General features: G+C 45.2%; 65 protein-coding genes and 1 pseudogene (1 of these 66 only partly in view). 34 read left to right on the plus strand and 32 right to left on the minus strand.

Annotation, left to right across the window (positions count from 1 at the left end):
* The 4 genes and pseudogenes from ACNKW2_RS04760 to ACNKW2_RS04775 all read left to right on the plus strand — a co-directional run.
* Window positions 1–530, plus strand: a pseudogene (locus ACNKW2_RS04760) (hypothetical protein); the annotation flags it as partial.
* 4 nt (window positions 531–534) lie between these two features.
* Window positions 535–852 carry a DUF2523 family protein gene (locus ACNKW2_RS04765; protein WP_419147509.1) on the plus strand — a complete coding sequence of 106 codons (318 nt, stop codon included), beginning with the start codon at window positions 535–537 and terminating at the stop codon, window positions 850–852.
* Window positions 853–854: 2 nt separating this feature from the next.
* Window positions 855–2,045 (plus strand): zonular occludens toxin domain-containing protein, encoded by a 1,191-nt coding sequence (locus tag ACNKW2_RS04770; RefSeq protein WP_419147510.1) that lies wholly within the window; start codon window positions 855–857, stop codon window positions 2,043–2,045.
* A 468-nt stretch (window positions 2,046–2,513) separates the two neighbouring features.
* On the plus strand, window positions 2,514–3,248 hold the full coding sequence (locus tag ACNKW2_RS04775; RefSeq protein WP_419147511.1) for a hypothetical protein: 735 nt from the start codon (window positions 2,514–2,516) through the stop codon (window positions 3,246–3,248).
* Window positions 3,249–3,264: 16 nt separating this feature from the next.
* Here ACNKW2_RS04775 and ACNKW2_RS04780 read toward each other — a convergent pair whose 3' ends face one another.
* The 20 genes from ACNKW2_RS04780 to ACNKW2_RS04875 all read right to left on the minus strand — a co-directional run bounded on the left by ACNKW2_RS04780 (window position 3,265) and on the right by ACNKW2_RS04875 (window position 22,358).
* Window positions 3,265–3,735, minus strand: a complete 471-nt coding sequence (locus ACNKW2_RS04780) for a DUF3653 domain-containing protein (protein WP_419147512.1) — start codon at window positions 3,733–3,735, stop codon at window positions 3,265–3,267.
* A 138-nt stretch (window positions 3,736–3,873) separates the two neighbouring features.
* Window positions 3,874–4,137: a hypothetical protein gene (locus ACNKW2_RS04785; protein ID WP_419147513.1), complete on the minus strand. Its 264-nt coding sequence runs from the start codon at window positions 4,135–4,137 to the stop codon at window positions 3,874–3,876.
* Window positions 4,138–4,340: 203 nt separating this feature from the next.
* Complete coding sequence (locus ACNKW2_RS04790) at window positions 4,341–5,525, minus strand: SUMF1/EgtB/PvdO family nonheme iron enzyme (protein ID WP_419147626.1); 1,185 nt, start codon at window positions 5,523–5,525, stop codon at window positions 4,341–4,343.
* Window positions 5,526–5,532: 7 nt separating this feature from the next.
* Window positions 5,533–6,384, minus strand: a complete 852-nt coding sequence (locus ACNKW2_RS04795) for a hypothetical protein (RefSeq protein ID WP_419147514.1) — start codon at window positions 6,382–6,384, stop codon at window positions 5,533–5,535.
* Between the two features lie 4 nt (window positions 6,385–6,388).
* Window positions 6,389–11,179 carry a phage tail protein gene (locus ACNKW2_RS04800; RefSeq protein ID WP_419147515.1) on the minus strand — a complete coding sequence of 1,597 codons (4,791 nt, stop codon included), beginning with the start codon at window positions 11,177–11,179 and terminating at the stop codon, window positions 6,389–6,391.
* Window positions 11,172–11,570 (minus strand): DUF6950 family protein, encoded by a 399-nt coding sequence (locus ACNKW2_RS04805; protein WP_419147516.1) that lies wholly within the window; start codon window positions 11,568–11,570, stop codon window positions 11,172–11,174. The genes ACNKW2_RS04800 and ACNKW2_RS04805 overlap by 8 nt, the downstream gene beginning before the upstream one ends.
* On the minus strand, window positions 11,554–12,138 hold the full coding sequence (locus ACNKW2_RS04810) for a hypothetical protein (protein WP_419147517.1): 585 nt from the start codon (window positions 12,136–12,138) through the stop codon (window positions 11,554–11,556). Before ACNKW2_RS04810 ends, ACNKW2_RS04805 begins: the two co-directional genes overlap by 17 nt.
* The gene (locus tag ACNKW2_RS04815; RefSeq protein WP_419147518.1) at window positions 12,138–12,743 is read right to left on the minus strand and encodes a hypothetical protein; all 606 of its coding nucleotides are present in this window, start codon (window positions 12,741–12,743) and stop codon (window positions 12,138–12,140) included. Before ACNKW2_RS04815 ends, ACNKW2_RS04810 begins: the two co-directional genes overlap by 1 nt.
* Window positions 12,744–12,835: 92 nt before the next feature.
* A complete protein-coding gene (locus ACNKW2_RS04820; protein ID WP_419147519.1) occupies window positions 12,836–13,792 on the minus strand; it encodes a hypothetical protein in 957 nt (318 codons plus the stop codon).
* Between the two features lie 19 nt (window positions 13,793–13,811).
* Window positions 13,812–16,757, minus strand: coding sequence for a tape measure protein (locus ACNKW2_RS04825; RefSeq protein WP_419147520.1), 2,946 nt, complete (start codon window positions 16,755–16,757; stop codon window positions 13,812–13,814).
* Window positions 16,717–17,079, minus strand: a complete 363-nt coding sequence (locus ACNKW2_RS04830) for a hypothetical protein (protein ID WP_419147521.1) — start codon at window positions 17,077–17,079, stop codon at window positions 16,717–16,719. Before ACNKW2_RS04830 ends, ACNKW2_RS04825 begins: the two co-directional genes overlap by 41 nt.
* Window positions 17,079–17,402, minus strand: a complete 324-nt coding sequence (locus ACNKW2_RS04835) for a hypothetical protein (RefSeq protein WP_419147522.1) — start codon at window positions 17,400–17,402, stop codon at window positions 17,079–17,081. The genes ACNKW2_RS04830 and ACNKW2_RS04835 overlap by 1 nt, the downstream gene beginning before the upstream one ends.
* Window positions 17,403–17,407: 5 nt before the next feature.
* The gene (locus ACNKW2_RS04840) at window positions 17,408–18,307 is read right to left on the minus strand and encodes a hypothetical protein (RefSeq protein WP_419147523.1); all 900 of its coding nucleotides are present in this window, start codon (window positions 18,305–18,307) and stop codon (window positions 17,408–17,410) included.
* Window positions 18,304–18,474 (minus strand): hypothetical protein, encoded by a 171-nt coding sequence (locus tag ACNKW2_RS04845; protein ID WP_419147524.1) that lies wholly within the window; start codon window positions 18,472–18,474, stop codon window positions 18,304–18,306. The genes ACNKW2_RS04840 and ACNKW2_RS04845 overlap by 4 nt, the downstream gene beginning before the upstream one ends.
* Window positions 18,471–18,908: a phage tail terminator protein gene (locus tag ACNKW2_RS04850; RefSeq protein ID WP_419147525.1), complete on the minus strand. Its 438-nt coding sequence runs from the start codon at window positions 18,906–18,908 to the stop codon at window positions 18,471–18,473. Before ACNKW2_RS04850 ends, ACNKW2_RS04845 begins: the two co-directional genes overlap by 4 nt.
* 11 nt (window positions 18,909–18,919) lie before the next feature.
* Window positions 18,920–19,366, minus strand: a complete 447-nt coding sequence (locus ACNKW2_RS04855) for a phage virion morphogenesis protein (protein WP_419147526.1) — start codon at window positions 19,364–19,366, stop codon at window positions 18,920–18,922.
* Entirely contained in the window at window positions 19,366–19,830 is a 465-nt protein-coding gene (locus tag ACNKW2_RS04860; protein ID WP_419147527.1) for a hypothetical protein, read from the minus strand. Before ACNKW2_RS04860 ends, ACNKW2_RS04855 begins: the two co-directional genes overlap by 1 nt.
* A 59-nt stretch (window positions 19,831–19,889) precedes the next feature.
* On the minus strand, window positions 19,890–20,825 hold the full coding sequence (locus tag ACNKW2_RS04865; protein ID WP_419147528.1) for a capsid protein: 936 nt from the start codon (window positions 20,823–20,825) through the stop codon (window positions 19,890–19,892).
* Between the two features lie 10 nt (window positions 20,826–20,835).
* Window positions 20,836–21,216 (minus strand): hypothetical protein, encoded by a 381-nt coding sequence (locus tag ACNKW2_RS04870; protein WP_419147529.1) that lies wholly within the window; start codon window positions 21,214–21,216, stop codon window positions 20,836–20,838.
* Window positions 21,216–22,358, minus strand: a complete 1,143-nt coding sequence (locus ACNKW2_RS04875; RefSeq protein WP_419147530.1) for a hypothetical protein — start codon at window positions 22,356–22,358, stop codon at window positions 21,216–21,218. The genes ACNKW2_RS04870 and ACNKW2_RS04875 overlap by 1 nt, the downstream gene beginning before the upstream one ends.
* Before the next feature lie 151 nt (window positions 22,359–22,509).
* Here ACNKW2_RS04875 and ACNKW2_RS04880 point away from each other — a divergent pair, with 151 nt between their 5' ends.
* The 4 genes from ACNKW2_RS04880 (at window position 22,510) to ACNKW2_RS04895 (ending at window position 24,980) form a co-directional block, all read left to right on the plus strand.
* On the plus strand, window positions 22,510–22,794 hold the full coding sequence (locus ACNKW2_RS04880) for a hypothetical protein (RefSeq protein ID WP_419147531.1): 285 nt from the start codon (window positions 22,510–22,512) through the stop codon (window positions 22,792–22,794).
* Between the two features lie 242 nt (window positions 22,795–23,036).
* On the plus strand, window positions 23,037–23,903 hold the full coding sequence (locus ACNKW2_RS04885; protein WP_419147532.1) for a DUF4747 family protein: 867 nt from the start codon (window positions 23,037–23,039) through the stop codon (window positions 23,901–23,903).
* A 12-nt stretch (window positions 23,904–23,915) separates the two neighbouring features.
* Window positions 23,916–24,467: a hypothetical protein gene (locus tag ACNKW2_RS04890; RefSeq protein WP_419147533.1), complete on the plus strand. Its 552-nt coding sequence runs from the start codon at window positions 23,916–23,918 to the stop codon at window positions 24,465–24,467.
* Between the two features lie 282 nt (window positions 24,468–24,749).
* Window positions 24,750–24,980: a hypothetical protein gene (locus ACNKW2_RS04895; protein WP_419147534.1), complete on the plus strand. Its 231-nt coding sequence runs from the start codon at window positions 24,750–24,752 to the stop codon at window positions 24,978–24,980.
* Here the strand turns inward: ACNKW2_RS04895 and ACNKW2_RS04900 are convergent.
* The 3 genes from ACNKW2_RS04900 to ACNKW2_RS04910 all read right to left on the minus strand — a co-directional run bounded on the left by ACNKW2_RS04900 (window position 24,977) and on the right by ACNKW2_RS04910 (window position 26,706).
* Window positions 24,977–25,336, minus strand: coding sequence for a hypothetical protein (locus tag ACNKW2_RS04900; RefSeq protein ID WP_419147535.1), 360 nt, complete (start codon window positions 25,334–25,336; stop codon window positions 24,977–24,979). The two genes, ACNKW2_RS04895 and ACNKW2_RS04900, sit on opposite strands and share 4 nt — an antisense overlap.
* Window positions 25,337–25,478: 142 nt before the next feature.
* Window positions 25,479–26,489 (minus strand): hypothetical protein, encoded by a 1,011-nt coding sequence (locus tag ACNKW2_RS04905; protein WP_419147536.1) that lies wholly within the window; start codon window positions 26,487–26,489, stop codon window positions 25,479–25,481.
* Entirely contained in the window at window positions 26,455–26,706 is a 252-nt protein-coding gene (locus ACNKW2_RS04910) for a hypothetical protein (RefSeq protein WP_419147537.1), read from the minus strand. The genes ACNKW2_RS04905 and ACNKW2_RS04910 overlap by 35 nt, the downstream gene beginning before the upstream one ends.
* Before the next feature lie 97 nt (window positions 26,707–26,803).
* On the opposite strand from ACNKW2_RS04910, the gene ACNKW2_RS04915 reads away from it, so the two are divergent.
* Window positions 26,804–27,472: a tetratricopeptide repeat protein gene (locus ACNKW2_RS04915; RefSeq protein ID WP_419147538.1), complete on the plus strand. Its 669-nt coding sequence runs from the start codon at window positions 26,804–26,806 to the stop codon at window positions 27,470–27,472.
* Window positions 27,473–27,523: 51 nt separating this feature from the next.
* Here ACNKW2_RS04915 and ACNKW2_RS04920 read toward each other — a convergent pair whose 3' ends face one another.
* From ACNKW2_RS04920 to ACNKW2_RS04930, 3 genes are read right to left on the minus strand one after another with little or no spacing between them, the layout of a single operon-like run.
* A complete protein-coding gene (locus tag ACNKW2_RS04920) occupies window positions 27,524–30,184 on the minus strand; it encodes an ATP-binding protein (protein WP_419147539.1) in 2,661 nt (886 codons plus the stop codon).
* Window positions 30,185–30,227: 43 nt separating this feature from the next.
* Window positions 30,228–30,752, minus strand: coding sequence for a hypothetical protein (locus tag ACNKW2_RS04925; RefSeq protein ID WP_419147540.1), 525 nt, complete (start codon window positions 30,750–30,752; stop codon window positions 30,228–30,230).
* A gap of 19 nt (window positions 30,753–30,771) precedes the next feature.
* Complete coding sequence (locus ACNKW2_RS04930; RefSeq protein WP_419147541.1) at window positions 30,772–31,269, minus strand: helix-turn-helix domain-containing protein; 498 nt, start codon at window positions 31,267–31,269, stop codon at window positions 30,772–30,774.
* A gap of 150 nt (window positions 31,270–31,419) precedes the next feature.
* On the opposite strand from ACNKW2_RS04930, the gene ACNKW2_RS04935 reads away from it, so the two are divergent.
* From ACNKW2_RS04935 to ACNKW2_RS04955, 5 genes are read left to right on the plus strand one after another with little or no spacing between them, the layout of a single operon-like run.
* Complete coding sequence (locus ACNKW2_RS04935) at window positions 31,420–31,734, plus strand: helix-turn-helix domain-containing protein (RefSeq protein ID WP_419147542.1); 315 nt, start codon at window positions 31,420–31,422, stop codon at window positions 31,732–31,734.
* A 42-nt stretch (window positions 31,735–31,776) separates the two neighbouring features.
* Window positions 31,777–32,202: a hypothetical protein gene (locus tag ACNKW2_RS04940; RefSeq protein WP_419147543.1), complete on the plus strand. Its 426-nt coding sequence runs from the start codon at window positions 31,777–31,779 to the stop codon at window positions 32,200–32,202.
* 59 nt (window positions 32,203–32,261) lie between these two features.
* Window positions 32,262–33,164, plus strand: a complete 903-nt coding sequence (locus ACNKW2_RS04945) for a hypothetical protein (protein WP_419147544.1) — start codon at window positions 32,262–32,264, stop codon at window positions 33,162–33,164.
* On the plus strand, window positions 33,164–34,810 hold the full coding sequence (locus ACNKW2_RS04950) for a Mu transposase C-terminal domain-containing protein (RefSeq protein WP_419147545.1): 1,647 nt from the start codon (window positions 33,164–33,166) through the stop codon (window positions 34,808–34,810). The genes ACNKW2_RS04945 and ACNKW2_RS04950 overlap by 1 nt, the downstream gene beginning before the upstream one ends.
* Complete coding sequence (locus ACNKW2_RS04955; protein WP_419147546.1) at window positions 34,807–36,045, plus strand: AAA family ATPase; 1,239 nt, start codon at window positions 34,807–34,809, stop codon at window positions 36,043–36,045. Before ACNKW2_RS04950 ends, ACNKW2_RS04955 begins: the two co-directional genes overlap by 4 nt.
* Before the next feature lie 14 nt (window positions 36,046–36,059).
* Here the strand turns inward: ACNKW2_RS04955 and ACNKW2_RS04960 are convergent, their stop codons facing one another.
* Window positions 36,060–36,554: a hypothetical protein gene (locus tag ACNKW2_RS04960; protein ID WP_419147547.1), complete on the minus strand. Its 495-nt coding sequence runs from the start codon at window positions 36,552–36,554 to the stop codon at window positions 36,060–36,062.
* Window positions 36,555–36,637: 83 nt separating this feature from the next.
* The gene (locus ACNKW2_RS04965; RefSeq protein WP_419147548.1) at window positions 36,638–36,844 is read right to left on the minus strand and encodes a hypothetical protein; all 207 of its coding nucleotides are present in this window, start codon (window positions 36,842–36,844) and stop codon (window positions 36,638–36,640) included.
* A gap of 67 nt (window positions 36,845–36,911) precedes the next feature.
* On the opposite strand from ACNKW2_RS04965, the gene ACNKW2_RS04970 reads away from it, so the two are divergent.
* From ACNKW2_RS04970 to ACNKW2_RS05060, 19 genes are all read left to right on the plus strand, one after another.
* Complete coding sequence (locus tag ACNKW2_RS04970; protein WP_419147549.1) at window positions 36,912–37,262, plus strand: hypothetical protein; 351 nt, start codon at window positions 36,912–36,914, stop codon at window positions 37,260–37,262.
* Entirely contained in the window at window positions 37,259–37,663 is a 405-nt protein-coding gene (locus ACNKW2_RS04975) for a phage protein GemA/Gp16 family protein (RefSeq protein ID WP_419147550.1), read from the plus strand. Before ACNKW2_RS04970 ends, ACNKW2_RS04975 begins: the two co-directional genes overlap by 4 nt.
* Window positions 37,644–37,832 (plus strand): hypothetical protein, encoded by a 189-nt coding sequence (locus ACNKW2_RS04980; RefSeq protein ID WP_419147551.1) that lies wholly within the window; start codon window positions 37,644–37,646, stop codon window positions 37,830–37,832. The genes ACNKW2_RS04975 and ACNKW2_RS04980 overlap by 20 nt, the downstream gene beginning before the upstream one ends.
* Complete coding sequence (locus tag ACNKW2_RS04985) at window positions 37,825–38,220, plus strand: Mor transcription activator family protein (RefSeq protein WP_419147552.1); 396 nt, start codon at window positions 37,825–37,827, stop codon at window positions 38,218–38,220. The genes ACNKW2_RS04980 and ACNKW2_RS04985 overlap by 8 nt, the downstream gene beginning before the upstream one ends.
* A complete protein-coding gene (locus tag ACNKW2_RS04990; RefSeq protein WP_419147553.1) occupies window positions 38,217–38,438 on the plus strand; it encodes a hypothetical protein in 222 nt (73 codons plus the stop codon). The genes ACNKW2_RS04985 and ACNKW2_RS04990 overlap by 4 nt, the downstream gene beginning before the upstream one ends.
* Window positions 38,431–38,619, plus strand: coding sequence for a hypothetical protein (locus tag ACNKW2_RS04995; RefSeq protein ID WP_419147554.1), 189 nt, complete (start codon window positions 38,431–38,433; stop codon window positions 38,617–38,619). The genes ACNKW2_RS04990 and ACNKW2_RS04995 overlap by 8 nt, the downstream gene beginning before the upstream one ends.
* Window positions 38,619–38,846 (plus strand): hypothetical protein, encoded by a 228-nt coding sequence (locus ACNKW2_RS05000; protein WP_419147555.1) that lies wholly within the window; start codon window positions 38,619–38,621, stop codon window positions 38,844–38,846. Before ACNKW2_RS04995 ends, ACNKW2_RS05000 begins: the two co-directional genes overlap by 1 nt.
* Window positions 38,843–38,983 (plus strand): hypothetical protein, encoded by a 141-nt coding sequence (locus tag ACNKW2_RS05005; protein WP_419147556.1) that lies wholly within the window; start codon window positions 38,843–38,845, stop codon window positions 38,981–38,983. The genes ACNKW2_RS05000 and ACNKW2_RS05005 overlap by 4 nt, the downstream gene beginning before the upstream one ends.
* Before the next feature lie 150 nt (window positions 38,984–39,133).
* Window positions 39,134–39,382, plus strand: coding sequence for a hypothetical protein (locus ACNKW2_RS05010; RefSeq protein WP_419147557.1), 249 nt, complete (start codon window positions 39,134–39,136; stop codon window positions 39,380–39,382).
* Complete coding sequence (locus ACNKW2_RS05015; protein ID WP_419147558.1) at window positions 39,363–39,779, plus strand: glycoside hydrolase family protein; 417 nt, start codon at window positions 39,363–39,365, stop codon at window positions 39,777–39,779. The genes ACNKW2_RS05010 and ACNKW2_RS05015 overlap by 20 nt, the downstream gene beginning before the upstream one ends.
* Complete coding sequence (locus ACNKW2_RS05020) at window positions 39,776–40,021, plus strand: hypothetical protein (RefSeq protein ID WP_419147559.1); 246 nt, start codon at window positions 39,776–39,778, stop codon at window positions 40,019–40,021. Before ACNKW2_RS05015 ends, ACNKW2_RS05020 begins: the two co-directional genes overlap by 4 nt.
* Before the next feature lie 10 nt (window positions 40,022–40,031).
* The gene (locus tag ACNKW2_RS05025; RefSeq protein WP_419147560.1) at window positions 40,032–40,535 is read left to right on the plus strand and encodes a DUF1804 family protein; all 504 of its coding nucleotides are present in this window, start codon (window positions 40,032–40,034) and stop codon (window positions 40,533–40,535) included.
* The gene (locus ACNKW2_RS05030) at window positions 40,535–42,274 is read left to right on the plus strand and encodes a hypothetical protein (RefSeq protein WP_419147561.1); all 1,740 of its coding nucleotides are present in this window, start codon (window positions 40,535–40,537) and stop codon (window positions 42,272–42,274) included. The genes ACNKW2_RS05025 and ACNKW2_RS05030 overlap by 1 nt, the downstream gene beginning before the upstream one ends.
* Complete coding sequence (locus tag ACNKW2_RS05035; protein ID WP_419147562.1) at window positions 42,267–43,751, plus strand: phage portal protein family protein; 1,485 nt, start codon at window positions 42,267–42,269, stop codon at window positions 43,749–43,751. The genes ACNKW2_RS05030 and ACNKW2_RS05035 overlap by 8 nt, the downstream gene beginning before the upstream one ends.
* Complete coding sequence (locus ACNKW2_RS05040; RefSeq protein ID WP_419147563.1) at window positions 43,744–44,358, plus strand: DUF3164 family protein; 615 nt, start codon at window positions 43,744–43,746, stop codon at window positions 44,356–44,358. The genes ACNKW2_RS05035 and ACNKW2_RS05040 overlap by 8 nt, the downstream gene beginning before the upstream one ends.
* Window positions 44,359–44,366: 8 nt before the next feature.
* Complete coding sequence (locus ACNKW2_RS05045) at window positions 44,367–44,780, plus strand: hypothetical protein (protein ID WP_419147564.1); 414 nt, start codon at window positions 44,367–44,369, stop codon at window positions 44,778–44,780.
* Window positions 44,780–45,304 (plus strand): hypothetical protein, encoded by a 525-nt coding sequence (locus ACNKW2_RS05050; RefSeq protein WP_419147565.1) that lies wholly within the window; start codon window positions 44,780–44,782, stop codon window positions 45,302–45,304. Before ACNKW2_RS05045 ends, ACNKW2_RS05050 begins: the two co-directional genes overlap by 1 nt.
* 7 nt (window positions 45,305–45,311) lie before the next feature.
* Window positions 45,312–46,448 carry a phage head morphogenesis protein gene (locus ACNKW2_RS05055; RefSeq protein ID WP_419147566.1) on the plus strand — a complete coding sequence of 379 codons (1,137 nt, stop codon included), beginning with the start codon at window positions 45,312–45,314 and terminating at the stop codon, window positions 46,446–46,448.
* Between the two features lie 523 nt (window positions 46,449–46,971).
* The gene (locus ACNKW2_RS05060) at window positions 46,972–48,180 is read left to right on the plus strand and encodes a tyrosine-type recombinase/integrase (RefSeq protein ID WP_419147567.1); all 1,209 of its coding nucleotides are present in this window, start codon (window positions 46,972–46,974) and stop codon (window positions 48,178–48,180) included.
* A gap of 54 nt (window positions 48,181–48,234) precedes the next feature.
* On the opposite strand, the gene ACNKW2_RS05065 is transcribed toward ACNKW2_RS05060, so the two are convergent.
* On the minus strand, window positions 48,235–49,788 hold the full coding sequence (locus tag ACNKW2_RS05065) for a methyl-accepting chemotaxis protein (RefSeq protein ID WP_419147568.1): 1,554 nt from the start codon (window positions 49,786–49,788) through the stop codon (window positions 48,235–48,237).
* Window positions 49,789–50,022: 234 nt separating this feature from the next.
* Between ACNKW2_RS05065 and hemH the strand changes: the two genes are divergently transcribed.
* On the plus strand, window positions 50,023–51,042 hold the full coding sequence (hemH, locus tag ACNKW2_RS05070) for a ferrochelatase (RefSeq protein ID WP_419147569.1): 1,020 nt from the start codon (window positions 50,023–50,025) through the stop codon (window positions 51,040–51,042).
* Between the two features lie 19 nt (window positions 51,043–51,061).
* Here the strand turns inward: hemH and ACNKW2_RS05075 are convergent, their stop codons facing one another.
* The 3 genes from ACNKW2_RS05075 to ACNKW2_RS05085 form a co-directional block, all read right to left on the minus strand.
* On the minus strand, window positions 51,062–53,620 hold the full coding sequence (locus ACNKW2_RS05075) for a sensor domain-containing phosphodiesterase (protein WP_419147570.1): 2,559 nt from the start codon (window positions 53,618–53,620) through the stop codon (window positions 51,062–51,064).
* 174 nt (window positions 53,621–53,794) lie between these two features.
* Window positions 53,795–55,201 carry a YfcC family protein gene (locus ACNKW2_RS05080; RefSeq protein ID WP_419147571.1) on the minus strand — a complete coding sequence of 469 codons (1,407 nt, stop codon included), beginning with the start codon at window positions 55,199–55,201 and terminating at the stop codon, window positions 53,795–53,797.
* Window positions 55,202–55,305: 104 nt separating this feature from the next.
* On the minus strand, window positions 55,306–55,342 hold the 3' end of the coding sequence (locus ACNKW2_RS05085; protein ID WP_419147572.1) for a sensor domain-containing diguanylate cyclase. The gene runs 1,553 nt beyond the window's last position; the window shows 37 of its 1,590 coding nt (coding positions 1,554–1,590); its start codon lies beyond the right edge, outside the window; the stop codon is at window positions 55,306–55,308.

The following is a 55,342-nucleotide window of genomic DNA, read 5'->3' on the forward strand; positions in this document are numbered from 1 at the left end:
CGGGCGGCGATGATGGCTCGGGCGGCGATGATGGCTCGGGCGGCGATGATGGCTCGGGCGGCGATGATGGCTCAGGTGGCGATGATGGCTCAGGTGGCGATGATGGCTCAGACGGTGGTGATGGCGACCAACCATGTGAGGGCGACGACTGCCCCGATAGTGACTCCGAACTGGCTGAACTCTTAGCGGCAATTCTTGGCTCTGTGACCAAAAAGGGCGACCCCACCATGTTTGACCCCGCCAACGCGACCAGCTTTTGGGAATCCGAATACGAAGACGGCTTTCAAGGTGTGTGGGATGAAAAAGCCGAGTCACTAAAAAGCACCGAAGCGGCGCAATTTATCCAACAATTCAAATTCACGGGTGGCGGCGCTGCGCCTGATAACCGCATTTGCTTTAACCTTGGCCAATACATGAATTATGGCTGTAAAGACATACCACTCCCCAGTGCCACCGTGATGGCCTTTATCAAAATCTGCATCTTAGTCACGGCGGCCTTCCTGTGCAGACGCATCATATTTGGAGGATAAGACGATGCTAGCTTGGCTTGTTCAAACGTGGGAAGACTTCAAACTGTTTGTTTATTCCATGATGCTGACGTTCTTTGATGCACTCAAAGACATTCTCTTTTGGCTCATGGAATCATTTTTGGACTTAATCATTGTCATACTCGATGGCCTCGGTACGTTATTCGATGGCTTAAACGTGGCGCAATACATCAACGCCATTCCCCCAACCACCCAATACTTTGCCACGGCCTCGGGCTTGGGTCAGGCCATGGGCATGATAATTACGTCACTGACCATACGCTTTTTACTTCAACTCATTCCATTTACTCGGCTAGGGAGCTAATCATGATACACGGAATATCAGGTAAAACAGGGGGCGGCAAAAGCTACGAGGCCGTAGTAAGGCATATCATTCCAACCGTCACCCAACACCGCCGCAAGGTGGTCACTAATCTACCTCTGAACATTGACCACTTTTGCTCAATCTATGGTGACTATTGCCGTGACTTAATCGAAGTCATCGACGGCGAATTTCATAACTACGGCGGTGAGCGTCCATTCTCCAAAAAGGAACATTACCTGCAATACCAGGACTGGCAAAATGACCAGGGCAACCGCGTTTACTTCTTTATTGACGAATGCCAGCTTTGCTTACCGCAGCAGGGCACGGATAAAGAGTTGATCCAGTTCTATGAAATGCACCGGCACTATGGCTTTGACATCATGCTTATCACACAAAACTTTCGAAAGATTAACCGTGATATACGTGATTTAGTCTCGAACCACTACCGTGCCATTAAGAAATCCATGCTGGGGCAAGATGACCAGTACATCTTAAAAGTGCATGACGGCGCAAGCGCATCCAATGCTACGGTCGTGGCTACCCATGAACGCCACTATGAAGCCAAGTATTTTAAGTTCTATTCTTCGCATACTAAGTCCGATACCGCCATCAAAGAAGCCGCGCCCGCCGACGTAAAGAAATGGTGGGATAACTGGTTTATCAAAGGGGCAGGGGTCATGTTCGCCTTGTTCGTGTTTATCTTAATCATGGCCATTAACAGCGAACCAAGCAAAAAAGGATCAAATCAAGAACAAACACCAACGCCCGCCACTGGCCAAGTCCAAACACAACGAAATTCAGTGCAAAACCTACCACCGAACCCAGCTGGCCAAGACCAACAACCAACGCAAACCCATTACCAAAGACCTTACGTGCCCGAAGAACCTGAGCCACCCAAAGCCAAACACCCATTTCATAAAGTGAGTTTGCACATAAACGGCTGGGCGGAATACACCGATAGAAACCGCATCAAAAAGGACTACTACATTGGCGCCAGCCAAAACGGCCAACTCATCTTTGAAATGACACTCAGGGATTTGTTTTTAGCAGGCTATGACGTCACAGTGAGGTCAGGCTGCATGATAGAAATTGCGTGGAAGAGCCAATACCACGACTTCATTACCTGCGATTCCCCCAAAATTGAAATGATGCCACAAGACGCCATGCCAAGCGCCCCCGTTACAACGGAATAACACCACCAACGCTTTGCCCTGTGAGGGGGGCCCCATTTATGGGGGGAGACCTCGCAGGGGAAAGCCTCACATACACCCCGTCACTGGTGACACCATTAAAAACGCAACCAACATTATGAACAAAAGCAAAAGGACAGGGGACTTAAAAAGGTGACTCTTTGGATCCCCAACCAATCAGAAGTTGAAGTAAAACAAATGATTGATTTCCTCGTTGAGCACCAAGACCACATACCGTATATGGCAAGAAGCTTAAAAACTGGTAAGATGCGAAAGGTAACATAGATGCTAACAAGAGTAGGGGATAATTAAGGGGCATGCCCCTTGATGGTTAACGCAAGCACACTCAGGTGCTAGCCTTTTTATATATCTAATTCTGCGCGCAGTGCATCGCTAACAAACAATTGCAACACACCACCTTGATAAAAATTATTTATTAATAGGTGAAGTTTTCTAATAAAAGAGTGATAAATGGAAAAGAAAAGCGTAGTCATAGTAGAAAGCCCTTTTTTAACAATACTCGCAAACTCTATGACATTGTATGAACTATCATTGGAGGAAAAGGAAAGTATAGTAAAATCAAGCCTTGTTTCAGCCAGTATTTTATCAAGCTGGACTGTATTAGAGGCTTCTGCAAACTCTTTCATTAAATCAATTGAATTAAGTCCAATGATTGAAAGTAAGTTGGATAAGTTTCCTACACTTGAAAAGTTTAACCTCATTCTTGAATATCATCAGGATAAAAAAATTGCAAAACAATGTACTCAATATCAAGAAGTTGATAACTTACGGAAGTTTAGAAATAACTTGGTACATCCAAGAGAGGTAATTAAAGAAACTGTTGTTAAAACAGAATACTGTGATTTTTACGATACATTTCTCCATGAGGAGCAACCTACATTTTCTAAAACAAATAATAATAAACCTTATATTTCATATCCATTGGAATCATCAGACGCTTTAAAAGCTTTGAAGTCAGTTATTAATTTTCTTAATTACTTTATAGTTGATTCTTGGGGGTTAAAAAATGATTCTGTTGAAGCCCTTTTACTTACTAGATGGAACGGCTCTATTTGTGCTGGGGATACCCAAATACCAGTGGATGAGTTAAAAGTTATATTAAGAAACAATAAAATATTTGATCTTGATATAAAGTTTTTAGATTTAATGCGCTACTCAAATCAGTTGCCAAATAAAGCCCGTTAGGGCTTTAAAAACTATGTTATCCTATCTTTTTGCTTTTATTGTATTTCAACATAGCATCCCTAAACCTGAATTGATCACTCATCTTGATAAGTTCATTCCCAATTGATTTTAGTTGCTCAGAAGATTTAACAAGGTCATTTAAATATTCAATTTGCTGCTCAAGAGAGGCCACTTGGCTTTCTTGGTATCTCATTGATCTTTGTAAAAAGTCCAGTTTATTTATGTAGTCTGGATGGTATTTATTTCCTCGAGGTGTAACCAAGCGGCCCTCACGGCAAATATAAAAACCATCCCATTCAGGCCGAATCGAGATAGTGCCATTAATTCTAACGTTTAATAGGTCGACGGCTCGTTGGCAGGGACAATCTTCCTTAATCCATCTATCGAGCGTGCGTTCTGTCACATGCAAAAATTCAGTCGCAGCTTTGCGGTTCAACTTTCCGAAATTCATAAATCCAGCTCTAAATAGTAAATCTTTAAATGTCATTTTGGACTCCTTTGACGAATACAAGCGTCGGTCGTCCTGTTGTAATGCGGCGCGAAAATTTAGAAAAAAATACACTTATTTTTAGATCTCGCAGGCAAGCGTTTTTTTTAACCTTTAAACACCATCCGTTCGGTTCTTTTAAATAGGGTATCGAGATTTTATCTCATCAACCTTATCGCGCCATACTTTCTCAGATTCAGGCGTTTTATCGTATTGAAACTCCATAAAGAGAGGGTCTGACTCGGCACGATAAGCTTCTAAACGCTTTTCTATATTTTGAGTAGCCTCAAAAGCTTTTTGCTGTTTCACTGATTCAATTTGCTCTTGGCTCATACCCAGTGAGTCCATGTATTCTGAACTCGTATCAGTGTGACATTGACTTTGATAAATATATCTAAACATCTGATGTTCTCCTGAATGGCTCAACATAAAGAGCCTTTTTTATGTTTGAATTGCCGGCATGGTTGATTAGGCTAGGCCTTGTAAGAGGCTGTAGTTTTTCATAGCCCGACTGGATGCGGCTTAGCTATCTAATATCTCCGTTTTATAACTAGACACTATTTAAAGCTCTAGTACAGTGCACGATGTAATGAATAAGTTAAAAGCTACGCAAAAAAAGCAGGACGAAAACCGATACTGCTGTCGGAAAGCGACCTAGCAAAGTTAATATATAGAGAACCTAGCCCGGAAAGCGATCCATATACCCAGTTACCTCCACGAAGAGGAAATCGATCACCATAGTTTCGACACCAAAGGCCACCTGTAACGGTAGTTTCAGTTGCAGATTCAATCATCAATCTACGCAAAAGTTCGTTGGGTACATACTCAGCAGTCTTTGTGATCGCAGCAAAGTGAAGGTCGTGCAAGTACGGATAGTCGTGACTATCGTCATTTGCAGGTCCGTTGCGCTTTGTTACCTCGTTGCTAAGTAATGGTGAGCCATTGTTTCCGACTCCGCTTTGGTTGTCAGATGTTGAATCAAAATAGGCTTGATGATCGTGCCAGTTAGCCTCAGTAACCGTCGGATTGTTATCCAGCGTAGTTAGGATTTGACCGTCGTCTAATTTCATCTGATCAATCCATTCCCACACGTTTCCGACTAGGTCGCATATGCCGAACTCTGTATGATTGTGGTTCCATGTTGCCGGCCCCTTGCCTGTGTCGGTTCGTCCAGTACCGCTAGTATCACCGGGTAATCCATTGTCGGCACGGCGAGCGGTTTCCCACTTCGCCTCGTGGCTACGACCATTGTTTGTATTGCCACGAGGTACGGTACCGTTAGCCAGAGACCAGAGCGCTATAGCTGCCCATTCGTGGATAGACATAAGGTGCCAGTTTTCACCCTTCTGTGTGCAAAGCTGCTTTGCAGTGTCGTAGTTTACTGAGGTTCTCGGCTGAGAACCGCCGATAACGGCTGAGCCGTTGGTTGTCGCTGATGCCAGATATTTGCCGATAAGGATTTCGCCGCGAGGCGCTCCGTTCGTCACAAATGCAGGGTGAACGCCTGTGCCAAGCTCGAGCTCGGTTAATCCTAAGTCTTCTACATTGAAGCGAGGAATAACACACATGATATTAGGGTTTCCCTGAGCATCATAAATCACCGTGTTTCGACCACCTGAGTTATGCTCGACCGCCTTTCGATAGCCGTCCTTTGCAATTATTTGAAGTTCTACATACTTATCGTCTATTTCTCCCTGCTTATTTTGGAAAGTAGCTTGCAGATCTCGGTGAGCTGTAGCCACTTCGTTTAATGCAGTGACTGCGCCATCAATTGTGCCTGGATTTATCATTTTTACCTCAGAATAGATTGTTAATTTGTTCAATTGTCAGAGTGCCATCAAGCACAGCTTCAAAGGCTGCTTTTATCCTGCTTGTGTTGCTCATCATTAGCTGTGTCGAAAGTGTGCATAATGCGCTGTATGCTGCTGCATGTTTAGTACTTAAAATTACTTGGTCTTTATCTGATGTAACTTGCTCACCAACGTCAATCACAGCATTACTTTGTAATGCTAGAGTTGCAGCTAAAGACTCTAAGGAGTTCTTTGTTTCAATTACTTGATTGTACTTGTCATTAATGTTGGCATTTGCGCTTATAGCAATTAGATATTGAGACTCAAAGCTAGTAAGTCTTGGCTCAACCGTGGCCAAGGACGCTTGGTTTTGTTCTATAACACTAGCCATTTGTGAAAGTTGGTCGCTGGCTTCCATGGCTACTTGAGCTAATGCTGCTATTTTTGCAGGGGTTGGTATATCGATTTGCTCACCTAAAAAGCTTGTAGCCGGGTAAGTGTCATCTCTGGATTCAAACCATCCTGTTATTTGTTGTTCACGTGTAAACCACTGGGTTTGTAAATCTGCTACACGCTGCGCCAGTTTTGCAGTAACTGTGTCCTTAAAATTTTGTACAAGTCCATATTTTAAAGACGACGCTGAAGAATTGGGTTTAAATGCAGAGCCATCCAATTGCTTTACTTGTAGCGTTGAATCATCAAGCACATTCACTATCTGAAGAATGCGGTCTTTACCCTCGAAACATACAAACAATAGATCTGCCTTTTGAGCTTTGGCAACTTGAACAAAGTAAGTACCATTACCAGATATTGTGTTGGTATGTTCTTTAATAGATATGGTTCCGATACTGTAAGCCACTATATTATGCTCCTAGATAAACAACTGCGATCTGTGCAGTTTCATTAGGTGTTGAAAATGAAACCGTTTGCCATGCTTTAGCGCAGGTGTAATTTTTCACCAAATTGTCTGGCTGTTTCATTGCTTTACCAGGCATAGAACTCGAACAAAGTAAGTCGCCTATTTTGATATCGCCACCTTGACCGCAGACATTCATAGTACCTTCACCTAAGGCATTGACCGTTGCGAGCTCATATTCATATGCAAGCTGATACCACTCTTCAAGATTAATTAACCCTGCTGGCTGCTCTATTGATAATTCACGCTTTCCAACAAATACACCTATCACAGCGGGGTCAAAGTCTTGAGATGTTATTTCTCCAAACGACATCGTGTTTGAAACATTCGCATTGAATAGATGAGACTTATTTTTTATTAAATCTCCAACTTGAGGTTGAGGCATTGCTGAGGATTGAAGCAAAACTTCATGCGCGCCAGTAAATGGACCATAAGCCCCGTTGACGGCATAAAAATCATAGTTAGCCCCACCACCGCCATGAGCTCGAATTGTTGTATTTGATTGAAATGACGAAATATCACTGATTAAAACTTTTACGGCGTTGAATGTCACATGCCTAGTGCCACTAAAGCCGGAACCATCAAACGTTATATCTTTCGCCCTAACGCCAACATAACCATCGTTAACATTAATAAAGGTACTGTTTACACCAAGTTTTACTTGACCAGACTGTTTTATAAAGCCAGAACGCCCTATATTAATAAATGCATTTAGGAACTGACTCGACAGCCCTTGATTAAAATTCCCGAGCCCATCGAATACAAATGCTGATTCGTTTAGGTCAAACCAAACTGCTTTGCCGTTTTCACCATAAAGTTCAAATACATTTGTTTTGAACCTAACTTTGCCTGGCGTTACATTCATGCCAGTTATAAAACCGTTTTGGCTAACCCCAATTTCTGCTCTCGCTTCTAATTCACCAAGTTGATTTGTATGGGCACTCAATGTTAGGTGTGCACTAGCAGTATCATTTTCAGCATTGGTAACGCGGCTAGTAAGACTCTGAATAGCATCCGCATTTCCCTCAGCGGTTGTTTCTACACTTCCAACACGGACATTAAGGGCGCTTAGACCATTATCTAAGTTCCCAGCAGTTTGCTGTAATGAATTAATAGCGAGGTAGTTGCCATAAATATCACTCTCAGCACTATTCACTCGCTGGTTTACTGCTGTAACTTGGCCGTCAATCTGAGTAGATAGAGTAGTTATTGCACTAGTGATGGCTCCATCAGATTCAGACTTAGTGTAAAACTGGTTATTTAGGTAGGCTAGGTTGCTATCTATTTGAGACTGTAGCTCAAATTTGGACGCAGATATGGCGGTGTCTGTATCAACAGCAGTGTAATAATAGCTTTGAAGATGCGCAAAATTATCACCCACTTGCGATGTGAGTTGTTCGATTCGAGAGCTAAGCGCTGCATTCTCACTAGCCATGGTTTGTTCAACCGTTTCAATTTTACCCGTGTTTTCACCAACACTGGACTCTATAGAACTGAATCGCTGCGCATTGGCTTCATTCTGTGTTGCATTGGTCTGCTCAATATTGACTATTTTGCTGCTGTTATTGCCTACGTTTGACTCAATAGTCGACATTCTAAGTGATGAAGCTTCAGTTTCTGTCGCTAAAGCTTGTTCGACTGTTGTGATTTGAGACTTATTATCGCTAACCTCAGCTGTCAGATCAGAAATACGTTCACTAAGCGCAGCATCTTCATTGACCATGGTTTGTTCAACCGTTTCAATTTTACCTGAGTTTTCACCAACACTGGACTCTATAGAACTGAATCGCTGCGCATTGGCTTCATTCTGTGTTGCATTGGTCTGCTCAATATTGACTATTTTGCTGCTGTTATTGCCTACGTTTGACTCAATAGTCGACATTCTAAGTGATGAAGCTTCAGTTTCTGTCGCTAAAGCTTGTTCGACTGTTGTGATTTGAGACTTATTATCGCTAACCTCAGCTGTCAGATCAGAAATACGTTCACTAAGCGCAGCATCTTCATTGACCATGGTTTGCTCGATGCTTAGAATTTTATTGCTATTGTTCCCAACACTTGACTCAATATCCGACATTCTAAGCGCTGCGGCTTCAGTCTCAGTTGCTAAAGTTTGCTCAACTGTTTTTATTTGTGATTGGTTCTCGACAACCTCATCAGCTAACAGAGAAATACGTTCACTAATTGCAGCATCTTCAGCCGTAACTCTACTCTCTAAATCTTGTAGTGTTGCAGACGCGTTTGCTAACGAAGACTGCAGTAAAGATATTTGCTCTTGAGTAATAGAACCATCTTCATCAATGCGAGCAATGATGGCCCTTGTTTTTTTATTAAACTCATCACGAGATTGTAAGTTAGCAACCAGCGCCGCGTTATCCGCAATAACTTGCTCTAAAATAGATTCAGCGACGGCATCTACCGCATCCAAGTTTTCTTTAATTTTATTAATATCATCAACAGATACGCCCATAGCATCAAAAGATTGACGACTCAGCACGCCATCGAACATCGCAGTAATTGCCAGATGATTTGTTCCTTCACCGTCAATTGCTAGTTCAATTGAATTAGCTTGAGTCTGTTCATCAACTTCAATGCTAATTAGTCCACTGTTTGGCTCTAAGTGCACCTTGAGCAATCGTTCGGATAAAATTTGTTTGGAGATTTTGTCAATGGCTTCAATTGCTACGATATTAGTGAGGTTAGGGGGCAACCAATTCGATGCCATCGCAGTCCACGTGGCTTGCTGCGATAAATTAAAAACAAGATCAACCACTTCAACAGGTGCTTTGGGTTCTTTTGTGCTGACAATTACTTCTGCCCAAGCGCTTTTATTTTTAGGCGTCACTGCGCGGCACTTGGCGGCATAGTGTGTGTCAGGAGCTAAATTATTCTTTGTAAGAATAGGCGTGCGAACAGCGGCTTGGGGGCTGGGCTCATCTAGCAATCCAATCCACACCCACTCAGCTTGAACACCAACGGCGTCGCCAATATCAGCAACGAGAGTGGCGCTATTTTCAGTGGTTTCGATGTCAATACTCGGTGTTGAAGGAACATCTAGATTAAACACAATGGCATTGGGCACACTACCTTTGCCCAAAACATTCACCGCTGAAATAGATGCTTGATAGGTGCCAACTTTCAGCGGTGGTAAAACCGCTTCAATGTAATTCACCCGTTGAGAGTGCACTTTAATGTATTCATTCTCAGCTTCTGGGTCGGCTTCTAGATCCGGCTCTATTACTTCATACACAACCACACTAAAGTGCTCAACCGCTTCTATGGCATCGTATTCCCACGAAAGCATCAAATACCCATCTTCACGAGTACTTACGCTTAATGTTTTTACTGGCTTTAATTGCCCAGGCACGTAATCCGTATTAGGCGTTAAATCCTCAACACCAGGCACAAGGCCATCGGCCCAAATCCCTGGGCCGTCTTCTATGCATCGGATAGTCACGCCACGGTCGAGTCTGAAGCGACGGTCTATTACACGGTAAATTTTATTGTTTATATGATACTCGGGTATGTTAACCGTAATGGTTCGGCCAACTGCCGCACTTAGGCCTGTGTGCCTTAAAGGCAACTCAATGCCACCTAAGCGTGTTTGCTCTAGTTGTATTGCCGCTAATCGCTGGGCTGTAGCGCTGCTGCGCACAAATGGGAGTGATAGCGTTTGCTCTAGTGGCTGGGCATCTTGCTCTAAATAAGGCTCTGCAATCACAGGTGGAGCATCTGTGCGCTCATAGTTTTGTTTGGGGTCAACAAACTGCGCTCGCACAGTATTGGCACGCTCACGTAAATCGGCGTGCCATTTAATTTTTACATCGCCCAACACATCCGCCATGGTGACGGTGTAGGTGGGGGCACCATACCAAGCGCCTACGCGAACGTACCACTGGCCCATCTGCCTGAAAACTTTTCCGGCAAAGCTGCGTTCTAACTGCTGTAAAACTTCCAATGGCCGTGAGGTGAATGCAAAGGTGCCATTAACCGTATAGCGGGGCTCTTTGTGAGTTACACCTTGGCTATCGGTGTATTCAGCTTCTTCATCACACACATTAGCAGCAGCTATCCACCAATTCATGGGCAACTGGCTTGCTGGCACTTGGTTCGCCCCATAAAACCTAACGTAGTGCAGGGTACATAGCACAGCATTTTGTGACCAGGTCCAGGTGTTTCTATCATCAGGGTCTTGACTTGTATCACGTGGGTCCCAAACCCGTGCACCACGAATTAAAAACTCACAGTCATTGATGCCATCCGGGAACACTTCTCGGTTGTTTTCAAGTTCTATGTAAATGTGCGCTTGGTCATAGCCAATATGTTTGTCGGTCCAGCCTTCCATGCGTTGCACTGCTAGCTGCAGTGCACGGCGATGACGTCCGTCTGCAACGGCGTAGTCATAGGTGCCAGTGGGGTATTCCGTTAGCGGTTTATTGGCGATAAACACACCTTCCAGCGCATCGATGGGGGCACCGTTAATCAGCACAATCAGCTGAATGAATTCTTTTTCGCCGCGTGTTACTGTGGCCTGGTGTGCTATCACACCACCAACACGGTCACGGCCAAAGGTAATACGCCTGGGCTGATCAATGCCTTTTTGTAACCCCTTAGCAAGCGTCGCAACGTCTTGCTCAGGCTGAGTTTGGTCTGGCATTAAGCCGCTGAATAGGGCACCTACGCCCGTAATATCTAAAACGCCTTCAACTACATCGCCGACTACCTCTACCACTTTACTCATGGATCTGCTCCAATGGGTAAACGTAACGCAATGTATCAAGCGGTAGGGTAGTCACCCCCTCATCAGACACACAATACACACAACCAAGGCCAACAATGCCACCGACCAGCTCACCGTCATACTCACATAAAGCCACATCCCCTCTGGCTGCGTAGTCAACAGCGATAGGTTTAGCGTTTAAACGGGTCTCAAAGGTGTGTTTAAAGTCACTTTTAATCAGGTTTAAACCTTGTTTAAACGTGCTGTAATCACCGCGCTCGGGGGCAGGGTCAAACCCGTGATAGGCCTTTATCCAGTCAGCCACAAACAAACAGCAATCAAACTCGCCAAATTTAAATGGCTTGTGCCAGCAACTTTCTAAATACGCATGCAGCTTACTGCTTATCGACATATCGACCTCCAACACGTCTGCCTGGTTGGGTATCTGGTAAAATAGTGCGGTTCGCAGCGACTTGCTCGTTAAAAAACTCATCCCCTGGGTAAAGGGCTTTTTGCGTCGCGTCATTCCATCGTTGATGCAATCGAGCCTGCTGCCAGCGTTGAGACTCGCCAGTTACCGTCAACTCAACCTTTGAAAGGGCACCTCGCTCACTATTACACGCAGCAATACTGCCACTTTCAATCAATTGAAAACCATCAACGCGGTACTGCTCATCAACCACCACAAGCCATATATCCACCTCAACACCCACAGGGTCATTGGCGGCCACTTCACCTAAAATTGAAGGGTTGGGAGTAGTGAGCGAAAGGCGGATATTGCTGACTGAGTTATTATCGTTAGCGGGTATCTCACTCACTTGGCCAAGGGCACCTAAGCCATACCAGGTTTGATATAAAAAGCGGCGCTCTCCCACGCCAGTGTGCACGCGTAAATTGCCTGACTTAAATTTCAGGTCAACAAAGTAACGTGGGTTCCCGTTTGTTAAACGCGAGATTAGCGAGCTTTTAACCGCTTCCATTAAAACGCCTCCCGCCCACGAATACGCCAACTGGTGACCACACCATTTTTATATTGGGCATCGGCCAAACCTTGCTTGTTATCAACAAGCCTAAATACGCCGGCAGGGCGCACAAAATAAACAGGGGAGTTATGAGCCGGTATACGGCGCATGGGCGACTCAAAACGGAGCATTGTCGCGCCAGTCGCAGCAGGGAGTACATTTTCGGTCAGTATTTTTAGTTCAGCCGCTGCACCTGAGCCTATTTGAATTTTTTCACCGGCTCGCGCGTAAATACGCCCGGGTGGTAAATTCGTAACCGCAAGCGATGCACCGTCTTGATAACCACCACTAACAAACGCGATGGTATCTAAATGCTCCTGCTCGCGGCGATAGTCATGCATCAAGAACTTACCAACACTGCCACGCAAAGCGGCCAAAAAGCCATCGAGCGCAAGCGCATCGGTCTCTGGTACGTTCGTCAATTCAATTTCGAACTCCCAATAGGCCCCCTCGTTGTCGAATACCTCTGAGGCATTATTGGCTTTATTGATGTGTAACTGGCTATTGGGTACCAGTCTAAAAACGCAAGATTTAGGGGGTTTAGGTAGCGGCAGATGCTCCATTATTTCTCATCGCTCGTGTTCGAATCGTTAGAGCGAGTGTAAAAACTAATGGAGCCAAGGGGAGGGCGGAAAGTGGTTTACATGGTTTATTACTAAATTTGAGTAAATCTTAGTAATAACTTGTCTGCTTCAGAAGTGAGCTCAACATAATGATCAAGTGTATTTCTATGTTCCCTTAGCATTAAAAAATTTACTTCCTTTTTCATCATACGTTGTAGTGTTTTGTCTTCTTCGGCCACGATGTTTTCTAATAATGCCTTATACTGCTCTATTACGAATAATTCACTATATAAATGTGAGTTTGGACTTTGAAACATAGTATATAAAACATTGGAGATAAATCGCCTAAAGAGAAGTTTAGGGTCTTTGTTATCAATTTGCTCATGTTCGATCTGGATATTAGCTAAATGCTGTTGCTTGCAAGTCAATACATCCGCCACACTGTTATGCGTTGCTACAAGAAAATTCTTTTTGTAGTAGAGTAGTCTACCGACGAAATCTAAACCTACCTTTTCATTCTGCTCAGCATATACTGATGTAAGATAGTTTAAGTATCTTGTAACCTCGGATTGACGGTTTTCAAGAATATACCTTAAGAGTCTGTCACCACCCTCACATTTTAATTCATGCGTACAATCTAAGCGCAAACGTTCATTAATCAAAGTTATTTTGTACCTAACACTCTCAATTTCAGTGGGGTACCTAGCCGTTCTAATTTGTTCTTTAAGTAATGTTCTAGTGTCCCTCAACTCTTTCTTGCTTAAATCCCAAGTTTTATAAAGCAACGCAATAGTCGCTAACAACAAAAATGGACTAAAAGCATTATTGAAATATGTTGCAACACTAACCCAATCACTTAAGTTTTCATTACGAGGGTCAATGCCAAATCTATTAAAATAGAAAGTAAAAACAATTACTGCAGTAAAGCTCAAGAACAGTCCTAGATAATTTAAGAACTTATCTTCTTTTGCTTTTCTGTTTATTTGTATCAATATCGCGATGAATATAAGCGAGTACATTGCTAGTAAAAACCAAAGCCACAAGCTCATAATTATCCTTCTATATAAATCAAGCCACACGTCGAATGCTTTGAATAATAACACCATTTTCTTGAATGTCTTGCAGGATCAGCCCCCTAATTTGATTTGCCACATCGTTTCCGGTTCTTTGTGCGCTGGCTTCGTCTGTTGAGCCCTGGACCACAACATGGTTTGTAATGTTGAACTTTATGTCTCCACCAGATTTTGCTCTGTTGCCTGCGTTGTAGTGGCGGGCCATGGCGCTCACCTCAATGTTCTGCTTGGGCGATAACACCCGCTCGCCGCGTTGTAACAGGTAGGTGCTTTCATTTGGTACGTAGTCTAAACCACCGTGAGCAATACCCGCCGCCGGCTGTTGCGACTTAATTTGGCGCACTTGCTGTAAGCCCATAGCAACGGCAGCCGCTGCGGCAGCGGCACCAAGGGCAGGGCCCACAACGGGGATAGGGGCAAGCGACGCATACGCACTGGTTGCAGATTCATACGTTTTAATTAATGCCTGGCTAATGGCAAACGCCTTGTACATTTTAAAGGCGGTTTTGCTTTGCTGGCCCAATGCCTTTAACCCGGCTGCTCCTAAGCCTAATACCGCGTCCGACTTTTCAGCGGCGTTTTTCTTCTCCCAGTTAGCAAACTTCACCAAGTGCTGTTGCAGTGCACCGGTGTTTTTGGTCTTTAACTGCATCAAGCGTTCTTGATGATCCCATTCGCGTTTTTCAACTTCTGAATGGAATCCTTCAGCAGCGAGCAGTTCTTGTTGGCGCTCGATGTCGCGAATTTGGTTATCGGCGTTATATTTTATTTCGCCTTTTTCGTCGTTTGCGGCTAACCCAAAGGACTGCCTGCGCGCAGCATCAACTCGAGCTTGTTGCTTCGCTTGCTCAACCGCCAGCTCATTTTCATACGCTGCAAGCGCTTCACGGTTAGCGTGGCCCTTAATTTGTGCAATGCGGTTTTCAAGCGCGGCACGTAAGTCATTACGGCGTTTTTCTTCGGCTTGGTTTTGAATGCGGGTTTTATCATTCTCACGCTTTTGTGCCAGGGCTTTTACGTCTTCTGTGTATTTGGCGTCTAGCTGCTTTAAAATGGCATCGTATTTTGCTTTATTAGCGGTGTCTTTGTCTCGAGCGGTCACCACCATTTGCCGGCGTTTCTCATAACTGGCTTTTAAGCGTGCCTCTTCATCCAGCAGGCTCAGTTGCAAGCGCTTAATGTTTTCAGGTAGTGCGGTTGTCGCAGAAGATGACTCATTTTGCAGCATCTTCCAATCAATACTTTCAAGGCTTTTGTTTAGGTTCGCCGCCTCATTAGCGAGTTTTAGTTTTTCAGCACGAAGTTTGGATTGCGATGCAATATAACGCTCCACCTCGGCAATTTGCTGGGCATACATAAACTTGCTGCGGTCGCTACCAGATTGAGCTTGGCGCTTTTTAAGAGTGGTAAGTTTGGTGTAAGCCGCCTCGATGTTTTTGGTGTAGTTTGCCGCTTCTTTTTGTGCCCGCTTTATTTGTGCACGGCTTGCGGTATTGCCCACCGAGTCAAAGGCATCACCCAGTTCATACAGGTGCACTTTTAGCTTTTTACTGCTGGTGCTGGCCTCGTCGTTTTGGCTGGCAAAATACGCAATCGCCAGGCCAGCCGTTACAGCTAACCCAACGGGGCCACCCAATAGCCCCAGCGCAGCCGTAAACCCACGGGTAACCACACTGGCTCGAGCGGCGGCAGCAGAGTAGGTATTAGTTGCAGCCGTAAGGGCAGCTTGTGTTGCACTGGCGCGCTGGTTGGCTATGGCCAACTTAGTAATGGCACGGCTTCTAAGCTCTGTGGTGCGAGCCACCTTTAATTGATGTTGTGCGAACTGCTGAGCTTGCACAGCGGCTTGATGCTGCGCTACTGCGCTTCGTTTGGCCTGTGCTGCCAGTTGCACCTGAGCCTGTAACGCTTTGTGCGATGCAATGGCGTTAGTCGTAAAGGCTTTAGCTGAGTTGTATGCACTGCCTGCTAAGCGACTTCCAATCACAACAGCAAGGGCCGTGGCGGAGGTGGTTAAGCCCTCTACAATTCCTTCGTTTTCACGCAGCAGTTGCATGGCATCCGTAATACTACCCACCACACGGGTTACCGCAAAATTTACGGGTTGCTCATAGTGGCGTATAAGGCGTTGGTACTCGTTGCCCATTTCAGCAAACGAAGCATTGATTTTGCCCTCAGTGGCTTCAGCGGCCCCAGCATAATCATCGAATGCTTTAATAAGGTACTGCTTAAACATTTGGCTGGTGACCTTGCCGTCGTTCACCATTTGCCTAAAACCACCGGCAGCTTGCCCCGCCGCTTTATCTAGTTTCTGCATTAAGCCTGGCAAAGGCTCAGTAACCTGGTTGAGTTCTTCAGCGCGGAGCACACCGGCGGTCATGCCCTGCGTCATACCAAATAAACTTTGCTCCAGCTGCACATTGCTCGCCCCTGTTTTGGCCGCAGCATTGGCAAAGCCTTCCAGTATTGCAACCCCTTGGGTTTGCGAGACAACCCCCGCTTCTTGCAGGTTTAGAATACGAGAGTACGAATCGGCGAGGGTGGAGTAATTGGTATTAAGCCTATCGGCAGTGGCAAACAAATAGTTCTGCACGGCATTGTACTCACGAGCGGTATCCGTCAGGCCACGTAACCGGGTATCTAACAACTGCGCATTGCCGGTGTCACGCACAAACATGGCCGCTGTGCCCAGGCTCACCACAGACGCAATGCTCGCAGCCAACTGGTCATACCCAGAGCTCAACACGCCAAGCTGGCTGCCCATGGCCGATTGTTGGCGCATTAGCTGGCCCTGGCTTGCGCCTAAGCGTTGATTGGCTGCTACTTGGCGACTCAGCGCCTGAGGGATTTGGTTTAGTTCGCGAACATTACGAGCGGCCCCTGAAGTGACCGCCTTGCCATCATACTTTAAGCGTAATGCCAGGTTCAGTTGGTTTTTCATCGGGCCGCCTTATTAATCCTACTATTAACCGCTCTAGTTGTTGCAGCTTGCTAAAATCCGTTGGGGTGAGTGTGATGTCTGCATAGCGCCACGCCACGTCTGCCCGGGCATAGTCTAGGGCGAGCTCCATGCCTTGCTTACACAGCTGCCACTGGGTGCCGGCAGTGCTCAGCGCGGTCACCGCCGCCCAGTTTTCAGGGAGCACATACAGCGATTCTGCTTTTGGTTGCGCTTGTCTTGGTGCGCCAAAATGGGCTTCGTCGTCATCCAGTGTTGAGTTGTTGGTTGCTAGGTCGCCCACATACCACCTAGCAACGTCCACTAGTTTTTTTCTTGTACGCGGTATTGCGCGTTAACACACTCAACAGAGAGCCGCCCAGCAATCGCGCCGTAACCCAACAGCTCATCAAGTACTTCGCCGCTAAAGGTGACTTGGGTACCGTCATCCACAAAGTTGTCCCATCCAACTAATAACTCACGCACAATGGCGTCGTCCTTTTTACTGCCATCGACCAATTGGGTCATCTCAGTCTCTGGTATGAGTTTAATTTTGGCGTCAAACTTGAACTCCACACCACCAAATTCAAAATGGATGGGGGCTAAGATAGTGGCGTTTTTTAGTTGCTCTAATTTCTTTAATTTCATTCGGATCACTCAAATACTAACGTTAGTTCATCGTAACCAGCGCCACTTGGCACTAGCTTGCCATCGAGCTCATAGCCCGTTAACTCACTGTCTAAATTGGTGTATTTAGGCGTGGGGAGTTGATAGCGGCCAATCAGCGTAAACTTTTTACCGGCTGTGGTACCGTGGCTAAACTCAAAGTGCTGCACCTGGCCAATGTCGTTAAATGGGTTGAAGTTCCCCAAATTATCGGCACTTAGCGTCATTTGCGCTTTCGATTCATGGCCGGTGAGCATAATGGCCTCATGGTTAATGGCGCGGTCGAAGATCACATTATTACCAACGTCCACCGTGAGCTTATGCAGCACGCGCGACACCTCGTTGAGCTTAAAGGCAGAATCGCATTCAACACCCAGCACCTCAGGGCGCTGCCAGCGGCTCCAATCCACATCCGGGGCGGCAGCCGATTGCATGGGAGGGCTAAACAAGCCTTTAAACTGCCAATTAAGCTTAGGTATGCCTTTTTCTAAATTAAGCGACACATTACCCAGCATTTCGCTGATTTCATGGGTGTTTTTACCAAAGCGCACCAGGGCCTTGGCTTTGGTTGCATCGCCTCGTGCGTACGTCACACTGGTCGCATCCGACACTTGCACAAATCCGCTAGCCAGCAGCAGGGGGGCAATGGCAGGCGCTTGCCCGGGTGTGCCACACATTGAAAGTGGCGTTTTAAAATTTAAGGTAACGTGCTTGCCAAAAATCACATCCAAGCTTGCACCACTGTGTGCGGTTTCAAGTTCATCGGCTTCGGTTTCAGACTCAATAGCAAACTCCACCTCGCTTGCATACACAGCGTGTTGGCCGGTCAGTGTGGTGCCAAGGGCATCAACTAAAAGTAACTTGTCTTTAAATCGCCAGCTGCTCATGCATCACCTCCGGGTGTGAGCGTATTGTTCTCTATTTTGTATGCACCGCTTACGTCCTGCGTACGGCGCTTTTTAGCCAGTAGGGCAAGCGCGTTGTTTGCCACATCCCGTGTTACCTTTTGCTTGGTTTCTGGCGGCTTGGGTTCAGTTGGTTTGGTTTTTGTCATGGCATGGGCCTCGTGTTTACGGTTACGTAGCCAGTTACTTTGAACTGACACTGGTAAATTAGGGTGTTGGTTTTGTGGTTAAATTCCACAATGCGGCCACGGTGTGGCTCTATGGGCTGCCAGTCGCCAAATTTAACGCCAGCCAGCTCTGCTTTAATAAGGTTTCTAAGCTGTGCAATGTGGTCATTAGCTCGTTGGTTACCGCCGTGGCACGGTATAACAATCATCACCGCAAACAGCTCGGTTATATTGTAAATCTGCTGGCCTGTCACCGCGTCTTCTGGGGCATAGTCGTCATCCAGTGGCAGCACAAACACAGAGGCCGTTTGAATGGGATTATTGCGTACCTCGTTAAAATCGGCCGCAGCACCAACACGTAAATTCAGCCGGCTTAAATGTTTTTCTACCTTGTTTAAATCAAAATTAAACTGCATTTAAACCTCGTTTAAACTAGCCACCCGGTCACCATTTCTACAATGGTGCTGGCTTGCTTTTGCTCAATGCCAATCATGGGGCGTGCGGGCAGGGTAATTTTGTGATTGCGGCCAGCCTTCCCCCCAAACTGGTGAATGGCGGCGTAATCCACATCACTAAACCCGTGCTCTAACTCTTCACCTTCGGCATTGTGGGTAATTGACCCCACCAAATCGCGGTTGTCTGTGAGCGTTAAACCTGGCTTTTCAGGGTTTCGACCTTTACCGGTTCTTGCCGCTTCCGACTGCTCCCATTTTGTGCCATCGGGGGCCAGCTCGTTTAAAAAGCGGGTGGTTACGTCTTGATCTAAAAACGCCCCAATGTCGTCTAACACCTCAGTGGGGTTGTCACTTCGATGGCGGATAAGCTGCAGAATATCGAGCGCATCACCCGCGACTTCAACGTACACGCCAGCCATTAGAACCGGCTCCAATCAAATTGAGAGCGGGGTTTTGCTGTGCGCATGCTGCCATGGTTTTTGGGTACCGGTTTTTTAATTTGAATGGTGCCCGCGTTGATTTTGTCTAGCATCTTGAGCGCCGCACTTTTTCGAGCCAGTAACTCATCGCCAGGATTATTGCTGAGCTCATACCACATTAAGTCAGTGGCAATACTTTGAAGCGGCGAGGCTTCAACTTGCTGCTCGGTTAGCTCAAACTTAGCCACATACCCCATTATTACCGCATTCACATTGGCAGCTGCGGCTTTAAACCAATCGGCAATGTGCGCTTGGTTATCACCAACCGGCTCACCGACTAGCGCGGCGTGTATGTCATCAGCTGTTAGGCGGTTATCGTAGTCTGGCTCTATCCGGCCAGAGGCAAATTGCAGCAGGGTAGACATACCAATCAAACTCATAATGTGAGTGGCAGATACAAACATAATGACCTCATAAAAGGCGGGCGAACCCGCCTTGGGTTTTCACGGAGCAATAAAAATAATTAGGCTGGGGTGAGCACGTCGGTGAGCAGCATGCCGCAGTCTTTGGCAATAATTTGCTCTTCGACCGACTCGCCTACCATCACCTCAGTACCACCATGCAAGCCTGCAGAAACCGTCCGGTTACCCGAGACTCGGCTCTTATAGCGTGCAGTAAGCGCAAAGGTCATACGTTTGTTATCAAAGCCCGCTAATGGGTCGTGATACGTAAAGGCAAGGTTGTCACGCCAAGCACGCTCAAATACTGGCGACTTGCCTTTTTTGGCGGTGTTAATACGGGCTTGGCCAATATTAATGTGCTCAATTTCTAATTGGTCTTTAATAAACTGCCAAGGCACTAAGCCTTCATCACCCAGCGAACCGTTATACGCTTTAATCATGCGTTTGTTGGTTCTAAGTTTGGTGGCCACTTTAAACGACATGGTCATGGCATTAGGGCGCATCAGTGGTTCGTCTAATAACTCAAGTAGCCATGGCAAAATATCCAGGTCAGGGTCGTCAATACGCTTAAAGCCAGCGGCGCTGAGTTTATGGTGCTTACCAAAGTTCGTTGGATCTGCAAACTTATCCGCAACGCGTACTTCACGGCCTAATAAAATCAAATCGGTTAGGTTCTCAGTGGCTACACTCAGCGGGCTATACCCCTCAGGGGCGTTGTCTACGTCGTCGTTGGGCACAACATCCGCTAACCCGTGGTCCGTCACCGAGCCCGTTTGGTCTTTAAACGTAAACTCAACTTGGTTCGGGCCAGACTTACGGCCAATTTTAGTATCGGGTAGCGTAAACTTAGCGGCCTTCTCATACTCGCCCCATTTGTATTCACGGCGATTAACAGACGAATACGGCATTAACGTATTGGCAATTAACGCACGGTTGTTATAGGCAATTGCAATCGCCGTTTGATGGGTGTCGGGGGTAAATGGCATGCCATTACTCATAACTCAGTCCTTACTTAACAATTAAAAATGGGGTGATGTGAATGTCAGCAATGGTGCCGGCATCGCCCGCCTCGAGCACTTTACCCACCAGGTTGATGGTGTCGTCTTCGGCAAAGGTTGCTTTATCAAACGGAATGGCCCGGCCCTCGGCATCGCTCACCGCCCACTCACCGCCGGCAAAGTCGCCGCCAAGCTCAACCGGCGCTATTTGGTCCATCACCACATCCACTCGGTTATGGTTATCTGTGCCTTGCTCTGTTACGCCCAGCGCATTATCGGCAACACTCGCCGCCGCAGCGGCCATAAAGTCGCCTGCCGATACCGCCACAATGCGGTTTGGTTTAATTTCGCCTGTGGCTGCAAAATTACGAATTAATCCAGGAACGGCCATTAGTTTGCCTCCGATTTAATGTGATCCATTGCCGCACTAATCGAGATAGTGCGCCCCTTACCAGCTTCCGACTGCTGAAACTCAACCGCTTTGGTGGCCAGTTGCTCAGCACTCAGGTCGCCGGGTTCTTCTTCGCCGTCCTTGCTAAAGTCTTTGGTTAAGCCTTTTTGCTCGGGCAACGCTTGCAAAAAGCCCTTAAACCAATCAACCGGCTTACTGGTTTTGTCACCATCCGCCGCGGCAAACTCAAAGGTTTGCTCAGCATCTTGTTCCAGGTGCGCCATAAACTCGGCCAGCCCTTCGGTGTTGGTTAAGCGTGGCGCTTTGCCACCATTAAGGGTGTTATCAATAAAGGTTTGCGCAGCCGCTTTACGCTGGTTAAATTGCAGCTCAGCATTTTGTTTGTTGGCTGCATCCAGTTTTGCTTGGAGCGCTTTTTCAGCTTCGGTTGGGGTTTTATCACTCACATTGGGTTCCTCTTGTTGCGGGGCAGCAAATTCACTGTGTGGATCTGCCATGTTTTGTTGATGGCGCTCATGCTCAGCCAACGTCACTTGCTGCTGAAGGTGCTCAGCTTCCCAGTCGGCAAACACTTTGCGGGCTTCTTCGGCACCAAATCGGTCTGTAATAAAGGTTTTAAGGTTGGTTACAAGGCGCACTAAGCCTTGTGCGCCATCCAGGGCGACTTGTTCAATTCGGTCGTTGGCAGCAAACTCAAGCACCACGGCGTCACCGTTTTCTTCTTCACTGAATAGCCATTGCATGCCGTCAATCGCAGGGGGCTTACCACCCAAAAAGCCAATGTGGCCGAGCTCAAAGCCGTTATCGGTTTTACGTAGACGCACAGAGCGGTTAGGGTAACGGGCCTTTTCCACCGCCTCAGCAAAATCCGCATCCACTTCTTCTGCTTTGGCGTAGAGCGTGTCGCCTTCAATTTTTAGTTCTTCTGCCCAGCCCCAGGCGGGGTCATCCATTTTTGGATGACCAACCACCAAAGGGGAGCTGCGCTTTTTAAAATTGCTGACCACGCTTTGTAGGTCAGTTTTACTGAATTCAGCGGTATTGCCTTTCGAGTCGGTGTGTTCACCGGCTCTAAAAATCTCAAACCAATTGAGTTTTGTGTTGGGTCTTTTTTGCGCCATTGCCTTTGCTCACGTTTAAAACATGAGGCTAGGTTAGCGATTGAATAGGGAAGACAGAGCAGGGAAAGTGGTTTACATAGTGTGCAATAGCACCAGTTATTTAGACTAAACAGGCTACACAAAACGATCAACAACTTTTTAAGAGGTCACGATGAACCCATTTGCAAAACTGTTCGAGTCTAACGGCTTTCAGGTACTCGTTAAAAAATCAACGCACGACACCAACGACGGCACCGTGCCTAAGGTGTCTATCATTACGCAATTTAAATGTGGCGGAGAGGCCGACTTTGGTATTGAGTTTGAGGCCGACATCGACCGCTGCTGGGATGAGCGAGACAAGGTGTTTAATGCCATTAACCAAAACTCGGTGGACAGTATCTTTGATAACTTAAGTCCTGACATGACCGCAGACGAAGCCATTGAGCATATTTGGTAATCACGATGTCGAATACTTATTTACATGAGCAAAACAGTAAAGCCCTTGCGTCAATTGCGGAAGGCAAACAAGTTAACGCGCTCGGTGCTCGATAACGTAACCCCGCGCAAAAACGATATGTCATCATTTACGTTTAAATTATAATAACTTGATTTAGAACAGGTCAGCTTTGACCTGTTTAATTGACTGCTGTAAATGTAACTTGTAAATTAATCTTTTTACAAAATGCTTACAGAGTAATTATGAGAAAGAAGATCGAAGTTGGTGTTATAAACGTTACATTGCAACCTCACAGCCCTGAACGATACATAGAGTTATTTAAAGCAGCAAGAAAGCTTGATGAGCCTGTTCACCTATTTAGCAAGACTTGGGCTGAGCTTACAGATGTACACGAAATCAGCAAGAACAAAGATAAGGTTAAGCCCATTTATGGTGACATCTATAAATACGTGAGTTTTGATGAAAACGCTGATTGGTTTAATAAAAGAACAAAGCAACATGCAACTGAAAAGGAGCTTGAGGGAACCAAAGCTATAGAGCACCTTAGGCCTGAATCAAACCGCTTTACTTTTATTTTTTATCCTAAGCAGCATTTGATCGTATATTCTCAATATGAGAACAAGAAAGCTTTAACCCCTAAACTTGCTACAGAGTTTTTCAACAAGCTCTTGAACCATCCTACATTGAAAGATGAGTTCGGAGAAGTAAACGTAACGCATCAACCGGAACAAAACGTTGTTGATGAGATCATCAAGCTTCCGTCTAAACGAAAGCTTGAAATGACCATTACGCGGCCGAATGCGCTAAAAGACGCTGAGCGTAAGTTTCTTAAGAAAATGAACAAACGCAAGGTACAAAAAATTGAAGAGACACTGACTGCAGTGCCAGACGAGTCAATAGAAGTTGATACAGAGCTTAAAGAATCAATAAAGATCGCTGCTAAATATGGGCACGTAAAAGCAAACGGTAAAAACGCACAAGATGAACGTGTTACAATAGATACTAATGAAACGCCGTTTTCAGCAAAGGATTTCTACGACGATAAGAACTTTACAGCCATGGAAGCGCTGCGACGCTTAGCTGAGACAGTGTTAGATCAGTTTAGATAATGAGGAACGATAGTGGGCCAAGAAAACGATACAGAAGCTGAAAACATCCTAATACGCTACTGGACAAACTATGGTGGCGTTAAGGCATTATTGAAATCAGCTTACTTTTGGTCCGCCTTAGTGCTGTGCATTCTGCTATGGCCAAGCTGGACGCAATACGGGTGGTGGAATGGTGTATTAGATTATGTACCAAACCTCCTAGGTTTTTCGCTTGGCGGCTTTGCGCTATGGATGGCAATTGGTGATGATAGCTTTAGGGCCTTTTTAGCTGAAGAAGATGAAGATCACGAGGTAACGGTCTTTTGTGATGTTAATACCGTCTTCGTTCATTTTATCGTTTTACAAGTAATCGCTATCGTGCTGGCACTTTTAAATAAAGCTTACGCAGGATTCTACCTATATAACCTAATTCCATGGTGTAGGGAAGTAGTCTACGCCATCTGGTTTATTTCATACTTCTTTTTTACCTATTCAATAACAACCACACTCGCAGCTGTTTTTAGTCTCTACCGTGTAACCAACTGGTATGAGATGTTTACCAACAACAAAGATGATGGAAAGTAAAAAGCGCGGTAACTCTTACCGCGCTTTTTACCACTCAGCCACAAACCAACCCAACACATTCAACCGCAACCCTGTTTAAAACACGTTTAAACGGCGTTTAAATTTGTTTAAACCACGTTAAGCCGAATCAGTCTACTGCAAATTGTTTAGCGCCCGTTAGAGCGCGTTTGAGGCGTTATTTTTAAAAAGAGAGTAAGGCTGTCTACCAAACTTACTTTGTGGTAAAAAATAAACACCCTGAGCGTGGGGCTACAGGGTGTTTAACTCTTTTAAGGAAAAACGATGTTTAAGAACAAAAATCAGTTTATCGCATACGCTGCTGTGCACCTAATGGCCGCAGACAATCACTCAACGTCAAACTTGGCTCCCGAGGAAGACGCAGTACAAGATGCCATTAATCTGTACAACGAACTTAAAAAGCAAGGTATCAACATTTACTCGAGCACGAAAGAGGTTGAGTTTAGTGAAGACTACCAAGCAACGATAGACAGCTTGAAAGACACAAAAAGCTAATCTGCTACCGCCTGACTATGCAGCGTAGTTAAGGTTTTTAGCAAAGCGTCATAAAGTTTTTCTTGCTTGTAATGTTGCTTAAAAAGCACCGAGGTAAGCGGTAACATAGGAGTAGCAGGGCGTACACCAAGCTTAGTTGGTGCGCTCTCTGCTTCTATAACCTGGCGAATGCTACTATAAATAATATGGTTCAACGTCTCTTTAACATCATCTACTGGCTCTGCCGCGCCTTTAAAAAACACCTCAACCAGTTGCTGAGCGTGCGCCAGTTCTTCGGGTGTTAGCTGGGCTAAGTCGGCTTGTGCGCTTTCCAAGCACGCAACAACGGGTTTCATCACTACCGCTACATCTTTCATAGGCTCCCCTTGGGTTGTAAGTAAATCACAAAATACAAAGCCAAGCTTACGCGCGCGTAAGCAAACAGCGCATATAGAAATCACTTTACATACGGTGCTACTATAACCGCATCAACAACAAGAGCAGCTAAATTAATATCGTTCAATCCTTCTTGTACGGTAACCTGTAATAATCAGCAATTGCACTTATTTTAATTTCTGAATTTACAAAGTTACAACGGTCTATGATGTTATTCCTGTTGCGCCAAAATTCACTGGTGAGAGGAAAGTTACTCAGCTCATCAAGGTCATAGACAACAGAAACTACGCTGATAGCTTCCCTAAAAAATATGCAATAGTTACTATACCCATCATCAATCTTAGGTTGGTCAATGCCAATTTTGTTGGCTACCTTCGAAATAGTCGGATAAAACTTTGTCATAAATGTGAGTACTTTTATTTCGTCAATTACTACATCATTGATATTGTCTAAATGTGTAAAAAAAACGCGGAACAACTCGTCGTCAATCTCTTTTTCAGATAGCTCACACTCTTTTTTGTTAATGTCAACTAGATATGCCAAGGCGGTGTTAATATCGGATGCAAGAAAAAGTGCTTTGTAGCGCTTAGGTGTAGCATCAAAAAGCATTCCACCTCTAACGGGATAATGCCTTGAGTTATTGAACACTAACGCTGCATGTTGCTTACTAATATATTGAAACTGCCTATTGCCTACTGCACCATCTAGTTTCCTTTCAAAAAAGTCTAAGTCCTTGTGGTAAAGATCGATTTGATGCTCATACTCTTGTCGCTCAAGGTTCCTATGAAACTGCTTAGCCCTAAAGTTAGCAGCAGCTAAAGTTCCAAAAGGAATCGAGAGACCAAGGATCACTAGCGGCACTTTCTGGTACTCAATAAAAGTGTCTAGGCTTTCCTTAGTAATTTTGGTAAATTCAAGCGCATCACCTATTGCGATAGCGCACATTAGTATCAAAGATAAGATAATAGGTATTAGTATAAAGGCCCAAAACACCCAATAGGTGAATATAGTATTCCCTAACCTTCCTTTCACTTTTTGAATCATCTGCTCTGTGGCCCTGTTTAATTCTATTATTTGGGCTTCGAAAGCCCCACAACATTTAAGCTTGCTTTTTAAAGATATCGCTACGCTCAAAGTTCTTCCACTCACCCAAGCGCTCAACAAACAACTCAGGCTCAAATGGTTTTTGATGATGTAGCACAACCTCGCACACGCGGAAGTAATTGCCATCTAACACGATGATGTCTTGGCGTCTTGGTAGTTCAAAGAAGGGCTGCGTCATATTGGATAAGTTTGTAGGCCCGTTCTCAGTCATTTCCCAGATAAATACAGCGAACTCTGCTTTTCTCAAATGTATTCTCCTGTTTGCTTATATATTAGTTTTTTGCAGTTGTAATTACGCCAGACACACTATAATGATAATACGCTAGATAGAAAGGAGATAAATCATGGAAAGCGTATTTAAATTTGTTGAGCCAAAACAGGAAGCAGCACCAAAGGGATTAATTAAGTTTTTTGGCTTAGAGCGATGGTGGCTAAATGAGCTTGAGCCGTATGAGCGAAAACGCATATACGACCATTACGACCCACTCGGTGGTAGCAACAAGATTGACGAAGGCCAAGTCCACAGCACATCCACCACCAAAGTTAGGTTCTTGCAAACCTTAGCGGGTTGGTTTCTACGCAAAGAAGGTGACTTTGACCTCTGCCAAAAGCTACTCAATAAAGCCGAAGACTCTGTAACCCCATACACCAGTTCAACTGACTTACACTTTTTATATGGCCGTGCGGTTAAGTTCTACTACCGGCACCGTAAACAAGGCGACAACCTGCAAAGGGCAATTTTCTATTGTAAAAAGCAAATAGACATTGCCCCCAAGGCGATCCTCTCTATGCAAGCCGACCATAAAAAGATGCTCGACAAGCTCATTGATTGGGGCTTACCACCAAAAGACACCCCGTTTTATTTGCCCGCTCACCGTGGCTATTACCAGCTTGCGATCATTTATAAGAAGCAAGGCGAGTGGCAAAAAGTCATTGAACTTTGTAGGCAGGCTAGTGAACAAGGTTGGGTAGGGGATTGGGAAAAGAGGATTGCTGAAGCTAAGCAAAAGTGAGGCTGAAGGACTTGGTAGGTGTAAGGTCTCTGACCTTACACCGTTTATATTTTAATTGAGCGTCTCTGTATTAAGTTGTTTTTGTATATTTTGCTGTTTACTCATTAGCTTAAATGAAATGCTAACGGTAGTACCTTTTTTACAGCTTTGTATCACAAGCTTAGTGTTGTTTCTTCTTGCGGTTTGCTTCATCAGAAAGAAACCTAAACCATATTTGAATGTACGGGAAAACCAGCTACAGCCACACCCATCATCCATTATGCTGACTTGAAGGGTTCCTCGTACTTGTTCTACGTAGACTTCAACTCGCTTACAATTACCGTGTTCAATTGAATTTTTTACTGAATGATATATTACTGCGTAAGCATCACTCTCGATATGATTAGGAAGCGTCTTACCGTGCTCAGTTGAACACACAAACTCAAATTCACTACTTGGTGCTTCGTATTTGAGAGAGGCTTGAAGCGCCATAACTCCTTGTTTAAGAGTTCTCTTGCCCAGGACTGCATTACCGTGCGCCATTGGCACAAGGACATCTATAACTTCATCGATAAAAACTAAACCATCAGCATGCTGATTGACGTCTGGGCTTGAACACTTAGTTTTGGCTTTAGTCATCAGTGCTAGTAAGTTGTGCGTGCTGGTGAAGCTATACATTTTTTGTAGCTTCTCATGGACATCAAAATTTGCTTTTAAATACAGTAACAATAGATAGGTTGTAATACTCAAAATACTTAATGCGAAAGTAATTAAAAGAGCATAGAAAATCGATGTTTGATACCACTCTCCCTCAAGCCTGACCTCTCTTATTACATTCGACTTCCATTTCCCACCGCTTTGACGTGCTCTGATTTCTAAATTATAAGTGCCTGGCTCAACATGTGAGAAATCTATCACGCCACTAACAGCATTTTGCCACGTATCATTTATCTTGTATTGGTACTCTGTATTGCTCAATACACTTTTTGCCGATATTAGCAGGTTAATGTTCTGATTTGCACGAAAGCTTGCTGGTAGAGTAGGTGAGAACTCACCATTTATCATTATGCCAACAACTGTTGGTTGTTTGATCTGGTTACTTGAGGCGAGCTTGAAAGACTCTATACCATACTGTGTGCCAAAAACAATTCTATCTGAATCTAGTTTCAATGAATTTGGAGTAACATTTAATTGGCTTGTACCTGTCAACGGGTAAGCCGTTAAGCCATCATATATATAAACACCAGATATTGTACCGATGTAAAGCGTATCATCTGTGGCAACCACATCTGAAATGCTTTGCGGTGTCTCAAGTCTATGAGTTTTCTCGCTTTGAAATTTATACAATCCCTGTTTAAATGTTGAAACATATATTCCAGAAGAAAGCTTCACAAAGCCAGTAACTGTTGTCAAATCATGACCATGTGCAGTTATTAATCCATTAGCATCTTTTACATAAAATCCTTTGTTAGTTCCAATGAACAACTTGCTGTCAATCAATTCAATGGCTGTCACTTCTTTTGAGCTCATGACTGCATTCAGATCTTTTACTTCAATAACTTCTTGGTCAATCACTTTATATAAGCCATCGTCATTTGTACCAAAGTAAAGGATGCCATTAATGTTGGACGCAACAATTACATAGCCATCATAGAGCTTATTTATTTGATTTGTAATTACGTCGTACTTACTTAGACTAGTCGTTGTCGCTATGTACAAAGTATTATCCACTAATTCAACATCGGTAGTGACAGGACCATAATTTTCTGGTTCACCAACTAATTTCAGTTTGGGCCCATCTTGTAAATAGACTCCTGTTTCAGTACCTATAAAAGTAAAATCTCTGTTTTTGCTAATCAGGTTATAGGAAGATGGTAAAGGTACGGGGGTATGCTTTTGGCCCTTCGCAACGTGCTGTATGCTGTTATTAGAAAATAGCCACAAATTGTCATTAGAGTCTATAAATATGTGTTTTACAACCTCTGAAAATGAGCTAACGTCGTAATTTATAACTCTTAAATCAAACAAACTAAGTCGCTTAACTTTGTTACCTATTGCGATAAGTGCAGTATTACCATCGATGGCAAGCGCTGTTGGAAATTTTTCCCAAGGTGTAGAGATCATTCTTCCATGGTTATCATAATAATAAAGGGTATTATTACGCCAAATTAACAGCCCATTACTATTCGAGGCTGACTTAGAGTAACTTGCTCCAGTACTCGCTAACTCGACAATACCTTTACCATCAACTTTGTACAATCCACTTTCAGAGTCAATGTAGTTGCCATTAATCGAAGTTACTTTTACATCACTCATCAGCTCAGTAGTTAAGTTATTTACATCACGAGTTACGGAAACAAGAGCGGAGCCATTCTTACAATTTATAAGCTTATCCGTTAACTCCATTCTCCAACATCTTGACTCAGAGATAGTTGTTATTTTTTTGGTGCTTAAATCTACTTTCCGAATGCCAAGGTCGCCTAAGGCAATGTAAAGGCTATTATCGTTGAAAGAATACTCAACATCAGTTACCCAGTTGTTGGGTAAGTCAAACAACTTATTCAATTCAATGTGATGGGTACCATCAAATCTATACCCGCCGACTTGTGTCGCGAAGTAAATAAACCCTTCATCATCTTCTGTTACCCCATAACTATACCCTGTGGGTTGTGATAACACTGGACTAATGAAAAATGTCGACAGGATTAGTATTAAAAAAGACAATCGTTCCATCTGTTCACTGGGAGTGGTCAGCCCCCCTCCCAGCCTCCATCACTTATTTATAGTTCTCGTGCACTCTAGCCCCACACAGTTGTATTAACTCTGGAGCTAATTCAGCATTACCCTCTATCCTATCGATGTTAACAGATTGTACTGATTCTTGTAACCTTTTGTTTATTTTGTTGCTATTTCTTACGTGTTGACTATCTGCTTTTTCTTGGGAGGCAGGAAAAGTATTAATTAGCAACATAGTTGGTTTTCTCGGATCACTGGGGTTGGCTTTAGTATTCCAAGCTTTTAATACAGATTGCCCCGCTTTAACCCCATAAAGTGCTCTATACGCTTTTGCCATAAACTGAGCACCTTCATCAGTCGTGATGATTATCCCTGTATTTACAAATTTAGAACCACAATCAAAGCTAATATCTGCATTTAGGTAGCTACCATCCGGTAGTAACAAAGTGGTATATAAATTTTGCACTTGAGCCCGGTCAGGCTTTGGTTCTAAAGCTTGTGCTGCATTTAATGTTAATCCAAGCAGTGCAGTTATAGCCGAGAGTTTCAAAAATCTTTGAGTCATGGTTTATTCCTGATATCGGTTAAACCAGCCTCAGAGTGCTCCGAGCAACAGCCGCTACAATTGACTTATCCATATCGTACTCAATAGCTGCATCGATAAGAATTGGAGCAAGTGCTTTACGGACTTCAAGCATTCTAGAAGCCGGTATAGTTTTATCTACAACCTGATCCATAACCTCTTCAACGAACGCATTTATTGAAAGAAGTTCACTTCTAACTGTTTCTTTCTCAACACTAGTTGATGTAGCTACAGATTTAGGTAGTTTCGTTTTTTTGTATTTACTATTTTCCGGTTTGACATCAAACAGCCAGTCTAGAGATATACCTTGGGTTTTGCAGATGTTTACTACGCCCTCCCATGGTAATGACCCTCTTTTTCTAGCTTGGTTAACAGCACTTAAAGATAAGCCCATCTCTTTAGATAGCGCTCTATCACTATTAACATTCAGTGTTTCAAACAATCTTTGAATCACTAAATCAACGTCAATACCTTCACTTACTAACTTATCAATTGTCATAACAATAATCAACTACAAAAGTATATGCAGCGATGTTATATGAATTTAAAATTAAACTTGACATATACATATAACCTCACTTACATTGAGTAACAACATATGTGGTTGCATCCACACAAGTTAACGCAAACATAAACAGGTGTACTTTACATGAAACCAAACAGTAAACCCACAAGATTAACCTATGAAGAGATTAAATTCCAACTAAAACAAAAGGATATTTACCTATCTGATATCGCAGTAGCTTTAAAAGTAAGTAGGTCGCATGCGTACCAAATAGCGAGCGGTAGGGCAAAGTCAAAACGTGTTGCTGAAGCTATATCTCGTTGCTTAGGCCTAACGCTGGAGCAAGTCTTTGCTGATGAATATACCAATGTTTCACGTGATAAACGTGACCAGCGCCGCAAACAGATTGCGGCTGTTATTAATACTCCCTTAACTGATAACGCTAATAGCCTCGCTTAGATATGTCAGAAAAACAAGGTAAGGTTTGAAGGAGAATTTACCATGCAACTTACTCAAGAAAGCTCTATTTTTACAGCAAGTGTTGCCCCTGATTGTGAGGTGTATCACCAGTTTCTACACACAGTTAATTCCGCAGCTAGAACGAGTGGCCTGACGAGACAAGGGATCGCTGAAAGAATGAATCAGGCATTAAAAGTTAATGAAATGGTTATAACTGAAAGCAAGTTAAACAAGTACCTCTCACCCGCAACTGAAGTCTATTTGCCAGCTCACTATATACCTGCATTATTATGGGCGATAAAAAGTGTTGAACCAGTGAATATACTTTTGCAACCACTTATGTATAGCGCTTTTGACCAACGAGCCCAACTTCTTCAGCAGCACGCCGAAATGGAAATGCAAAAACAGCAAATCGAAAAGTCCCAAAGAGAAATTCTTAGCTCAATTTCAGTAACAGACGAAGAGTAATCAAGGTTTAAAAATGTGCATATCAAAGACCAAGATCTATCTAAAATTTGGAGTCTGCTATGAATGAGCAATTAATCGATGTAGTAGGTGAAGACTCTGGAGAGGAGCTACAACACCAAATTGAACGGTTAACCACGCCTCTAAATATAGTGATGCCTAATAGCATTGATGAGTGTATGGATAGAGCGACGTTTCTGGCAAATCGACAGTTTTGTGACGCTGCTGAAATGGGTTTTATCCTTTTGCATGTAAAAAATCAAGTGAAGCATGGTGAGTTTGCAAATATGTTGGATGACAGAGGCATTCACCGCCGTACAGCTACCCGAGTTATGGCTGTAGCAAAGATGCTGAAGCAGTTACCAAAAAGCAAAATGGACAAATTGTCCATTTTGAATATGAACCAACACCAACTCTCTGAACTAACTAAAGTCCCAATCGAAACCCTGAAAGAACTGGACGATGAAGACTATGAAGTGCTTGCCGAGACCTCCGGCAGCGCAATCAAGCAGCAAGTTGCCGAACTGCTAGATAAAAAAGCGGAGCTAGAAGACTCATTGGCTCATAGCATCAACGAGCTCGAGCACGAGCGCCTGCGCAAAGTGCCCACCACGCGTTTTGATATGCCGGTGTTTATAAGCGAGCTACGAAAAGACGCCATTGTACACACTGAGCTGCTAAACGAGGCACTGCAGCAAGCGCAAGCAGGGGTAACCCAGCTGTGTGAGCTTAGAACCCTAGACCTACCAGCGCGTATTGCCGCCGCCCAAGTGGTGCACCACGCTTATGCCAGCATATACACCCAAATTGGCAGCTTGCTGAGCCAGCTGCATATGGAGTTTGGTGAGCACGTGCAAGGCATAGAGAACTTACCCACATTCGACGACGCCGAATGGCAATACGTCGACACCGAGCGCGAGCGTTTACTGGAGTCGTTTCGCCTTAGCGCAAAAGGAGATAAATAATGCATCCTGCCGTAGCCAAATTTAAAAACTTGCCCAGCCTTTCTAATACCGTTGATTGGCAAAGCGCCCCCGACACCGCTCGTAAAAAGGCACAAGCCAGGGCAACCATTATTAAGCACTTGGTAGGCATGGGCGGCAATCTTGATGCGGCCATTGCCAAACTTAGCGATGCCATTAACCAGGGTTTAATCACGCCCGCCATTCACCAAGCGATTGCGGCCATTGGTAAATTGCCGTCGCGTGCCACGGTATACAACTGGTATAAAGCCTACAAAGAGCAAGGCATGGAAGGCTTATTGCCAAACAACAAGGGCAGGGCGGCTAAGCAGCCAGCCTGGGCCATGCGTGCGTTAGAGCTATACCACGCGATTAACTCACCGAGTTTTGCCCAAGTGGCCGATCAGCTAATTAAAGAGGGCTACCAAGCAAAAGACTACCAAGTACGCCGCTTTATCAATAGCTTGCCCCATGAGCTAGGCCCACAAAGCCCGTACCGCATTGGTAATAAACTTTACCGTGAAAAACACAAAGACCACCTTATTCGCTCAACCGATCATATCCCGCCGGGCTTTTTGTATAACGGCGATGGCCATACGCTCGATGTATACCTAGCACACCCAAGCACCGGCAAAGCCTGGCGTGCTGAACTAACGGCGTTTCAAGATGTGGGTAGCCGCTGCATTGTGGGCTGGGAGCTGGGCGAGGCCGAGTCGTCAATCAGCACGCTGACTGCGCTCACCCGCTCTATACGTGCGCATCACCACATTCCGAGCATGTTGTATATCGATAACGGCTCAGGCTACAAAAGCCAAATGATGGCCGACGAGTGCACCGGGGTGTATGCCCAGTTCGACATAGACACCATTTTTGCCATACCTGGTAACGCTCGAGCTAAGTGGATAGAGCGCTTCTTTTTGCACATGGAAGACCGCGTAGGCAAACGCTTTGCGAGCTACTGTGGCCGCGACCACACAGAGCGCCACAAACAATTGGTGTTAAAAGAAGTGCGCCAGGGCAAACGCAGTCTACCGACCGTTGACGAGTGGGTGGCCGAGTTTAAGGAGTTTTTAGAGCACTACCACAACAGCCCACACCCAGAAATAAAAGGCAAAACTCGCATGCAAGTGTGGGAAGAGGGCTTACAGCAAGACGCGCCACCCACCACCGACTTTGTGATTTTACCGCGCGAGAAAGTCAATGTGCGCCGTGGCCGTATTCGGCTTCACAACCGCTATTACAGCGCCGATTTTTTACATCAGTTTAATGGCCAAGAGCTGGTTGCCGGCTACGACCTACACGACGATACCTTTATTCACCTGTACGAGAAAACAGGCGAGTTCATCATGGTGTGCCAGCTTAAGAACAAGTCGCACGCTATTCCAACGTCGCGAATTGAGCAAAAACAAAGTGAGCGCCTGGTTAACCAAGAAAAACGCCTACTTAACCACGTTGCAGAAAAACGCGCCCGTGCGGCACAAAAGCGCATTGTCGACGTTGAGTCGGTAGAGGCGCTAGCCGCCGACACCAGCGCGCTAACACACCAAACACCACAAACTTACAACATTGATATTAACGACTTTGCAGTAGACCTGGACGAATACAAACCAGAGCCACTGGAGGCGTTTATTTTGGAGGACGACGAATGAAATTCACCGAGCATTACAGTAGCACGCAACAAAAGCAAGTGGCGCTGTTAAACGCTGAGATTGAGCTATTTAACATCTCACCAACCGAGTATTGCTTGGGTTGGCCACTTGAGCAAGTCACGGCGGTATTAAGCGGTACCAGCCCCATTAACCCCAAAAAAGTCGTGAATGCGTTGTGGGAGCACTTTTTTGGTGACTTTGATGCAAAGCAGTTTACGGGCGGCACCGACATCAGCCCAACCTACACCGAAGACGACAAGCTGGTACTGGCTCGCATTAAAAAGCGCCTTAAAGATAAAGAGCTAAGCGGCCAAGGCGTTACCAGCAGCACGCTGGCTAGCCGCTTGCGTAAAAGTACGGGCATGATCAGCCAATTGTTGGGAGGTAAATACGCCGCGAACCCAAGTAAATACTTGCATGAAGTGTGGAGCATTTTAGAACCCACTACGGTAGACGAAAAGCCAGCCGAGGAACATGCACCAGAGGCCAAGCCGCCTATTCGTATTCGCTATGGTGAAGTGCCCTTTGTAAAAACCAGCGTACCAACCCTGATTAAAACCGCGTGCGAGCAAGCACGAGACCGCCGCCGCATTGCGGTATTTGCTGGGCAAGCGGGGCTGGGTAAAACCAAAGGCATTGAGCGCTACTGCGAAGACAACGACGATGCACTGCTTATTTACGGCAGCGAAGAAACGGCCTCGACCCAAGTGCTTGAAAGCCTAGCACTGCAACTGGGCATTCCTAAGGCCTCTAATTATAAGCGGCTACAAAAAATCATTAATGCGCTGAAAGACTCTGAGCGGTTAATTATTTTAGACGAGGCCGACAAGTGTCGCCCCAATGCGCTAGACCCGTTACGCACCATATCAGATCAAGCCCGCGTAGGCGTTGTGTTGGTTGGCAACATTAAGCTTATCGACAAACTGCAAAGTGAAGAGCGCTATGAGCTGATTTCTAGCCGTGTGTGCTTTTGGCCAAGCCCCGTGGGTGAGTTGCCCATCAACGACATTAAAACCCTGTTTTTTGAGCTCACCCAAAACAGCATTCAAGTAGCCGAAGACAACGACAAGTGGTGGCAGTGGCTGCACAAACGCGTTGAGGGCAATGCACGCATGTTGGTTGAAAACCTGTTACCGCATTTGCTTACCCACATACGCAAAAACCCAAATAAGAAAGTAGACCGCCTGATGGTGAACTCTATTTTCTCGGCAATTCTAAACAAACCCACTATTTAAGGATGCAATGATGATTAATGATAAACACCAGACATCTCAGGACTCAGGCGAAATGGCGCCTCACCGTCGAACGGCCACTCAATCGACCCAGGGGGCTGAGCATCTTGGCAAACCCGAGAAGCCGCTTGGATCCGGTCAACATAAAACAGAGTTGGATTTAGAAGATCAGGCTCATCAGCCAAAGAGCGGTACAGCCTCTCAGCCTCACACAACTGACTCACAGCAAAGTAAAACTCAAGCAGAGCAGTGTGCTGCTCAGCGCGCGGAACAAAGGAAGCAACGCCAGCTTGAACGGCTTGAGAATTTGCTTCGTTCTCGAACTGAGCTTGAAGCACTGCTTTTAGCACACCCTGAGACTGCACCGAGTACGCGTGCGCCAATTCAAGAAATTCACCAGGGGACATTTTTGAAATTATTTCTCGTAGCGTATTGGTGTGCGAAGCAGGTAAGGCGGTTACAAGGGCTGTTTTTAAGGTGGCGCACAGCGTAGCCATTTTAGCGAAATCCATTTTAACTCCAAAAGTAAGACAAACTGATTATTTAAAAGTGAATGGGTACGAACCCCTATAAACGGAGACATTTATGAAACCGCTTAAATCAAAACGTGATAGCCGGCTAAACGAGTTCTTAACGACGGATGAGATAGCTCAGATAAGAAAGATGCAGAACTCACCGCCTCTAGAAATGCATTTACCTCAAGACTGTTGCCAGTGTTCCAAACGGGAAAGTCGCAGGCAATCAACTGGCGAGCTGCCAACGCAAACTTTAAGTACTTTCGGTGGTTTGGATAAGTAGTCAACTTCATTCCTTTATTTAAAAAGCAAAGGCCTTGCTGCAACAAGGCCTATAACCATAGGAAAACCAACATGGCATTTTCAATCAATATTAACGAAGGCTTTTTTAGCGCCAAGTTTGCTGTAAGCGACAGCAAGAACAACACGCAAATGTTAGCCGCCGTGTGTAAGCACGACCCGAACGGCACCATACTCGACAGCGTAAACGGCAACATTAAAGCGGCGTTTTCTATCCTGCTTGGCATTAAGCTATACGAATGCAAGCAACTTGAAAAGGTAGATCCGGCAGTAAATTTTACCGATGAATTTACCTTGCATTATTCAGATATTGCCGTATTGCACACCAGCGACGACAAACCTTGGGACGTAAAAGTGCTTAAGTTTTGCCTGCTGCCCGACTTTACCATTGAGGAGGTAGCATGACCCTAGTGCAACAAATTAAAGCCGCACAGCGCTACGCACACATTAGCGATGAAGCACACCGCCAAAATGTGCTGGAGGTTAGCCAGTATCGGGTGTCGTCCTGCACCAAACTGACCATCGATGAGCGCAAAACCTTGCTGACACGTTACCACGCGATGAACCCAACTCACCGCAAGCGTAAAAAGTTGCCTCAGGCGCTTAGGCATATTTATCGGCTTTGGGCGCTGCTGGCAAAAGACGGCAAGGTGCGAGTTAACAGTAAAGCGGCCTGTGAAGCGTTTTGTAAAAAGCACACCCAAGGTGTGCCGCTCCACAAGGCACAAGACGATTGGCAGCAGCTTATTGAAATACTCAAAAGCTGGCTAGAAAGAGGGCAAAGCGATGAGCATAAACAGCTTTAACGAGTTCACAATCAACGCCAACCGCGAGCGCTATAGCGAAAACTTAATCGCTCGCAAGCCAAGTAAAAAAGACGCTGCATGTTGCCAGGCGCGCCGTCGCTTAGAGGCCATTAAAGACCGCCGAGCCATTGAGCGTGAATACAGCGTGGAGGGCTTATTTGATGAGTGAGCTAACCGTTGATTTAAGAGCATTGCCGGCAGGCATTCGCCAGTTCGTAAAAGTGTTAGGGGTTGAAAAAACCATACAGCTGCTCACTGAGCACCAAGGGCAGATGTTTTACATTCCCAAAACCGCCAACCCGAACAGCCACTTTGTAAAGGTGTTTGGCGAGGATATGTGTTTGGCCCTGGCCAACTACGCTGAAACCCAGTATCAGGTGCCCATGCTAAACAAGGTGCTAATACAGCTACGCGACCAGGTGATTGTTGAAGAGGTGAAAAATGGCACCACCATTCAAGCCCTGGTTAAACGTTTTGGCATTACACGGCAGTGGATAATGAAAATTTTAAGCGAGCATAACGCGTACAAAGAGCAACAGATGGAGCTTAAATTATGAGTACAACACAGCATTATTATGACCGGTTAAAAGCCGCCGGCGTTCCTATGCATGAGTTTAGTTGCCCGCATTGTAAAAAGCAGTTGCTAACGCAACAAAACAACACCGCATGCAACTGGGATACCCTTGCAAGTTGCCACCACTGCCAGGGGGTCTTTTGGAAGATAACCGTAGCAGAAGGCCAAGGTGTTACCACGGCGGTTGCCAAAAGTGCGTAGCGATAATTTTGTATTGCTAACGGCCAAGCAGTTAGCAGGCAAAAAAGCCATTAAACCGTGGATGTTTAAAATAGGCTTAGCCTTACTAAACAGCCACATTACAGAACGTAAAAGCCTTGGCTTGCCCTTGTTCGAACTCGAGCAAGAGCTGGCCGAGGCGACCAAAGAGTTGGAGAAATAATGGAAACCTTTGTTGTGTTACTTTGGAAAGACGCCCGCATGGCCACCAATGAGCTATATGGGGCGGTTGAAATTGATCAGCACGATATTGCTTGCTTGGTGGCTGAAAAGTACCAGGCTTTATCGGGCAATAAAGTAAGCCATTGCGAGTTACGCGGCATAGTGACCGACCCTGAAGAGCTGTTTGCTAACGTGCCTCGCTTAGACATAGGGCAGGAGGATTTATGACAGAAAAAGGCAAGATAACTCACTTTTATGTGATTGCTCGCTGCCCACATTGTGAAGAAGATACGGAAGTTCATGAGGATGAATATCAAAGTGACCTTGCCATTTGCCAGCACTGCGATGAAGAATTTGAGCTTTAAACACCATTTAATCCCCCTTTAAACTTAATTTAAACGGCCAGTATTGCAGTATGGCCGATTTTAATTTAGCCTAATTTAGCCGTTTTATTCCCTCCGTTGAAAACTACTTTCCATATGTTTGCCCTGTGACGATTACGCGATCATCACCCCATGAGCAAAGCAAAATCATTGCCTGTGTGGGTGTTGGCGGAGCTAATCGTTGCAGCAAAAACGCGTGAAGAAAAGCAAGCCATTGCTGCAACCTGTGAGCCACGATATTTACAGCTGCTGCGCAACCGCGTGAAAGCGCTGATTGCTGAGCAAAAAGCGATGTCCCCACCTAAGCCTGTGCCTAAATGCTTTGCAGACGTTAAAACCAAACTGAAGCGTAGGACTGCCCATGGACAAAAACCTGTTTAATCAATTAAAGCGCCATGAGGGCGTTAGACTAACTGTGTATCACTGTCCATCAGGGTACGCCACGATTGGTGTTGGTCGAAACTTAGAGCAACGCGGCCTATCTGAAACCGAATCGGACTACTTGCTCACAAATGACATAAACGAGTTTACTCAATCAGTACGAGAAAACATCGACACCTCAAAGTGCAACCCCGCCCGCGAAGCGGTGTTGATTAACATGGCCTTTAACCTTGGTATTACTGGCCTGCTTGAGTTTAAAAACACCATCACCGCTGTTGAAGCGGGCGACTGGGAGTTAGCTGCCTTTGAAATGCTCGACTCACGCTGGGCCGTTCAGGTGGGTGGCCGTGCTGACGAACTGGCCGAGCAAATGGCAACAGGGGAGTGGTATCAATGACCCCAGAACAAGAAAACCAGTTATTTCAGTCAATAGGCCAAATTCAGGCAACACAAACCGCGATACTCAAAGAAGTTACTGACATAAAAGCCGACCTCACCAAACGGGTGGATGGCCTCGAGACTCGCGTTGAAAAGGTGGAAGGGCATGTGACCAACAACCGCGTGAAAATCGCGGGCCTTGGCGGTGGCGCAGGCCTTGCGGTTGCCATTGCCGTTGAACTGTTAAAACTGAAAACCTGAGGCTGATGATATGGCGCACTCTGCGGATATTAAAAATGCAGTAAGACACAGCTACGTCAACGAGCTGTTGGCATTGTCGGTTGCCGCGGTAAAGCACAGCGTGGCAGACGGTACAGCACGGCGCTGGAAAGCCGAGGCCAAAGCTAACGGCGACGACTGGGATTTGGCTCGTGCAGCCGCCCGAAAAGCCACAGGCCCTGCCGGCGAATTTACCCAAGACTTTATTGAAGAGTTTACCATTCAAACTCACGAAACCTTCAACTTACTGAGAGACCCTGAAAACGCGATGACCCCAGCTGAGCGGGTAAAGGTGCTGTCGCAGCTGAGTGATATGTACAGCAAGGTAATGAACTTAAGCGGTGGCAATAAGAAAGTAGAGCGCCGCACGGTAGCAGCAGAGGTGTTGAAAAAACTGGCTGCGTTTGTCAGTAAACATCACCCTGAATTTTCGCCTCAGCTGGTGACCATTTTAACGGCATTTGGCCCGCAGCTTGTCAATGTGATGGATGACTGATGGCGGACTTAAACAGCAAAGAGTTCCTGGCAGAGCTTGAACAGATCACCGCAGGCCTAAGGCTAGACATTGAGGCCAAGCAACGTGATATTGACCCAAGCCCAGAGGCCATTACCGCAAGACGAAAGCGCGTACTAAGTGGCGACTTTGAGTTCTTTGTGTACACCTATTTTCCACATCATATGTGGCTTGACGATGGCCAACAGCCTAGCGAGTTTCAGCACTACTTTATGAATTGGTTCCCTGAAGCGTTAAAGCTCACCAACGGCTGGAAAAACTGGTTTGTAGCCCCTCGTGGCGAGGGTAAATCGACCTTGGGCGTAAAAATATCCCCGCTTTATGTGGCTGTATTAGCACTACTTCAAGATGACGACGTCTGCCAAGAGTTAGAGCTGATCAAACCCGACATTTTTATTGATTACGCCATCTTGTTTGGTGCCGAGGCAAAAATGCCGGCCAAAACACTGGAAGTGGTAAAAACTGAGTTACTGCAGAACAACAATTTGCTGTTGGACTTTCCTGAAGTATGCCAAACCAGCCCCACATGGAAAATAGGCGAATTTGTTACCGCGCAGGGCGTACGCTTTGAAAGCCGTGGGGCTGAGCAGTCGGTTCGTGGTGCATTCCACGGCGCGAGCCGCCCCAAATTGCTCATGGCCGATGACATTATCACGGATAAAGAAGCCCGCTCAGCCACCGAACGAGACTCTCGCTGGGCGTTTTTAGAAGCCGCCGTGCAATACCTTGGCCCACCTGACGGTACCGTAAAATTCCTAGGCGTAAACACCGTTTTAAACAGCGACGACCCAATCTCGCGTGCTGAAAACGCACCTGGGCACTTAGTGCATCGGTTCAAAGCCATAAGCCAATTCCCCGAGCGCATGGATTTATGGGAAGAGTGTCGCGATTTAATGCTTTATAAAGACAAGGAGTTTGAGAAAAAAGCCGCAGCAAAAGGCCAGGCCGTTGCTAAAGAAGATAAACCCTCATTTAAGTTTTGGCTCAAGAACAAACGCCAAATGAATAAGGGAGCTAAAACCTCTTGGGCAAGCGTACGCAGCTTGTATGACTTAATGGTGATGTGGGCCTCAAATAAGCGTGAGTTTAACCGCGAAATGCAAGGCATTGCCAAGAGTGACGATGAGCAAATTTTCTATCAATTTGAGTTTTGGGTAAACCGACTGAACCTATGGACGCCATACGGCGCATGCGACCCAAGCATGGGAAAAACCGCTGGCGCTGACCCCAGTGCTTTGCTGGTTGGCCTGTTTTGCAAAGACTTGGGCAAACTGCATGTGGAATACGAGAGCCGCAAGGTGCGAGGCACTAGCAAGCTACTTAACGACTTAATTCGCCTACAGCGTGAATACAACTGTTTGGTGTGGGGCTTTGAGAATAACAACGCCTTTGAATACATGCGCCAAGACTACATAAAACGCGGATTAGACGAAGGTATTGCACTGCCGCTTCGTGGTGTAACCGCAACGGTAAGCCAGGATGAACGTATAGAGGGATTAGAACCCTTTGTAACTAATGTGCCCGCCCAAATTGCGTTTAACTCAAAGTGCCCACTCATCATGGATGAGCTGGAGAACTGGCCAGAGAAGCAAAGCACCCACCACTATGACTTAAGCTGTGCCCTAACCATTTTATGGATGATTGCCAGCACTGGGGCAGGCGGTATGCCCAGAGTCCGCAGCAAAAAAGTGACTAAATCAATAGGGGGCTACCATGTCTAAACCTCATTTAAGCTTACGGGGTTATCGAGCCCTGCAAAAAATGTTCAACATGAGCCAAAGTGATCCAAATCACTGGGCTATGATGCGAGAGTTACCTAACCCTGACCCAATACTGCGTAAAGCAGGTAAAAGCGCCCTAATTTATGACGAAATTGCCGCAGATGCGCATGTGATTGGCGAATTACGTTCACTGCGTTCTGGCATGTTTGCGTTTAATGCTGAGTTGGTACCCGGTGGCAGTGATGCAGCCAGTAAAAAAAGCTATGAGTTGGCCAAGTCGTTGATGGACGATAGCCCAGGTATCAATACCGAATGGATGGACATCGACTGGCACAACTACAGTGCCATTTTGCATGGGTTTGCAGTAACGCACCTTGGGGCGTATGAAAAGTCCGATAACAATTGGCTACCCAGTAAAATTGAGATGTGGCCAGCCAGTCGATTTGTGTTTACACCTGAGCATGAATTACTGCTAAAAACCCGTGATAACCCCCATGGCGAATTGCTAGATGAAGCTCGCTGGACGTGTGTGAGGCATATGCCAAACGCTAAAAACCCATACGGCGTAGCCCTGTTAAGTAGTTGTTTTTGGCCTTGGATGTTCAAGCATGGTGGCTTTAAGTTCTTTGTACAACTCTGCGAGCGTTTTGGTGTGCCATTCCCTGTGGGTAAACACCCAGTCGGCAAAACAGATGACCAAGTGGACGACCTCATTGATGGGCTTGCTAAGCTGATCACTGATGGTATTGCGACCATACCGGATGATTCATCCATTGAGATCATCGAAAGCAAGCTCAGTGGCGAGCCCGTACAAAAACAACTGATAGACATGTGCAACGCTGAGATGAGTAAGGCGCTGACCTCACAGACCTTAGCAACCGAGCAAAAGTCGGGGGCACGTGCAGCCAGTGAAACGCACGCTAGGCGGGCAGGTGAAAACCAACGGGCAGATAGGGCATTGGTAGCCAGTTACCGTAACCAAATTTTAGAGTGTATCCACCATGTGAATTTTGATGGTGGTGAGCCGCCTAAATACATTTGGCGAGACAAAAAAGAGATCAACCTTGACGCGGTAAATGTCATTCGAGAAACCGCCAAATTGATTAAAGTGACCGAAGATCACGCCTACAAAACTCTCGGTGTGCCAAAACCACAAGACGGCCAAACGGTATTAGAAGTAAAGGACGATGGCGCTGGAATTGCCACGGCTGCAAAACAGGACTTTGCGGCGACGGACCGCTACAACATGGACGTGACCTCTTTTGATGAGTTTGATCAGGCAACTGATGTGGAAATTGCCAAAATTTTTGAGTTTGCCAAAAGCTCAGCAAGCCTAAACGACCTAAAAGACAAAATCCTTTCTGAATTCCCTAACCTCAGTGGTACCGCACTGGCTGACGTAGCCAGTAAAGCGTTTGAACTGGAGTTTTTGCAAGGGATGGATGAAGCCAATTCTACGGAGATAAACGATGACTGATACACCTGAAGGTTACATGAAAGACGGCAAAGGCAATTTAGTCGCCATCACCAATATTAAGCAAACCGATCTCATTAAAGACGAGTTTGTAAAACAAGCCGTAGCGTTGGCTGAAAAACAGCAAAAAGAGCTGGCTGATTTTAAGCGTTTGCAGATGGAACAAGCCGATAACTTTATGGAGTTACTGGCCCAAGAGCACAACGTAAACCTGGGTGGCAAAAAGGGCAATGTAACGCTTCGCTCATTCGACAACAAGTTAGCGGTAAAAATACAAGCGCAAGAGCGAATTGAGCTTGGCCCAGAGCTTCAGTTAGCAAAAGAGCTCATTGATAAATGCCTGGATGAATGGACCGAAGGAGGCAACCAAAATATTCGTGCCATTGTGAACAAGGTATTTGCAACCGATAAGCAAGGGACGCTAAACCCACAGCGCATATTGAGCCTGCGCCGCCTTGAGATAGCTGACGACACAGGCAAGTGGCAACAGGCTATGGACATCCTGGCGGAGTCAGTAACGTCAATTGATAGCTGCCGTTTTATTCGTTTTTACAAACAAGATGATCACGGTAACGACAACGCCGTTTCACTTGATATAGCAAAGCTGTGAGGTGAGTTATGTCTATTACTAGCGAGCAATGGCAGGAGATAGAAGAGAAGCTTAAAGGCATTTACCCATGCGTTAAATTTAATTTTGGCGAATTCCAGCTGACCATAGCACGAGTAAAAGTATCTGAGTCTACTTTTCATCTAGGTGTGTATATAAATGGTGAGATAAAAGCGGCTTGGTTTTCAGAGAAGAATGACCGTCCTGTTTGTATTCCGGATGTGTGGCGTAAAAGAACAAAGGCCATATATTCAGCTAAGACAATCAAGGAAATAGAGAAAGCTTTTGGCAAGCGCGAAAGTAAGAAGTACTACCCGGATCTTCATAAGAAGTACGTTTACTATGATTGCTGTTTTACCACAGCTAAAAGCCTCGTTCGCCAGTTTAAAAAGCTGAGTAACCTAACCTTGTTGGAGACAGAATAATGGAACCAATTACGATTGCGCTAGGCCTCGCGAAGCTAACGGGCCTAGATAAAAAGATAGGCCAATGGATTGGTGGTGATAATGGCGAGGAGGTAGCCACCAAAGTAGTAGACATGGCGCAAACCCTCACGGGTGAGAGCGACCCGAGTAAAGCGCTGGACAGAGTGAGTCAAAACCCTGAGCTACAATCGCAATTTCGCCTGGCTGTTTTAAGTAAAGAGGAAAAGCTGGCAGAGCTTGCTTTCAAAAACCTCGACAGCGCCAGAAAGATGCAAACAAGCGCGCTGGAGCAAGAAGATAAAGTAGCAAAGCGGTTCGTTTATCAATACGCTTGGTTCTTAACGGTTGCGACCTTTATTTATATAGGCTGCATCACGTTTATAGACATATCAGAGCCGGCAAGGCGCTATGCCGATACCATTTTAGGCTTTTTACTTGGTACCACACTTGGTGCAATTCTGCAGTTTTTCTATGGTTCTAGCCAAGGCTCCAAAGATAAAACTGATAAGCTGCTAAGAAAGTAGGGCACCTATGCCGGATTTATCTCCCCAGTATGGCCGAATCGTAAAGTTTGAGGAGGCCATTTCCAACCTAAAACAAAAGATACAAATACCCACCGAGTCGTATAAAGACTTACAAGGGCATATTCATGCCAGAGCATTTACCGTAGCTGGCGCCACAAAAACGGAATTATTAAATGACCTATATAAGTCAGTTGAAGCGTCTATTGAAAACGGCGAGTCGATATCTAAATTCAGAAAACACTTTGATGACGTTGTGGCAAAACACGGTTGGTCATATAAAGGTAAGCGTGGCTGGCGCACGCAGGTTATTTATCAAAATAATAAAAACACAGCCCGTGCTGCTGGACGCTGGCAACAACAAGAGCGGATCAAGCATCGACGCCCATACCTTTTATACTTAACGGCAGGTGACCAACGTGTAAGAGCCGACCACCAAAAGTGGCACTATATATTACTGCCATTGGAGCATAAGTTTTGGGATTCGCATTACCCACCGAATGGATGGATGTGTCGCTGTAAGGTTGTAAGCTTGAGTGATGCGGATATTAAACGCATGGGCTTAACCGTGACGCCTGATAATGTAGTCGACCCATTATTTAAACCGTTTAAAGTGGTTGATCCACAAACTGGCGAAGAGCTAGAAAAGTTAGCCGGTATCGATTTAGGTTGGAACTACAACCCGGGCAAAGCATGGTTAGGTGCCGACAAAGCAACGGGTGAAATGCTAGGGCGCTTGGATAAAAATTTACGTGAAGTAGCCACGCCGATTTTTAACGAGATCATCAATCAAGGTGAAGCCCATTTTAAAAAGCAACTGGCTACCGCAGCGGCAAAACAAGCATTAAGCAAAGTGGATTCAGGAACTGCCTTTGCACTGGGCCACATGCAAAGTGATGTGTTTAATCGAATTACACAAGTAGCTCCTGAAACAAAAACCACACTGATCACAATGGAGCACTCAGTCATGATGACAGCCATCAATGTATTGGGGTTTGAAAAAGTGAGTGAGTTGATGCGAGTTGCTCAAACTGGTGAGTTCATATCGTTTAATAAAAGCGTGGTCAAACTGGCCATTGATGGCGTGATGATCACAGTGCAGATTGGTAGTGACTTTAACCGTGTGGTAGCAATTCAAAAGATTTAAATCGTGTTTAATGTGCGTTTAAAGGCTATTTAAACCCAATTTAAAACGGCGACTTTCGATCTAGTTCTAAACGTATTACGATCAGGAATGATCGCGGAATGAGGCAAAATGGGTGGTTTTAGTCTAAAAACAAATGTAATTTTGATTTTGATGAAATTTGAGTTATTCTGAATGGAGTCCTTGATTGATAGGGGCTTAAGAGCAACTCACCATATTAATTTCTTTTCTTCTCTAATCTAAAAATGAACAACCCCTTACACCTGTGCGAAAGATGAACAAATAGTAAAGTTTTTTTAGATTGGAAATCCGTGTTTTAATCGAAAATAGCGAATATGTTTCCAAAATAGAAAACATATAAAAATAGGGCTTAGAGCAACTTTTCATGACGAACCTAAATTTACCGCCAAAATGTCTGTAAATTGCTTATTTAACATAATATAAATTATGGGAGTGTTAGTGTGGTTGCATCTAGCTTGCCTTGTCTTTTATACTATGTCCAATACTTACCAATATCGGACTTTACATGCTTGTACCCTTGGTTGATACCTTTAAGCAGCTACGTTATCAAATCGCTCACCTTGAGGATGACACTTTGGCAAATGAATATCCAGAGTTGGCTGCATTTATAAAACATCACGAGCAGCAGGTGCCATTATTGGATGAGCTGCAATTTCTTTATCAATTCTTATACGTTTATGGTCGTAAGTCAGAAGCCACATTTAACCGTTTTCGTAATGAGCTGGAGCGTTTTTGCTTGTGGTCTTGGTTGCAGGCTGAAAAGTCGGTATTTGAATTAAAGCGTGAAGACATTGAGGCCTATGTCGATTTCGTGGTGGAGCCGGATAAATCTTGGTCGCAAACCTCAGTGCAATGGCGATATAAACAAGTGCAAGGTTTACGCAAGGTAAACCCTAATTGGCGCCCTTTTGTGGTAAAAGAAAATGGTGCGAGCCAGCAGACGTTGGCAGCTATGTTTACGGCGCTGAACGTGTTTTATAAGTTTGCCATTTTAGAAGAAAAAGCCTTTGCTAACTTTGTCCCTGTGGTAAAAAAGAACAGTCCTTACTTAGTAGTGCAATCGCAAATTAATCTGCCGGACACCTTGAGTGATTTGCAGTGGGAATACGTTTTTGGTGTGACACGTGATCTCAGCGAACAGCGACCTGAGTTAGAGCGCAACTTGTTTGTGTTGGCCTGTTTAAAGGGGCTGTATTTACGCATATCAGAATTGTCTGACCGCCCTCACTGGTCTCCGGTTATGAGTCATTTTTGGCAAGACCAAGATAACTTTTGGTATCTTAGGATCATGGGTAAAGGAAATAAGCTCAGAGATGTGACGCTCAGCGAGGATTTTCTTAGTTACCTAAAACGCTACCGCCAATACCGTGGTCTAAGCGCCCTACCTCGTGTTGATGAACCATATCCGCTGGTGCATAAACTCCGTGGTCAAGGCGGTATGAACGTGCGGCAAATTAGGCGTATTGTGCAACAAAGTTTTGATCTTGCTGTAACTAAGCTTGCCGAAGACGGCTTTACCGAAGACGCTGAAAAACTAGAAGCGGCAACATCACATTGGTTACGTCACACCGGAGCCACCCATGATGCCCAACACCGGCCGCTCAAGCATTTATCGGAAGATTTAGGCCATGCCAAAATAGCCACCACGGATCAAATATACATTCAAACAAACATTAAAGAACGGGCTAAGTCTGGGCTCAAGCGAAAGATTTAAATGTTGTCAGTTTGATGGACTGTGTTTAAAAGGAAGGACTAAGTCCTTCCTTTTTTATTTGCGTTTGAAGCGTACAATCAATTCATGCATGTCGTTAGCAGTGTGTTCCAGGGCAATACTTTCTTGTGACACCTGCTCGGCACTGGTTAAGCTATTGCTAGCGAGTTGTGCAATATTCACTACTTGCTGATTGATGTCATCTGAAACCGTGGCTTGCTGCTCAACTGAGGTGGCTATCTGCATCGACATATCGCTTATTTGGATCACGGCTTGAGTGATCTGCTGCAGCATATTGGTGCTTTCATTAAGCTGCTCAATGCCATGTAATGATTCCGCCTGGCCTTGCTCGGCAATATCCACCGACGCTTGCGTGCTGGCGGTCAATTCAGAAATAATGGCGTGTATTTCCTTGGTTGACTCTTGGGTGCGCTGGGCAAGGTGGCGCACTTCATCGGCAACCACAGCAAAGCCTCTACCCTGCTCGCCTGCTCGGGCGGCTTCAATGGCGGCATTCAGTGCTAGAAGATTGGTTTGCTCAGCGATTTGTTCAATGATCTGTGCTGCAGAGGCAATTTTGTCTGTTTGTTTTGACACCCCTTGCACTGAGTTACGAATATCTTCGATGGTGTTACTTAAATCTGTGAACGCTTTTTTGGTCTTGTTGGCTATCTGCTCTGTTTGAGAGGTTAACTCTAATGAATTTTGCGCATCTTTAGCACTTTGTTGCACACTGTTAGAGACATCGCTAATAGTGGTAGTCATTTCGTTCATTGCAGTGGCAACCAGCTCAGTTTCACTTTGTTGCTTTTGCAGATCAGAGTAAGTCGCTTTCGCCTCGTTACTGGCTGTGTGTGCACCTTGCGAAACAGAGTTTGCGGCATGCTCTACACGAGTTAATATGGTATCTAGGTGAGCGCGCTCGCTTTTAAGGCGTACTTGCAGTGAAGCCATGGTACCATCCCAGGTAGAGTAAACCTGAGTGGCTATGTCATCACAAAAGCTATGCGATAACTCCGACTCAACGCGTTGTAATTGTTCTTTTGCACGCCAAGTTGCATAGCTTGAATAGCCAAGCATATTGGCCATTAACCAAAAGAATCCGGCAGACTCTGAAACAAAGTACCACAGCAGCAGCGAGGTAATAATATTGAATACTGGCCACAAAATACTCAGTGAAGGCAGTTTAAAACTACTGCTTTGCCCTGCTTTGACGCTTTTATATAACGCTTCTGCCCTCGCTACTGTATCACGATTAGGGCAACTTCTAACGGACTCATAGCCGACCACTTTGCCATTTTGAGTAATTGGGGTGACATAGGCATCAACCCAGTAATGGTTGCCATTTTTACAGCGGTTTTTCACCACTCCCATCCAAGGCTTACCTAATTTTAACTGCGCCCACATGGTACGAAAGGCTTCCACCGGCATATCTGGGTGCCTAACAATATTATGGGGTTGGCCTATGAGTTCTTCTCTGGAAAAGCCACTGACGTCGACAAAGGCCTGATTACAATCGGTGATGTTGCCTTGCAAATCAGTAACAGAAATAAGCTTGGTATCTGCTGAGAAGGTTTTCTCTTGTTGAGTGACTGGGTGGTTGGTCCGCATCTGGCTGTTCCAAAACAATAAATTAAACAGTTTCCCTATTGCGCGGGAAAATACGCTTTGAATTCATTAATAGCAAGGTCTAAGCGTATATTTTCAACGTAATTACAACTATAGTGTGAGTCATATGTAAGCGCAATTTGATTTCAGTGGTCTAAGATCGATTTAAGGCTTACTCACGTACTGGCTTTTCATGTAAAATATCAAGTATATCAATGACAATCTAAGGAGCATTAGGTGTCTCGCTTTTCTGCAATAACAGACAATCCTCATGAAGGACGATTTAACGCTAAAACAGGTATTCTGCTCACCAACCTTGGCAGCCCAGATGCCCCTACTGCAAAAGCTCTGAAAGTCTATCTTGCCGAGTTTTTGGCCGATCCTCGGATCGTTGAAATTCCTAGACTTATTTGGTTGATGATTTTACATGGCATTATTCTTAGGGTAAGACCAAAAAAATCGGCTAAAGCATACCAAACCGTTTGGACAGACGAGGGCTCGCCCCTAATTGCCATTAGTAAAGCACAAGCTGCCAAAGTGGAGGCGCAATTGCGCTCTGAGGGCTATGACAATATTGAGGTTGAACTAGCCATGCGTTATGGCAACCCTTCAATCGAATCGGGACTGGAAAAACTCAGAGACAAAGGCATAACCCGGATCATAGTCATGCCCTTGTATCCACAATATTCCAGTGCCACAACTGGCTCTACGTTCGACCAAGTAGCTAAGGTGTTGCGCGGATGGCGCTGGGTACCTGAACTGCATTTTATAAACGGTTATCATAAGCAGCCTGAATACATAGCTTCACTTGCAGCATCAATACAAGAAGACTTGGAAAAGCATGGCGAACCAGATAAGTGGGTGTTTTCATACCACGGTACGCCAAAATTGTTTTTAGAGCGTGGCGACCCATACCATTGTTTTTGCCAACAAACGACTCGCTTAGTGGTAGAAAAGCTGGGGTTAGACAAAGACAAAGTGATCACTACCTTTCAAAGTCGCTTTGGCAAAGCGGAATGGCTGCAGCCATACACCGATAAAACCCTCGAATCTCTTCCTGAGCAAGGGGTTAAGAACATTGCGATTTTGAGCCCGGCATTCAGTGCCGACTGCTTAGAAACGTTAGAAGAGCTGGAAGTGGAAAACCGTGAGGTGTTTGAAGAAGCCGGTGGTGAGCATTACCGCTATATTCCTGCACTTAACGACCGTGATGACCATATCGCAGCCATTAACGCACTGCTAAAACCATTGCTGTAATGGTAATTAGGGCGCGTAATTAGCGCCCTTGCTGGCCATAACTTTTAGTGTCACTGTGTTCACTAAATGCGCCCTGCTGCAGTAGCGCGAGGCAAGCGTCAATGTCTTTTGCAGGACTAAAGTAAAAGCCTTGAATGTGGTGACAACCAAGCTCCCTGAGCTGCTGCAGTTGGTTGTAGTGCTCAACCCCTTCGGCAATAACATGGATCCCCAGCTTGTCACTAAGATCAATCAAGCAATCCACCATCACTTGCTTGCTGCGGTCAGTCAGTAAGCTATCAATAAAGCTTTTGTCTATCTTTAAGTAATCGACTTGGTTTTCAATTAGATTACTCAACGATGAGTAGCCCGTACAAAAGTCATCCAAAGAAAGCTTTACCCCTTGCTCGCGTAGCTCATTGAGCTTTTTCCAGGTTAAGCGGTCTGATGCCAAGGATTCGGTCACCTCAATGGTGATTGCAGAGTAATCAATACCAGCTGTTTCAATGGCTTTAGTGATAAGTTTGACTTGGTTGGTCGAGGTTTTAAATTCACTAACCGAGCGGTTAATTGAAAAACCAATATGGGTAAATCCGGCGCGATGGAGCATGGCTAGATCTTTGCAGCTACGCTCCAAGACAAACTGACCTACCAGATGAATCAGGCCAAACTCTTCGGCTATGGGAATAAAGGTACCAGGCGAAACCATGCCATACTCATCGTCAAACCAGCGAACTAAGGCTTCAAATTTGCTGATCTGGTTACTCTTGGCATCAACAATTGGTTGATAATGAACACTAAGCGATTGTGTTTTTATGGCTTTTTTTAGTTTGTCTTTGAGCTTAATTTTGTTTATGTAAGCATTTTGGATAGAAGCGTCGTGGAGCGCTACTCGCCCGCGCTCTGTTTTCTTTACGCTATTAAGTGCGTGGGCGGCATTTCGAAGCAAATTTACCGCCGTTATTTTCGAGCCAGGCTCAAGTTGTGCCACGCCCGTTGAAACGGTAATTTCGATGGTAATGTCATTGAAGACATAAGGCTGAGACAGTTTATGCGAGAGTTTTTTGGCGATGCTTAAACCATTATCGACATCGCTATTAGCCAGTAAAATAGCAAATTCATCGCCACCATAACGGGCACTAATGTCATTTTGTCGTACCGCATTTTTTAGTCGCTTGGCCACAGAAACCAGCACTTTGTCGCCTACCTCAGGACCAAACACATCATTTACTTCTTTAAAGCGGTCTAAACCGATAAAAATAAGCGAACAACTACCACCTTGACTTCTGGCCTCGGAGATTTGCTCTTCTAAACGCTGCATAAAGCTTCGGCGGTTCAATAACGCGGTGAGTGGCTCGTGATTGGCGTAAAAGGTAAGCTGAGCCTCGTTACGTTTCCAGTCAGTGATATCACGGAAGATGCCAACGTAACTGACTATGTTGCCTTGTTCATCTTTAACCACGCTCAGGGTGAGTTCTTCTGGGTAGATCTGGCCATTTTTACGGCGGTTATGGATCTCACCTTTCCAATGCCCAGTTCGCATCAGTGATTGCCACATGCTGTGATAAAAGGCTTTATCTTGTTGTCCTGATGATAATACGCCCGGATCTTGACCGTATAATTCAAAGCCAGTGTAGCCAGTGAGTTGTTCAAACGCCCTATTCACCATGATAATTTTATTATTCTTGTTGGTGATCATGATGGCTTCTGTGGCGTGCTCAAACACCACATTAGTGAGTTCAAGTTGTTTTGTTAAGGCTGCAAGATAGCTAATTTCCTGGATGGTGGCAGTGAAAACGGGCTCTTTTGAATTATCATCGGCGTTTTCAACTTGGCCATTAATGTGCAATAAACCAGAGTGCTCATCTGCTGTGGTAAGGGCGACACGCAAGTCTATATGCCGACACTCACCTGAGGCAATGCGTTCCAGCGCGCCTTGTAAACGAGACCTGTCATCAGCCACCAAGGCATTTAACAGCGTAGATAAAGAAGCCTCGCAATTCGGCGTTTTCACTAACTGAGCAAAATGGCTAGAAAAGTAATGTTTATCTTGTTTAAGTTGCCACGACCAAGTGCATAGTTGCGCGATTTCTTCGCCTTTAGCAAGTTGTTTTACCAGTCTATCTTGTTTGGCAAGTTCAAGGTTGTGATTTAATTCTGTGGCAACCAGGTGACCGAGCTCTTGGAAAAACGCTTTGTCTTCATTGGAGATGGCTGTGTGTTCATCGAATAAACACACCAAAATGCCAATTGGCGTATGATCGAGCGCTCTCAAGGTAACAGCAAGGTAGCCTTCAATGTTCAACACATTGAGTAGTTCATCTTGGTGATAACGCTGTTGCAGGCAATCGAATATAGCGCACACCCCTTGGCTTTGCTTGGCGTCCACGCAGGGCGTGCCTTGCAAATCATAGGTGATATTGTCTGCTATTTTGCCGTCACGGTAGTACATTACGGTGTTAACTTGGCTGTCATCATCGACAAACTGGCCCACAAAACAGTGGCTAGCTTGAAACCTATCGTAAAGGGTTTGCAACGCAAATTGATACCTTTGCTTGCTGCTGGTTAAGTTGTAAAACTGATTAAATGATAATGACATAGTGAGCTGTTCGTATAAACATAACGCATTTTGTTTTTAATTGCCAAGCATAGACCATTAAGTTACTCGCTATACAAATGTAGATCAATAAACTTGGAAAAAGTTATGAAAATTATTTTAAATCAGCAGCTAACAGGCAGCTGTAAAGAACGTTACAGCTGCCAGAGGGGTTTTTTACGATATTTGCGGTTGCACGTCTAAACCGTATCCGAACATCACTGCCAGTACCAGCACAGTGGCAGCAGCAAACATTAACTTAAACATCAATGGCATACAGAATCGAAACCAATGTGTGTAAGGCACGCCAGCCATACCAAGAATCCCCATCAGTACCGCATTGGTGGGCACAATCATATTTGAAAAGCCATCGCCGAATTGGTACGCCAGTACTGCAACTTGTCGTGGTACACCCACTAAGTCGCCAACCGGCACCATCAATGGCATGGTGACATAAGCCTGACCAGAGCCGGATGGGATAAACATGTTTAATAAGGTTTGAATCACCAACATGCCAACTGCTGAGATTTCTGCTGCAACATACGACAGTGGCGTTGATAAGCCATTAACGATGGTATGAAGAATTTGTCCGTCTTCCAAAATCAAGGCAATGCCGCGGGCTACGCCAATTAGTATGGCAGTGGTTACCAAGTCAGACACCCCTTCAATAAAGCGGTTTGCCGCTTCGTCAGCACTGAGCTTGCCTAATATGGCGATGACTATCCCCCATGCGATAAACACACCACCCAATTCATATAAGTACCAGCCCTTGGTGGCAATACCCCAAACGGCAACCCCTAGAGTGATAATAAAGGAAGATAAAATCAGCTTGTGACGCTTATTAAGAGTTGGATAACTGGGTTGTGCTTGACCTGCCAACGGGCAAGTGACGTCTGTCATCATAGACTGTTCGGGGTTAGCTTGTACGCGCTTGGAATACTGCCAAACATGGTGAAAACCAATGAGGACGAAAGGCAAGAAAATAGCAAAGCGCAGCCATATTCCCGAATACACTGGCACTTCAGCAATTTGTTGCGCTATTAATACCGTGAAAGGGTTAAATGCAGACACGCCATAGCCGATGCCGTAACCGGCAATGATCATACCGACGGCGGTCATGGCATCGAGTTTCATGGCTTTACACAAGGCCACTAAAATAAGCACAAACGGAATGTACTCCCCTGCGGTGCCGATGGTGCTTGAGGCAATGGCAAAACAAAAGACCACCATAAAAATCAGCTTTTGTGGTTTATCGCCATGTTTTTCTAGTAGCCGCCCTATTAATGCATCCACCGTGCCTGTGGCTCTGGCAATCGCCAGCACACCACCTACGATCATGACGAAAAAGATAACGTCTTGGGCTGCTGCAAAAGCGCGTGGAATGGCTTTAAGTAAATCCCATGGAGTTAAGCTTACGGTGTGCTCAGCTAAGTGATAGGTTCCGGCTAATACCACCTGACGACCAGAGTCGGTAGTGGCAGTATCAAAAAAGCCTTGGGGGACAACCCAAGTAGAAATAAGGGCAATACACATCATACCCAGCAGCAACACTAAGGTATGTGGAACTTTCAGGGTGTTGGCCATGAAAAGTACAACTCCAATATAACAAAATTAGACTGGCAGCATATTACCCATTTTCGGCGCATATTTCACGGCTTTTGCCATTATATTCCTACAGCTCATGGCGATTAAGCTACTTGGTGATTGGCAACAACAGCCTGTTCT

Source organism: Pseudoalteromonas 'SMAR', from assembly GCF_048515945.1.
Lineage (GTDB): Bacteria > Pseudomonadota > Gammaproteobacteria > Enterobacterales > Alteromonadaceae > Pseudoalteromonas.

Bases quoted from the DNA above. Each gene is read 5' to 3' on its own strand.
- ACNKW2_RS05045 (WP_419147564.1), top strand. From the start codon at position 44,367: ATGTCTATTACTAGCGAGCAATGGCAGGAGATAGAAGAGAAGCTTAAA.
- ACNKW2_RS04930 (WP_419147541.1), bottom strand. From the start codon at position 31,269: ATGACAATTGATAAGTTAGTAAGTGAAGGTATTGACGTTGATTTAGTG.
- ACNKW2_RS05055 (WP_419147566.1), top strand. From the start codon at position 45,312: ATGCCGGATTTATCTCCCCAGTATGGCCGAATCGTAAAGTTTGAGGAG.
- ACNKW2_RS05060 (WP_419147567.1), top strand. From the start codon at position 46,972: ATGCTTGTACCCTTGGTTGATACCTTTAAGCAGCTACGTTATCAAATC.
- ACNKW2_RS04980 (WP_419147551.1), top strand. From the start codon at position 37,644: ATGAGCATAAACAGCTTTAACGAGTTCACAATCAACGCCAACCGCGAG.
- ACNKW2_RS05020 (WP_419147559.1), top strand. From the start codon at position 39,776: ATGACCCCAGAACAAGAAAACCAGTTATTTCAGTCAATAGGCCAAATT.
- ACNKW2_RS05035 (WP_419147562.1), top strand. From the start codon at position 42,267: ATGTCTAAACCTCATTTAAGCTTACGGGGTTATCGAGCCCTGCAAAAA.
- ACNKW2_RS04785 (WP_419147513.1), bottom strand. From the start codon at position 4,137: ATGTTTAGATATATTTATCAAAGTCAATGTCACACTGATACGAGTTCA.
- ACNKW2_RS04845 (WP_419147524.1), bottom strand. From the start codon at position 18,474: ATGACAAAAACCAAACCAACTGAACCCAAGCCGCCAGAAACCAAGCAA.
- ACNKW2_RS04940 (WP_419147543.1), top strand. From the start codon at position 31,777: ATGCAACTTACTCAAGAAAGCTCTATTTTTACAGCAAGTGTTGCCCCT.
- ACNKW2_RS05010 (WP_419147557.1), top strand. From the start codon at position 39,134: ATGAGCAAAGCAAAATCATTGCCTGTGTGGGTGTTGGCGGAGCTAATC.
- ACNKW2_RS05075 (WP_419147570.1), bottom strand. From the start codon at position 53,620: ATGTCATTATCATTTAATCAGTTTTACAACTTAACCAGCAGCAAGCAA.
- ACNKW2_RS04880 (WP_419147531.1), top strand. From the start codon at position 22,510: ATGAACCCATTTGCAAAACTGTTCGAGTCTAACGGCTTTCAGGTACTC.
- ACNKW2_RS04970 (WP_419147549.1), top strand. From the start codon at position 36,912: ATGGCATTTTCAATCAATATTAACGAAGGCTTTTTTAGCGCCAAGTTT.
- ACNKW2_RS04835 (WP_419147522.1), bottom strand. From the start codon at position 17,402: ATGAAATTAAAGAAATTAGAGCAACTAAAAAACGCCACTATCTTAGCC.
- ACNKW2_RS05015 (WP_419147558.1), top strand. From the start codon at position 39,363: ATGGACAAAAACCTGTTTAATCAATTAAAGCGCCATGAGGGCGTTAGA.
- ACNKW2_RS05000 (WP_419147555.1), top strand. From the start codon at position 38,619: ATGGAAACCTTTGTTGTGTTACTTTGGAAAGACGCCCGCATGGCCACC.
- ACNKW2_RS05030 (WP_419147561.1), top strand. From the start codon at position 40,535: ATGGCGGACTTAAACAGCAAAGAGTTCCTGGCAGAGCTTGAACAGATC.
- ACNKW2_RS04900 (WP_419147535.1), bottom strand. From the start codon at position 25,336: ATGAAAGATGTAGCGGTAGTGATGAAACCCGTTGTTGCGTGCTTGGAA.
- ACNKW2_RS04815 (WP_419147518.1), bottom strand. From the start codon at position 12,743: ATGGAGCATCTGCCGCTACCTAAACCCCCTAAATCTTGCGTTTTTAGA.
- ACNKW2_RS04885 (WP_419147532.1), top strand. From the start codon at position 23,037: ATGAGAAAGAAGATCGAAGTTGGTGTTATAAACGTTACATTGCAACCT.
- ACNKW2_RS04975 (WP_419147550.1), top strand. From the start codon at position 37,259: ATGACCCTAGTGCAACAAATTAAAGCCGCACAGCGCTACGCACACATT.
- ACNKW2_RS04925 (WP_419147540.1), bottom strand. From the start codon at position 30,752: ATGACTCAAAGATTTTTGAAACTCTCGGCTATAACTGCACTGCTTGGA.
- ACNKW2_RS04985 (WP_419147552.1), top strand. From the start codon at position 37,825: ATGAGTGAGCTAACCGTTGATTTAAGAGCATTGCCGGCAGGCATTCGC.
- ACNKW2_RS04865 (WP_419147528.1), bottom strand. From the start codon at position 20,825: ATGAGTAATGGCATGCCATTTACCCCCGACACCCATCAAACGGCGATT.
- ACNKW2_RS05005 (WP_419147556.1), top strand. From the start codon at position 38,843: ATGACAGAAAAAGGCAAGATAACTCACTTTTATGTGATTGCTCGCTGC.
- ACNKW2_RS04770 (WP_419147510.1), top strand. From the start codon at position 855: ATGATACACGGAATATCAGGTAAAACAGGGGGCGGCAAAAGCTACGAG.
- ACNKW2_RS04935 (WP_419147542.1), top strand. From the start codon at position 31,420: ATGAAACCAAACAGTAAACCCACAAGATTAACCTATGAAGAGATTAAA.
- ACNKW2_RS04945 (WP_419147544.1), top strand. From the start codon at position 32,262: ATGAATGAGCAATTAATCGATGTAGTAGGTGAAGACTCTGGAGAGGAG.
- ACNKW2_RS04840 (WP_419147523.1), bottom strand. From the start codon at position 18,307: ATGAGCAGCTGGCGATTTAAAGACAAGTTACTTTTAGTTGATGCCCTT.
- ACNKW2_RS04850 (WP_419147525.1), bottom strand. From the start codon at position 18,908: ATGCAGTTTAATTTTGATTTAAACAAGGTAGAAAAACATTTAAGCCGG.
- ACNKW2_RS04825 (WP_419147520.1), bottom strand. From the start codon at position 16,757: ATGAAAAACCAACTGAACCTGGCATTACGCTTAAAGTATGATGGCAAG.
- ACNKW2_RS04805 (WP_419147516.1), bottom strand. From the start codon at position 11,570: ATGTCGATAAGCAGTAAGCTGCATGCGTATTTAGAAAGTTGCTGGCAC.
- ACNKW2_RS04920 (WP_419147539.1), bottom strand. From the start codon at position 30,184: ATGGAACGATTGTCTTTTTTAATACTAATCCTGTCGACATTTTTCATT.
- ACNKW2_RS04790 (WP_419147626.1), bottom strand. From the start codon at position 5,525: ATGATAAATCCAGGCACAATTGATGGCGCAGTCACTGCATTAAACGAA.
- ACNKW2_RS04800 (WP_419147515.1), bottom strand. From the start codon at position 11,179: ATGAGTAAAGTGGTAGAGGTAGTCGGCGATGTAGTTGAAGGCGTTTTA.
- ACNKW2_RS05080 (WP_419147571.1), bottom strand. From the start codon at position 55,201: ATGGCCAACACCCTGAAAGTTCCACATACCTTAGTGTTGCTGCTGGGT.
- ACNKW2_RS04870 (WP_419147529.1), bottom strand. From the start codon at position 21,216: ATGGCCGTTCCTGGATTAATTCGTAATTTTGCAGCCACAGGCGAAATT.
- ACNKW2_RS04895 (WP_419147534.1), top strand. From the start codon at position 24,750: ATGTTTAAGAACAAAAATCAGTTTATCGCATACGCTGCTGTGCACCTA.
- ACNKW2_RS04860 (WP_419147527.1), bottom strand. From the start codon at position 19,830: ATGTTTGTATCTGCCACTCACATTATGAGTTTGATTGGTATGTCTACC.
- ACNKW2_RS05025 (WP_419147560.1), top strand. From the start codon at position 40,032: ATGGCGCACTCTGCGGATATTAAAAATGCAGTAAGACACAGCTACGTC.
- ACNKW2_RS04780 (WP_419147512.1), bottom strand. From the start codon at position 3,735: ATGACATTTAAAGATTTACTATTTAGAGCTGGATTTATGAATTTCGGA.
- ACNKW2_RS04990 (WP_419147553.1), top strand. From the start codon at position 38,217: ATGAGTACAACACAGCATTATTATGACCGGTTAAAAGCCGCCGGCGTT.
- ACNKW2_RS04955 (WP_419147546.1), top strand. From the start codon at position 34,807: ATGAAATTCACCGAGCATTACAGTAGCACGCAACAAAAGCAAGTGGCG.
- ACNKW2_RS04855 (WP_419147526.1), bottom strand. From the start codon at position 19,366: ATGGCTGGCGTGTACGTTGAAGTCGCGGGTGATGCGCTCGATATTCTG.
- ACNKW2_RS05050 (WP_419147565.1), top strand. From the start codon at position 44,780: ATGGAACCAATTACGATTGCGCTAGGCCTCGCGAAGCTAACGGGCCTA.
- ACNKW2_RS04810 (WP_419147517.1), bottom strand. From the start codon at position 12,138: ATGGAAGCGGTTAAAAGCTCGCTAATCTCGCGTTTAACAAACGGGAAC.
- ACNKW2_RS04775 (WP_419147511.1), top strand. From the start codon at position 2,514: ATGGAAAAGAAAAGCGTAGTCATAGTAGAAAGCCCTTTTTTAACAATA.
- ACNKW2_RS05065 (WP_419147568.1), bottom strand. From the start codon at position 49,788: ATGCGGACCAACCACCCAGTCACTCAACAAGAGAAAACCTTCTCAGCA.
- ACNKW2_RS04950 (WP_419147545.1), top strand. From the start codon at position 33,164: ATGCATCCTGCCGTAGCCAAATTTAAAAACTTGCCCAGCCTTTCTAAT.
- ACNKW2_RS04820 (WP_419147519.1), bottom strand. From the start codon at position 13,792: ATGAGCTTGTGGCTTTGGTTTTTACTAGCAATGTACTCGCTTATATTC.
- ACNKW2_RS04960 (WP_419147547.1), bottom strand. From the start codon at position 36,554: ATGGATTTCGCTAAAATGGCTACGCTGTGCGCCACCTTAAAAACAGCC.
- ACNKW2_RS04915 (WP_419147538.1), top strand. From the start codon at position 26,804: ATGGAAAGCGTATTTAAATTTGTTGAGCCAAAACAGGAAGCAGCACCA.
- ACNKW2_RS04875 (WP_419147530.1), bottom strand. From the start codon at position 22,358: ATGGCGCAAAAAAGACCCAACACAAAACTCAATTGGTTTGAGATTTTT.
- ACNKW2_RS05040 (WP_419147563.1), top strand. From the start codon at position 43,744: ATGACTGATACACCTGAAGGTTACATGAAAGACGGCAAAGGCAATTTA.
- ACNKW2_RS04765 (WP_419147509.1), top strand. From the start codon at position 535: ATGCTAGCTTGGCTTGTTCAAACGTGGGAAGACTTCAAACTGTTTGTT.